62 protein-coding genes and 1 pseudogene (2 of these 63 running past the window's edge) are annotated in these 57,671 nt (G+C 37.4%); 17 read left to right on the forward strand and 46 right to left on the reverse strand.

Annotated elements, in window-relative coordinates; translation table 11 throughout:
• From nuoI to CVFO_RS07495, 13 genes are all read right to left on the reverse strand, one after another.
• A protein-coding gene (gene nuoI, locus CVFO_RS07435; RefSeq protein ID WP_201339397.1) for an NADH-quinone oxidoreductase subunit NuoI crosses the window boundary here: on the reverse strand, positions 1 to 138 show its 5' end (the start). 354 nt of this gene lie to the left of the window's left edge; 138 of the gene's 492 nt are visible here — the first part of the coding sequence; its start codon is at positions 136 to 138; its stop codon lies off the left edge, out of view.
• Positions 139 to 151: 13 nt separating this feature from the next.
• Complete coding sequence (nuoH, locus tag CVFO_RS07440) at positions 152 to 1,225, reverse strand: NADH-quinone oxidoreductase subunit NuoH (protein ID WP_201339398.1); 1,074 nt, start codon at positions 1,223 to 1,225, stop codon at positions 152 to 154.
• Positions 1,225 to 3,480 carry an NADH-quinone oxidoreductase subunit NuoG gene (gene nuoG / locus CVFO_RS07445; RefSeq protein ID WP_201339399.1) on the reverse strand — a complete coding sequence of 752 codons (2,256 nt, stop codon included), beginning with the start codon at positions 3,478 to 3,480 and terminating at the stop codon, positions 1,225 to 1,227. The genes nuoH and nuoG overlap by 1 nt, the downstream gene beginning before the upstream one ends.
• A gap of 57 nt (positions 3,481 to 3,537) precedes the next feature.
• Entirely contained in the window at positions 3,538 to 3,717 is a 180-nt protein-coding gene (locus tag CVFO_RS09250) for a nucleotidyltransferase domain-containing protein (protein WP_201340443.1), read from the reverse strand.
• On the reverse strand, positions 3,657 to 4,136 hold the full coding sequence (locus CVFO_RS07455) for a hypothetical protein (RefSeq protein ID WP_201339400.1): 480 nt from the start codon (positions 4,134 to 4,136) through the stop codon (positions 3,657 to 3,659). The genes CVFO_RS09250 and CVFO_RS07455 overlap by 61 nt, the downstream gene beginning before the upstream one ends.
• Before the next feature lie 6 nt (positions 4,137 to 4,142).
• A complete protein-coding gene (nuoF, locus tag CVFO_RS07460; RefSeq protein WP_201339401.1) occupies positions 4,143 to 5,411 on the reverse strand; it encodes an NADH-quinone oxidoreductase subunit NuoF in 1,269 nt (422 codons plus the stop codon).
• The gene (locus CVFO_RS07465; RefSeq protein ID WP_201339402.1) at positions 5,408 to 5,881 is read right to left on the reverse strand and encodes an NADH-quinone oxidoreductase subunit NuoE family protein; all 474 of its coding nucleotides are present in this window, start codon (positions 5,879 to 5,881) and stop codon (positions 5,408 to 5,410) included. The genes nuoF and CVFO_RS07465 overlap by 4 nt, the downstream gene beginning before the upstream one ends.
• On the reverse strand, positions 5,878 to 7,131 hold the full coding sequence (locus CVFO_RS07470) for an NADH-quinone oxidoreductase subunit D (RefSeq protein ID WP_201339403.1): 1,254 nt from the start codon (positions 7,129 to 7,131) through the stop codon (positions 5,878 to 5,880). Before CVFO_RS07470 ends, CVFO_RS07465 begins: the two co-directional genes overlap by 4 nt.
• Before the next feature lies 1 nt (position 7,132).
• Positions 7,133 to 7,747: an NADH-quinone oxidoreductase subunit C gene (locus CVFO_RS07475; RefSeq protein WP_201339404.1), complete on the reverse strand. Its 615-nt coding sequence runs from the start codon at positions 7,745 to 7,747 to the stop codon at positions 7,133 to 7,135.
• A complete protein-coding gene (locus CVFO_RS07480) occupies positions 7,747 to 8,226 on the reverse strand; it encodes a NuoB/complex I 20 kDa subunit family protein (protein ID WP_201339405.1) in 480 nt (159 codons plus the stop codon). Before CVFO_RS07480 ends, CVFO_RS07475 begins: the two co-directional genes overlap by 1 nt.
• 3 nt (positions 8,227 to 8,229) lie before the next feature.
• Positions 8,230 to 8,586: an NADH-quinone oxidoreductase subunit A gene (locus CVFO_RS07485; RefSeq protein ID WP_201339406.1), complete on the reverse strand. Its 357-nt coding sequence runs from the start codon at positions 8,584 to 8,586 to the stop codon at positions 8,230 to 8,232.
• Between the two features lie 98 nt (positions 8,587 to 8,684).
• Positions 8,685 to 10,109, reverse strand: coding sequence for a metalloprotease TldD (tldD, locus tag CVFO_RS07490; RefSeq protein WP_201339407.1), 1,425 nt, complete (start codon positions 10,107 to 10,109; stop codon positions 8,685 to 8,687).
• Complete coding sequence (locus CVFO_RS07495; protein WP_201339408.1) at positions 10,106 to 12,574, reverse strand: YhdP family protein; 2,469 nt, start codon at positions 12,572 to 12,574, stop codon at positions 10,106 to 10,108. The genes tldD and CVFO_RS07495 overlap by 4 nt, the downstream gene beginning before the upstream one ends.
• Before the next feature lie 122 nt (positions 12,575 to 12,696).
• Here CVFO_RS07495 and CVFO_RS07500 point away from each other — a divergent pair, with 122 nt between their 5' ends.
• The gene (locus tag CVFO_RS07500) at positions 12,697 to 13,134 is read left to right on the forward strand and encodes a c-type cytochrome (RefSeq protein ID WP_201339409.1); all 438 of its coding nucleotides are present in this window, start codon (positions 12,697 to 12,699) and stop codon (positions 13,132 to 13,134) included.
• Between the two features lie 24 nt (positions 13,135 to 13,158).
• On the opposite strand, the gene CVFO_RS07505 is transcribed toward CVFO_RS07500, so the two are convergent.
• The 3 genes from CVFO_RS07505 to CVFO_RS07515 all read right to left on the reverse strand — a co-directional run bounded on the left by CVFO_RS07505 (position 13,159) and on the right by CVFO_RS07515 (position 14,486).
• The gene (locus tag CVFO_RS07505; RefSeq protein ID WP_201339410.1) at positions 13,159 to 13,644 is read right to left on the reverse strand and encodes an asparaginase domain-containing protein; all 486 of its coding nucleotides are present in this window, start codon (positions 13,642 to 13,644) and stop codon (positions 13,159 to 13,161) included.
• A gap of 212 nt (positions 13,645 to 13,856) precedes the next feature.
• On the reverse strand, positions 13,857 to 14,177 hold the full coding sequence (locus tag CVFO_RS07510) for a hypothetical protein (RefSeq protein ID WP_225879250.1): 321 nt from the start codon (positions 14,175 to 14,177) through the stop codon (positions 13,857 to 13,859).
• Positions 14,178 to 14,255: 78 nt separating this feature from the next.
• On the reverse strand, positions 14,256 to 14,486 hold the full coding sequence (locus tag CVFO_RS07515; protein WP_201339412.1) for a hypothetical protein: 231 nt from the start codon (positions 14,484 to 14,486) through the stop codon (positions 14,256 to 14,258).
• A 239-nt stretch (positions 14,487 to 14,725) separates the two neighbouring features.
• Between CVFO_RS07515 and CVFO_RS07520 the strand changes: the two genes are divergently transcribed.
• Positions 14,726 to 14,935, forward strand: coding sequence for a TA system antitoxin ParD family protein (locus CVFO_RS07520; RefSeq protein WP_201339413.1), 210 nt, complete (start codon positions 14,726 to 14,728; stop codon positions 14,933 to 14,935).
• The gene (locus CVFO_RS07525; RefSeq protein WP_201339414.1) at positions 14,935 to 15,201 is read left to right on the forward strand and encodes a type II toxin-antitoxin system RelE/ParE family toxin; all 267 of its coding nucleotides are present in this window, start codon (positions 14,935 to 14,937) and stop codon (positions 15,199 to 15,201) included. The genes CVFO_RS07520 and CVFO_RS07525 overlap by 1 nt, the downstream gene beginning before the upstream one ends.
• Before the next feature lie 67 nt (positions 15,202 to 15,268).
• On the opposite strand, the gene CVFO_RS08875 is transcribed toward CVFO_RS07525, so the two are convergent.
• The 12 genes and pseudogenes from CVFO_RS08875 to rdgB form a co-directional block, all read right to left on the reverse strand.
• Complete coding sequence (locus tag CVFO_RS08875; RefSeq protein ID WP_225879362.1) at positions 15,269 to 15,622, reverse strand: alanine racemase; 354 nt, start codon at positions 15,620 to 15,622, stop codon at positions 15,269 to 15,271.
• Entirely contained in the window at positions 15,603 to 15,866 is a 264-nt protein-coding gene (locus CVFO_RS08880; protein WP_225879251.1) for a type III PLP-dependent enzyme domain-containing protein, read from the reverse strand. Before CVFO_RS08880 ends, CVFO_RS08875 begins: the two co-directional genes overlap by 20 nt.
• Entirely contained in the window at positions 15,863 to 16,711 is an 849-nt protein-coding gene (locus CVFO_RS07535) for a dihydroorotate dehydrogenase electron transfer subunit (protein ID WP_201339415.1), read from the reverse strand. Before CVFO_RS07535 ends, CVFO_RS08880 begins: the two co-directional genes overlap by 4 nt.
• Positions 16,704 to 17,594 carry an acetylglutamate kinase gene (gene argB / locus CVFO_RS07540; protein WP_201339416.1) on the reverse strand — a complete coding sequence of 297 codons (891 nt, stop codon included), beginning with the start codon at positions 17,592 to 17,594 and terminating at the stop codon, positions 16,704 to 16,706. Before argB ends, CVFO_RS07535 begins: the two co-directional genes overlap by 8 nt.
• Positions 17,595 to 17,718: 124 nt before the next feature.
• Positions 17,719 to 19,950 carry a heavy metal translocating P-type ATPase gene (locus tag CVFO_RS07545; protein WP_201339417.1) on the reverse strand — a complete coding sequence of 744 codons (2,232 nt, stop codon included), beginning with the start codon at positions 19,948 to 19,950 and terminating at the stop codon, positions 17,719 to 17,721.
• A gap of 456 nt (positions 19,951 to 20,406) precedes the next feature.
• Positions 20,407 to 20,832: a multicopper oxidase domain-containing protein gene (locus CVFO_RS07550; protein ID WP_201339418.1), complete on the reverse strand. Its 426-nt coding sequence runs from the start codon at positions 20,830 to 20,832 to the stop codon at positions 20,407 to 20,409.
• A gap of 38 nt (positions 20,833 to 20,870) precedes the next feature.
• On the reverse strand, positions 20,871 to 21,812 hold the full coding sequence (locus CVFO_RS07555) for a multicopper oxidase family protein (protein WP_201339419.1): 942 nt from the start codon (positions 21,810 to 21,812) through the stop codon (positions 20,871 to 20,873).
• A gap of 77 nt (positions 21,813 to 21,889) precedes the next feature.
• Positions 21,890 to 22,300 carry a c-type cytochrome gene (locus CVFO_RS07560; protein ID WP_201339420.1) on the reverse strand — a complete coding sequence of 137 codons (411 nt, stop codon included), beginning with the start codon at positions 22,298 to 22,300 and terminating at the stop codon, positions 21,890 to 21,892.
• An 83-nt stretch (positions 22,301 to 22,383) separates the two neighbouring features.
• Positions 22,384 to 24,004: pseudogene (locus tag CVFO_RS07565) on the reverse strand (copper resistance system multicopper oxidase).
• A gap of 115 nt (positions 24,005 to 24,119) precedes the next feature.
• Entirely contained in the window at positions 24,120 to 24,494 is a 375-nt protein-coding gene (locus tag CVFO_RS07570; RefSeq protein WP_201339421.1) for a hypothetical protein, read from the reverse strand.
• Positions 24,495 to 24,939: 445 nt separating this feature from the next.
• Complete coding sequence (hemW, locus tag CVFO_RS07575) at positions 24,940 to 26,058, reverse strand: radical SAM family heme chaperone HemW (protein WP_201339422.1); 1,119 nt, start codon at positions 26,056 to 26,058, stop codon at positions 24,940 to 24,942.
• Positions 26,055 to 26,648, reverse strand: a complete 594-nt coding sequence (gene rdgB, locus CVFO_RS07580) for an RdgB/HAM1 family non-canonical purine NTP pyrophosphatase (protein ID WP_201339423.1) — start codon at positions 26,646 to 26,648, stop codon at positions 26,055 to 26,057. Before rdgB ends, hemW begins: the two co-directional genes overlap by 4 nt.
• 43 nt (positions 26,649 to 26,691) lie before the next feature.
• On the opposite strand from rdgB, the gene rpiA reads away from it, so the two are divergent.
• Positions 26,692 to 27,354: a ribose-5-phosphate isomerase RpiA gene (rpiA, locus tag CVFO_RS07585; RefSeq protein WP_201339424.1), complete on the forward strand. Its 663-nt coding sequence runs from the start codon at positions 26,692 to 26,694 to the stop codon at positions 27,352 to 27,354.
• Here rpiA and CVFO_RS07590 read toward each other — a convergent pair.
• The gene (locus tag CVFO_RS07590; RefSeq protein ID WP_201339425.1) at positions 27,351 to 28,673 is read right to left on the reverse strand and encodes a M48 family metalloprotease; all 1,323 of its coding nucleotides are present in this window, start codon (positions 28,671 to 28,673) and stop codon (positions 27,351 to 27,353) included. The two genes, rpiA and CVFO_RS07590, sit on opposite strands and share 4 nt — an antisense overlap.
• A 111-nt stretch (positions 28,674 to 28,784) precedes the next feature.
• On the opposite strand from CVFO_RS07590, the gene CVFO_RS07595 reads away from it, so the two are divergent.
• Together CVFO_RS07595 and CVFO_RS07600 are read left to right on the forward strand one after the other, a co-directional pair.
• Complete coding sequence (locus CVFO_RS07595; protein ID WP_201339426.1) at positions 28,785 to 29,009, forward strand: sulfurtransferase TusA family protein; 225 nt, start codon at positions 28,785 to 28,787, stop codon at positions 29,007 to 29,009.
• A gap of 28 nt (positions 29,010 to 29,037) precedes the next feature.
• Positions 29,038 to 29,553, forward strand: a complete 516-nt coding sequence (locus CVFO_RS07600) for a DsrE/DsrF/DrsH-like family protein (protein WP_201339427.1) — start codon at positions 29,038 to 29,040, stop codon at positions 29,551 to 29,553.
• Positions 29,554 to 29,591: 38 nt separating this feature from the next.
• Here CVFO_RS07600 and CVFO_RS07605 read toward each other — a convergent pair whose 3' ends face one another.
• The 7 genes from CVFO_RS07605 to pabC are packed head-to-tail and all read right to left on the reverse strand — an operon-like array spanning position 29,592 to position 35,610.
• Positions 29,592 to 30,245 carry a histidinol-phosphatase gene (locus CVFO_RS07605; RefSeq protein WP_201339428.1) on the reverse strand — a complete coding sequence of 218 codons (654 nt, stop codon included), beginning with the start codon at positions 30,243 to 30,245 and terminating at the stop codon, positions 29,592 to 29,594.
• A complete protein-coding gene (locus CVFO_RS07610; protein ID WP_201339429.1) occupies positions 30,245 to 30,838 on the reverse strand; it encodes an LOG family protein in 594 nt (197 codons plus the stop codon). The genes CVFO_RS07605 and CVFO_RS07610 overlap by 1 nt, the downstream gene beginning before the upstream one ends.
• A gap of 6 nt (positions 30,839 to 30,844) precedes the next feature.
• A complete protein-coding gene (gene hemL / locus CVFO_RS07615; RefSeq protein ID WP_201339430.1) occupies positions 30,845 to 32,131 on the reverse strand; it encodes a glutamate-1-semialdehyde 2,1-aminomutase in 1,287 nt (428 codons plus the stop codon).
• A 37-nt stretch (positions 32,132 to 32,168) separates the two neighbouring features.
• A complete protein-coding gene (locus CVFO_RS07620; RefSeq protein WP_201339431.1) occupies positions 32,169 to 33,176 on the reverse strand; it encodes a DNA polymerase III delta subunit-related protein in 1,008 nt (335 codons plus the stop codon).
• Positions 33,173 to 33,790 carry a dTMP kinase gene (tmk, locus tag CVFO_RS07625; RefSeq protein ID WP_201339432.1) on the reverse strand — a complete coding sequence of 206 codons (618 nt, stop codon included), beginning with the start codon at positions 33,788 to 33,790 and terminating at the stop codon, positions 33,173 to 33,175. The genes CVFO_RS07620 and tmk overlap by 4 nt, the downstream gene beginning before the upstream one ends.
• A gap of 22 nt (positions 33,791 to 33,812) precedes the next feature.
• The gene (mltG, locus tag CVFO_RS07630; protein ID WP_201339433.1) at positions 33,813 to 34,685 is read right to left on the reverse strand and encodes an endolytic transglycosylase MltG; all 873 of its coding nucleotides are present in this window, start codon (positions 34,683 to 34,685) and stop codon (positions 33,813 to 33,815) included.
• Entirely contained in the window at positions 34,636 to 35,610 is a 975-nt protein-coding gene (gene pabC / locus CVFO_RS07635) for an aminodeoxychorismate lyase (RefSeq protein ID WP_201339434.1), read from the reverse strand. The genes mltG and pabC overlap by 50 nt, the downstream gene beginning before the upstream one ends.
• A 120-nt stretch (positions 35,611 to 35,730) precedes the next feature.
• Here pabC and CVFO_RS07640 point away from each other — a divergent pair, with 120 nt between their 5' ends.
• The 6 genes from CVFO_RS07640 (at position 35,731) to CVFO_RS07665 (ending at position 39,763) form a co-directional block, all read left to right on the forward strand.
• Positions 35,731 to 36,462, forward strand: a complete 732-nt coding sequence (locus CVFO_RS07640; protein WP_201339435.1) for a DUF1538 domain-containing protein — start codon at positions 35,731 to 35,733, stop codon at positions 36,460 to 36,462.
• Positions 36,459 to 37,187, forward strand: a complete 729-nt coding sequence (locus CVFO_RS07645) for a DUF1538 domain-containing protein (RefSeq protein WP_201339436.1) — start codon at positions 36,459 to 36,461, stop codon at positions 37,185 to 37,187. Before CVFO_RS07640 ends, CVFO_RS07645 begins: the two co-directional genes overlap by 4 nt.
• 19 nt (positions 37,188 to 37,206) lie before the next feature.
• Positions 37,207 to 37,557 (forward strand): P-II family nitrogen regulator, encoded by a 351-nt coding sequence (locus tag CVFO_RS07650; protein WP_201339437.1) that lies wholly within the window; start codon positions 37,207 to 37,209, stop codon positions 37,555 to 37,557.
• Positions 37,557 to 37,961, forward strand: a complete 405-nt coding sequence (locus CVFO_RS07655) for a CBS domain-containing protein (RefSeq protein ID WP_201339438.1) — start codon at positions 37,557 to 37,559, stop codon at positions 37,959 to 37,961. Before CVFO_RS07650 ends, CVFO_RS07655 begins: the two co-directional genes overlap by 1 nt.
• Positions 37,962 to 38,061: 100 nt before the next feature.
• Entirely contained in the window at positions 38,062 to 38,715 is a 654-nt protein-coding gene (locus CVFO_RS07660; RefSeq protein WP_201339439.1) for a DUF302 domain-containing protein, read from the forward strand.
• A 97-nt stretch (positions 38,716 to 38,812) separates the two neighbouring features.
• The gene (locus CVFO_RS07665) at positions 38,813 to 39,763 is read left to right on the forward strand and encodes an MBL fold metallo-hydrolase (RefSeq protein ID WP_201339440.1); all 951 of its coding nucleotides are present in this window, start codon (positions 38,813 to 38,815) and stop codon (positions 39,761 to 39,763) included.
• On the opposite strand, the gene CVFO_RS07670 is transcribed toward CVFO_RS07665, so the two are convergent.
• From CVFO_RS07670 to CVFO_RS07680, 3 genes are all read right to left on the reverse strand, one after another.
• Complete coding sequence (locus CVFO_RS07670; protein WP_201339441.1) at positions 39,748 to 39,894, reverse strand: hypothetical protein; 147 nt, start codon at positions 39,892 to 39,894, stop codon at positions 39,748 to 39,750. The genes CVFO_RS07665 and CVFO_RS07670 overlap by 16 nt on opposite strands.
• Positions 39,891 to 40,103, reverse strand: coding sequence for a hypothetical protein (locus CVFO_RS07675; RefSeq protein WP_201339442.1), 213 nt, complete (start codon positions 40,101 to 40,103; stop codon positions 39,891 to 39,893). Before CVFO_RS07675 ends, CVFO_RS07670 begins: the two co-directional genes overlap by 4 nt.
• 319 nt (positions 40,104 to 40,422) lie before the next feature.
• Entirely contained in the window at positions 40,423 to 41,850 is a 1,428-nt protein-coding gene (locus tag CVFO_RS07680) for a leucyl aminopeptidase (RefSeq protein WP_201339443.1), read from the reverse strand.
• Positions 41,851 to 41,932: 82 nt separating this feature from the next.
• On the opposite strand from CVFO_RS07680, the gene CVFO_RS07685 reads away from it, so the two are divergent.
• On the forward strand, positions 41,933 to 42,652 hold the full coding sequence (locus CVFO_RS07685; RefSeq protein WP_201339444.1) for a DsbC family protein: 720 nt from the start codon (positions 41,933 to 41,935) through the stop codon (positions 42,650 to 42,652).
• Between the two features lie 170 nt (positions 42,653 to 42,822).
• Here the strand turns inward: CVFO_RS07685 and CVFO_RS07690 are convergent, their stop codons facing one another.
• A complete protein-coding gene (locus CVFO_RS07690) occupies positions 42,823 to 43,083 on the reverse strand; it encodes a hypothetical protein (RefSeq protein ID WP_201339445.1) in 261 nt (86 codons plus the stop codon).
• Between the two features lie 53 nt (positions 43,084 to 43,136).
• Here CVFO_RS07690 and CVFO_RS07695 point away from each other — a divergent pair, with 53 nt between their 5' ends.
• The gene (locus tag CVFO_RS07695; protein ID WP_201339446.1) at positions 43,137 to 43,388 is read left to right on the forward strand and encodes a helix-turn-helix domain-containing protein; all 252 of its coding nucleotides are present in this window, start codon (positions 43,137 to 43,139) and stop codon (positions 43,386 to 43,388) included.
• A gap of 31 nt (positions 43,389 to 43,419) precedes the next feature.
• Here CVFO_RS07695 and CVFO_RS07700 read toward each other — a convergent pair whose 3' ends face one another.
• Positions 43,420 to 46,482: an efflux RND transporter permease subunit gene (locus CVFO_RS07700; protein ID WP_201339447.1), complete on the reverse strand. Its 3,063-nt coding sequence runs from the start codon at positions 46,480 to 46,482 to the stop codon at positions 43,420 to 43,422.
• Between the two features lie 95 nt (positions 46,483 to 46,577).
• A complete protein-coding gene (typA, locus tag CVFO_RS07705; protein WP_201339448.1) occupies positions 46,578 to 48,395 on the reverse strand; it encodes a translational GTPase TypA in 1,818 nt (605 codons plus the stop codon).
• Positions 48,396 to 48,465: 70 nt separating this feature from the next.
• Between typA and rlmE the strand changes: the two genes are divergently transcribed.
• Genes rlmE through dinG form a run of 3 tightly spaced genes read left to right on the forward strand, consistent with a single transcriptional unit; the run spans position 48,466 to position 52,179 of the window.
• Entirely contained in the window at positions 48,466 to 49,089 is a 624-nt protein-coding gene (rlmE, locus tag CVFO_RS07710) for a 23S rRNA (uridine(2552)-2'-O)-methyltransferase RlmE (protein ID WP_201340444.1), read from the forward strand.
• A 59-nt stretch (positions 49,090 to 49,148) separates the two neighbouring features.
• On the forward strand, positions 49,149 to 50,120 hold the full coding sequence (locus tag CVFO_RS07715; RefSeq protein WP_201339449.1) for a polyprenyl synthetase family protein: 972 nt from the start codon (positions 49,149 to 49,151) through the stop codon (positions 50,118 to 50,120).
• A gap of 4 nt (positions 50,121 to 50,124) precedes the next feature.
• Positions 50,125 to 52,179 carry an ATP-dependent DNA helicase DinG gene (gene dinG, locus CVFO_RS07720; protein ID WP_201339450.1) on the forward strand — a complete coding sequence of 685 codons (2,055 nt, stop codon included), beginning with the start codon at positions 50,125 to 50,127 and terminating at the stop codon, positions 52,177 to 52,179.
• Positions 52,180 to 52,275: 96 nt separating this feature from the next.
• Here dinG and CVFO_RS07725 read toward each other — a convergent pair whose 3' ends face one another.
• The 4 genes in view from CVFO_RS07725 to CVFO_RS07740 are tightly spaced (at most 12 nt apart) and all read right to left on the reverse strand, a layout consistent with a single transcriptional unit that may run on beyond the window.
• Entirely contained in the window at positions 52,276 to 53,724 is a 1,449-nt protein-coding gene (locus CVFO_RS07725; RefSeq protein ID WP_201339451.1) for a TrkH family potassium uptake protein, read from the reverse strand.
• 12 nt (positions 53,725 to 53,736) lie between these two features.
• Positions 53,737 to 55,110: a Trk system potassium transporter TrkA gene (gene trkA / locus CVFO_RS07730; protein WP_201339452.1), complete on the reverse strand. Its 1,374-nt coding sequence runs from the start codon at positions 55,108 to 55,110 to the stop codon at positions 53,737 to 53,739.
• 6 nt (positions 55,111 to 55,116) lie between these two features.
• Positions 55,117 to 55,692, reverse strand: coding sequence for a response regulator (locus CVFO_RS07735; protein WP_201339453.1), 576 nt, complete (start codon positions 55,690 to 55,692; stop codon positions 55,117 to 55,119).
• 12 nt (positions 55,693 to 55,704) lie between these two features.
• A protein-coding gene (locus CVFO_RS07740; protein ID WP_201339454.1) for a sensor histidine kinase crosses the window boundary here: on the reverse strand, positions 55,705 to 57,671 show its 3' portion. It continues 196 nt past the right edge of the window; only the last 1,967 of its 2,163 coding nucleotides appear in the window; its start codon lies beyond the right edge, outside the window; the stop codon is at positions 55,705 to 55,707.

A 57,671-nucleotide genomic window follows, 5' to 3' on the forward strand; every position in this document is an offset into this window, starting at 1 on the left:
TGGCGATATCGGGGTTCTTTCTTCTGGGAATTGGACGGTAATTTTTTTGTTAACCAACTCTTTAGCAGTAATTTTCAGCCCAGTGCGTAACTCGCTTAGGGTGAAATCTTTAACCAATTTACTTAATTTTTTAATCATAAAATGCACTCACTTAGAACCATGGTCCTAATTTTAATTGGGTCATTAACGCCACAACAAATATCCAAATAATGGTGATTGGTAAAAACACTTTCCAAGACAAGCGCATAATTTGGTCGTATCTAAAGCGTGGAAAAGTAGCACGCACCCATAAATATAAAAACATAAAGAAGGTTGTTTTCGCCAACAACCAAACAATGCCCGGTACCCAAGCAAATGCGCTTTCAAGATAGGGAATAGCTTCAAAAGGAGAATGCCAGCCACCAAAGAACATCACCACAGCAAGCACCGCCATTAAAATCATATTGGCATATTCTGCTAAGAAAAATACTGCAAACGTCATGCCCGAATATTCAACATGTGTGCCACCAACAATTTCTGACTCACCTTCTACAACATCAAAAGGCGCACGATTGGTTTCTACAAGGGCTGAGATAAAAAAGATAATCATCATCGGAAACAAAGGAATAAAGTACCAATGAATAATGCCGCCTTGTTGTGCTTGAACAATGGTGTTTAAATTAACACTACCAGCAATCATCACAACTGTTACCAATGCAAAACCAATGACAATTTCATACGAAACCAGCAAAGATGCACTTCTAAGTGCGCCTAATAGTGGGTATTTGGAATTAGACGCCCAGCCTGCCAAAATAATGCCGTAAACCCCAATAGAGCCAATCGCCAAAACATACAACAAGCTAATATCTAGATTGGTGACATAAATACCTTCATCAAATGGAATCACTGCCCATACTGCAATGGCAGGTGCAATCGCCAATACAGGTGCCAGTAAAAATAGATAAATATTTGCCTTAGTCGGAAAAATGATTTCCTTGGTCATTAGCTTTAAAGCATCAGCAATAGGCTGCAACCAACCTTTTGGACCAACACGATTAGGTCCGATACGTAATTGCATATAGCCAATCACTTTGCGTTCAGCGTAAGTGAAATACGCCACCACTAACATCAGCGGCATCACCAAAGCAATTGCCTTAATCAAAATAATTAAAATACTAGCCACTGTGCCATCAAGCCAAGGAATCAGCGTATGCAACATTTGCACAAAGGCTTGCCAAAGCTCCATTACGCTTGCTCCTGAGTGTTGGTTGCATGATTGGTATTGATAAATACACAATCATCTGCCACTACACTAGTGATCACCACAGGCACCCCTAAATATTTATCATTGGCTGATAAGCCTAATATTTCAGCACTTGCTGGGTTCATGTAAGCGCTGTTCATTTGTCCGATTTTAGTTTTTTGCAATGCACTACTGTGTCTTAATACAGCATCAATGCTGTAAGGTGAACTTTGCCAAATTGTGCTAATACCATTATGTTTACTAGCCAGATTGATGCACTCATCATGGATATGTTTTGCATGTGGTTGATGAGATATTTCAGCCACAACCTGGGTAGAGTCTACATAATGAAAGCCTGGCAATTCTAATAAATCAGCCATGACTTTTAAGACCTTCCAAGCAGGTTTGACTTCATTTGGTGCTTTAACTGCTGCCGTATAGGATTGCATATCGTTGTTAATATTAAGCTGCGTTCCTGAAGTTTCATAAATACTGGCAATCGGCAAAATAACATCTGAATAGCCAGCAACGGTATTGTCTTTAAAACTATTTAAAGAAATGACAAAAGTATCCTCTGGTGTGAAGGCTTTAACGGCTGTGTCTAAATCATGAAAATCGTACTGCGGATAAATGTCTAACAAAATAAAGCCACGCATATCAGACGCAAGCATCGTATTAACATCCATGCCAGAGTTTTGCGGCACAAACCCAACCAAATTAGCCGCTATAGTGTTTGCTGTTACACTTAAATTAAGTGTTTTACTATTAGTATTGTGAGCAATTTGGGTGACTAGATTAGCAATGACTGAAGCATCTTCATTGTTAACAACATGCTCACCTAAAATAATAACCGAACTGTTAGAATTTAACAACTTAGAAGCTATATTATTAGCAACTTCATCAACCTCAACAGTTGTCAAATAATCAGGCAACTCTTGAACATTACTGGTCATAACTGACTTAAGCACACTTGCCAACGTAGACGCTATTTTGCTTGGCGCGGTAATATTTTCAGTATTAAGCGGATAGTTAAAATCAAATGCCATTACATTTAATACATCAATATCAGCGCTTTTTTTTGTGGCTTTGCGCAAACGATGATTAATCATGGGTTGCTCTAATCGAATGTTAGCGCCTACAATAAGGGCGTAATCTATCCTTTCCAATGCATCTAATTTGATGTTTGAACCAAGTACAATAGCATTGTCTAAGTTTTTAACATTTAAACGATGGTCAATATTGTCACAACCAACTTCTGTTAGGATTTTTTTCAATAAATAAAGTTCTTCCATGGTTGCTGTGCTTGATGCTAAAGCACCTAATTGATTGGCTTTTTGATGCTTTAAAACATGACTATTGAGTCCTTTTATAGCATAATCCAATGCCGCCTTCCAGCTCACTTGTTTCCACTGTCCTTGGACTTTAATTTGAGGCTCTAACAATCTATTTTCGTGCGTTAAGCCCTCATACGAAAAGCGATCACGATCAGAAATCCAAGTTTCATTAACTGCATCATTATCAGCAGACACAACTCGTTTAACCTTGCCTTTATAAGTTTGCACAAACAGATTTGAACCCACTAAATCATGCCTTGCGACACTAGGCATTGAATGCATCTGCCACGACCTTAACTCATATCTAAATGGCTTAGAGGTGAGTGCGCCGACTGGACAAACATCAATCATATTGCCTGACAATTCAGATTGAATACCTTCTCTCAAAAATGGCTCAATCTTTAAATGCTCACCTCGTCCAGTACCGCCCATCTCCATCATGCCAGCAATTTCTAAACCAAAACGCACGCAACGCGTGCAATGAATACAACGTGTCATATCCGTTTGGATGAGTGCGCCAATATCACTATCTGGCACAATGCGTTTGCCTTCTGAAAAACAAGAAACATCTGAGCCATATTCAACAGCCACATCTTGCAACTCACATTCGCCACCTTGGTCACAAATTGGGCAATCAAGCGGATGGTTAATGAGTAAAAATTCCATCACTGCCTTTTGACTAGCTTTGGCTTTGTCATTCTGTGTGTGGACTTTCATACCCTCATTCACAGGCGTAGAGCACGCAGGCTGTGGCTTGGGCGCGCCTTCCACATCTACCAAACACATCCGACAAGAGGCAGCTACTGAGAGTTTTTTATGATAGCAAAATCTTGGCACACTAATGCCTTCTCTATCAGTCACCTGAATGAGCATTTCACCTGCTTTGGCTTTGACTACACTGCCATTAATTTCAATTTCTATCATAATTCTTTTAATACTTCGTATTGCTTTTTAATGTTGTCTTTAAAATAATTAGGAATTCTATCTCCAATCCAATACATCTATCAAAAATGGGATATTAGACTCCTTTAAATCATCCTTAAAGTGCATAAACTCTTCAAAATCAAGTGGCTTGTCATCTTTGGTTTTCACCACCAAATCTAAATCACTGCCATTACAAGCATCGCCATTAACCCTACTTCCAAAACAACCAATCGATATATTCTTTCTTGATAAAGAAACTCATTTTCTTTATTAGAGATATTATTAAATGTCCAATTAATAACGCCATGATAGCCTGGATCTACCACTGTAGAATTAGTTACAATTCCTTCTCTTGACAAATCTGTTACTGGAAACATATAAGTAAATAAATCGCATTTTGGATATAGTTTATGAACTGCATCTCTACGAAAATCAAGTGTTTCAAATGACATAATCGCAACTGAATTACCTGTAGGTAATTTAAAGCCTTCCTTGTGTTTACTGATATCAAACTCTTTGCCTATATGCATGTATTCTCCTTTAGCGGCTAAACGCAAAATATAGGCATTAGAACGAACACGACTCTCATCGCCATTGATAATAATGTTATTATCAATCAATTTTTTTAGTTCAATATCATTTAATGTTTTTGCCATTTTTTTCTACCCTCTCACTATGCTTTTACCGTGTTCAATGTAATATTCAAACTCTTCACGGAAACACCGTAAAAAACTTTCCACTGGCATTGCTGCAGCATCACCGAGTGCGCAAATGGTGTTGCCCATAATTTTATCTTGTACGCTTAATAATAAGTCAGTATCGCCCTGTTTACCATTGCCATCAATAATGCGTTTTAATACGCGATATAGCCAACCTGTACCTTCACGACAAGGGGTGCATTGTCCACAAGACTCATCATAATAAAAATGTGCCAATCTTGTTAGCACTTCTACCATGCAAGTTGACTCATCCATAATAATAACTGAGCCTGCGCCGAGCATTGAGCCTGCTTTTTCAATACCGTCATAATCCATGGTCATGTTCATAGCAACTTCTGCGGTGAGTACTGGGGTTGATGAGCCACCTGGAATCACGGCTTTTAACTTAGCACCGTCACGCATGCCACCTGCCATCTTGAGTAAATCTTTAAAAGGTATGCCCATAGGCACTTCAAAATTTGCCGGATTTTTAACATGACCTGAGATTGAAAATAACTTACAACCACCAGAGTTTTCAACGCCGATATCTGCAAACCACTGCCCGCCACGGCTTAGAATTTCAGGCACACTTGCAAAACTCTCAGTATTGTTAATCGTAGTGGGTTTGCCAAACAATCCTACATTAGCAGGAAATGGCGGCTTAAATCTAGGCTGACCTTTCTTACCTTCAATAGATTCTAACAAAGCAGTTTCTTCACCACAAATATAAGCGCCTGCGCCTAAGTGTGTGTACAAATCAAAATTAACTGAACTTTTGTTAATATTTTGACCTAGTAATCCTGCCTCATACACCTCTTTTAACGCATATTCAAAGCGATAAAACGGTTCCATAAATTCACCGCGGATATAATTATAACCGACACTAGCGTTCATAACAAAGCCACCAATTGCCATGCCTTCAATCACGGCGTGTGGATTAAACCTTAAAATATCTCTGTCTTTACAAGTGCCTGGCTCACCCTCGTCTGAATTGCAAACCACGTATTTCTGCCCATCAGAATGACGTGGCATAAAGCTCCATTTAAGTCCAGTGGGAAACCCGGCACCACCACGACCACGCAAGCCTGAGGCTTTAAGCTCATCAATAATGTGTTCAGGTGTTAACTGACCTTTTATGATTTTGCGCCAGACTGAATAGCCACCACTGGCTTCATAAGTCTTGAGCGAGTAGCACTGGTCTTTGGTCAAATTTTTAAAGCAAACCTCGTTCATTTGAGGTTGTCCAAAATTTGATCAATTTTATCAGCCGTTAAATTTTCAAAATATTCATCATTAATTTGAAACATTGGCGCGCCCACACAAGCACCCAAACACTCAACTTTTTTAACACTAATCAAGCCATCAGGTGTTATTTCACCCGTTCTAACGCCCAATTTATTTTCCAAATGCGTAATTAAATCATCAGCACCATTCAACATACATGAAATATTATGACAAAAACGAATCACATGTTTGCCGACTTTTTTATGATTATAATTTTCATAAAAAGTTGCCACTTCTTGAGCAGCAATACCTGGCATATCTAAATAATCAGCCACTGCTTGAATCGTATCAGCACTCAATTTGTTTTCATTTTCTGCTTGAACAATTTTTAAAGCTTGCATAACAGCAGAGCTTTTCCTGTCTTTTGGATATTTTGCAATCCAAGTGTCAATTTGTTTTTTTGCGTCAATTGAAATCATCTGTCTATCTCACCAAATACAACATCTTGCGTGCCAATAATAGTCACAACGTCTGACAACATATGCCCTCTTACCATCTCATCCATAGCGGCCAAATGCGCAAAACCAGGTGCTCTAACTTTGACTCTGTAAGGCTTATTGGCACCATCAGAAATCAAATATATACCAAACTCACCCTTTGGATGTTCGATAGCGCGATACACTTCACCTTCTGGCAAGCAGTAACCTTCAGTAAACAATTTAAAGTGATGAATTAAAGACTCCATGTCATCTTTCATATCAGTGCGTTTTGGGGGTGATACCTTGTGATCATCGCTCATGACTGCGCCTGGATTTTCTTGTAGCCACTTAACGCATTGTTTAATAATATGGTTTGATTGGCGCATTTCTTCCATGCGTACTAAATAACGATCATAACTGTCGCCTGTTACGCCCACTGGAATATCAAACTCTAATTGGTCATAAACCGCATAAGGCTGGTTTTTCCTCAAATCCCACGCCACACCAGAGCCTCTAAGCATAGGACCTGTAAATCCTAGTTGCTTGGCACGATTGGCAGAAACAATGCCAATATTCACTAGGCGTTGTTTCCAAATACGATTGTCTGTTAATAAGTCATCATACTGCTTGATACTTTTAGGGAATTCTTTAACAAAATCAGCAATAAAATCTAACAATGAACCTTGGCGATTTTCATTCATGGCCTTTAATTCTTTATCCGTGCGAAAACCTGAGGCTAAATATTGTGGCATTTTATCTGGCAAATCTCGATAAACACCGCCTGGACGATAATAAGTTGCATGCATGCGTGAGCCTGATACTGCCTCATAACAATCAATCAATTTTTCACGTTCACGAAATGCGTATAAGAAAATACTCATCGCACCCACATCAAGTCCGTGCGTGCCTAACCACATTAAATGGTTAAGAATTCGGGTAATTTCGTCAAACATTACTCGGATATACTGAGCACGCTCAGGCACTTTGATACCTAACATGGTTTCAATTGCCATGACATAAGCGTGTTCGTTACACATCATTGAAACATAATCAAGCCTGTCCATATAACCAATTGATTGGTTGTATGGCTTTGATTCTACTAATTTTTCTGTACCACGATGTAATAAACCGATATGTGGATCAGCGCGTTCAATCACCTCGCCATCGATTTCTAAAATAAGGCGCAACACACCGTGCGCTGCAGGATGTTGAGGGCCAAAATTAAGCGTATAGTTACGAATTTCAGCCATTTTATTTCCTGATTACTCTTGGTACGTTAATATTGGGCTCAATACTCACTTTTTCATAAACCACTCGACCTAAGTCTTCGTCATAACGCATTTCAACTTCGCCAATCATTGGGAAGTCTTTACGTAATGGATGGCCTTTAAAACCATAATCAGTCAAAATCCGGCGTAAGTCCGTATGATTTTCAAACAAAATACCCATTAAATCAAAGGCCTCGCGTTCATACCAATCAGCAGATGCCCAGATATCAGTAACTGACTTAATCATAGGCTCGGCCTCATCAACAAATGATTTCACTCTAATGCGTTTGTTTTTACTAACAGATAGTAAATGATATACCACAGCAAAACGTTGCTCATGTCTATCTTCCGAGCCTTGATGATTGCGCCCTCTGGAAAAGCCAGAAGCGCTGGCATTGCCATTCCAGTCTGATTGTCCATAAGTTAAATAATCAACACCACATAAATCTATTAACGTGTCAAAGGAGAAAAAATCTCTTAATTTTAAACAGGTTTTAATAATATCCTGAGAATCAACTGTTAAAGTCAGCTCGCCGAAAGCTTCAAGCAAGTGGTGCTCACCGAAAACCTCAATTAATGATGCTTTTAAATCTTGCATTAGGTTCTTGCAATGGTGTTAGTACGACGGATTTTATCTTGCAGTTGCATGATGCCGTATAGCAATGCTTCTGCCGTTGGTGGGCAGCCCGGGACATAAATATCAACGGGAACAATACGATCACAGCCCCTAACAACTGCATAAGAGTAATGGTAATAACCGCCGCCATTCGCACACGAGCCCATAGAAATTACCCATCTTGGCTCAGGCATTTGGTCATAAACTTTGCGTAAAGCTGGTGCCATTTTATTGGTGAGTGTACCCGCTACAATCATCAAATCTGATTGACGTGGCGTGGGTCTAAAAACAATACCAAAGCGGTCTAAATCATAGCGAGAAGAGCCTGCTTCCATCATCTCCACCGCACAGCATGCCAAGCCAAAAGTCATAGGCCAAAGTGAGCCTGTTCTTGCCCAGTTAATGATACTGTCAAGTGATGTGGTTACAAAACCTTGTTTCATTAAGCCTTCAATTGCCATTAGCTATTCCCATTCAAGTGCGCCGTTTTTCCACTCAAAAACAAAACCAACCACCAATAAAAATAAGAAAATACTAATCGCAATAAAGCCAAACCAACCAAGTTGAGACTGAACTACCGCCCACGGAAAAACAAAAGCAACTTCTAAGTCAAACAAGATAAATAAAATAGCCACTAGATAATAACGCACATTGAAATACATACGCGAATCATCAAAGGCAGGAAAACCACACTCAAATTGAGTATTTTTTTCTGCATATGGTTTACTTGGTCCTAGTAAATAACCAATTAACATGGGTCCAACACCAAAGGCAAGCCCTAAGAAAATAAAAACAATGATAGGTAGATAGTTTTCTAACACCTAATTTCTCCTAACCCAAAAAATAGAATTCTGAACATTATATCTAATTTAATCAATCAATTCACCTATAACCAACAAATACATCTTTAGAGGCTAAATTACGCATTAACCTCGGTACCGCCTACAGTTAGTTGGTCTATTTTTAGACTGGGTTGACCAACACCTACAGGCACACTTTGGCCATCTTTACCGCACACGCCAACGCCACTATCAAGTTTTAAATCATTCGCTACCATGGATATTTTTTTTAATACTTCATCACCAGAGCCTATTAAGGTCACGCCTTTAACAGGGTGCATCACTTTTCCATTCTTAATAAGGTAGGCCTCGTTAGCACTAAAAACAAACTTACCTGAAGTAATATCAACTTGACCACCATCAAAATTAAGCGCATAAATACCATCATCAACAGAAGCAATCATATCATCTAAAGAATCTTGCCCGTTTAGCATATAAGTGTTGGTCATTCTTGGCATGGGAATATGGGCATAAGACTCGCGTCTGCCATTGCCTGTTGACACTGTATCCATTAGTTTGGCGTTCATTTTGTCAAATAGATAGCCTTTTAAGATGCCATTTTCAATCAACAAAGTGTTTTGTGTTGGCGTGCCTTCATCATCAATGGTTAAACTGCCACGCCTATTTTCCAAAGTGCCATTATCAACAATGGTGCATTTATCACTGGCCACTTGCTCACCGATTCTGTTGGTGAATACGGATGATTTTTTACGATTAAAGTCACCTTCTAAGCCATGACCAATGGCCTCATGTAATAACACCCCTGGCCAACCAGAACCTAGTATGACTGGCATATTGCCAGCAGGTGCATTTTTTGACTCCAGTGCTACTAACGCCTGTCTAATAGCTTCATTAACATAAATTTCATCTAAAGCATGGTCAACAAAATATCGATAATCATACCGACCACCACCACCACTTGAGGCTGATTCAGTTCTACCATTGTGTTCAACAATGATACTCACACTAACACGCACCATCGGGCGATAATCTTTTGCAAATACGCCATCAGTTGAGGCGATTAATACCTCGCTAAACCCGCCAGAAATCGAGGCACTGACTTGCTTAACTTTAGGCTCCTTTCTGGCAAACATATCAATTCTATTTAAAAAATCAACCTTTTCTTGCGAAGAAAAACTACTGAGTGGATTCGAGCCGTTATATCTAGCCACTTGTGGAATAGGCTGAAAAGCTCGAATTTTTCGTACGCCAGTTTGGGTCGATACTCCCTTGGCAAAACCAATGGCTTTTTCAATCGCCTTGAGGTTTAAATCATCTGAATAAGCAAAGCCAGTTTGGTCAGAACTGACGGCTCTAGCGCCCACACCATGACTAATATGATAAGTGCCAGACTTAACAATACTTTCTTCTAAAAACCAGGATTCAACCACTGAGTGTTGAAAATATAAATCTGCATAATCAGTGCCCTTAACTGCCAAAGAAGACAATAAAGTGGTTATTTTTTCTTGATTTAGATGATGATCATCCAGTAGCTGTTCAATCATAATACGGTTGATATATTTTCAATAATAGGCTCATGCCATGGACCTGTTATTTTATATTTAAATTCAACAACTTTATCAACAATATTATTAATCAACCTACCTTTAAACAGCACCTTATCCGCCAACCAAACCCCCAAGCCTGCCAAGCCACCACCAGCCAAATAAGTGGCAATCGGCACGGCATCGCTAATCGCAGGCAATACTTTTGCCTCTAAATGATAGGTTTGTTTAACGATATCACTTGAGCCTGTTAAGTTAATGGTGCTTGAGCTTGAGTCAAGTTCAAAATGGCTAATGGTTGCCATAGAATTATGAATAGAAATTTGTGCATCGATCGTATCATAAGCAAACCCTTTGCTAACCAAATCAGTGACATTTAATTCTAAACGCTTGGCAATGGATTTAATATTAAGCAATGATAAAACCCGACCAATATTAGGGTCCTTATTGGTAAACACACCTTCTTTAACTTTCATTTTAATCAAACCACTGGTGTCTTTAAAACTCATATTCCACGGGGCACAATTACAAAATAAGCGTATGTCAAATTCAAATTGACCACCACGAACCTTTTCTTTGATGTTTAATTTATCAAGAAATTCACTCAATTTACTGCCTTTTGCTTTAGCAGTGAGTATGGTTCTACCATCAACCCAAACACCATCAAAACTAAGGTTTTGACTACCCACACCTATGCCTAAAAATTCTAAATTAATGATTTTAAGCACCTTATCCTGCGACCCAAGCGTGGCCTTAAAATCAGGCAGCTTGCTTTCACCCACTCGGATACCCTGTACACTTAAACGCATACTAGGGAAATCCTTTGCCTGAATATTCCAGTTGCCTTTTATTTTGTCTAATGCTGTTACTTGGAGGTTTGTCAGTCTCACTTCAGGCAAAGCACCCTCATTTAGTATAATTTTTACATCAGTTTTTAACGCATCGGACTTAACATTTGCTTGCCATGATTGATCCGAATATTTAGCCAAATAAAACTCAAAATTATCATTACTGTTGGTAAGCCCTACTTCAAATAATGCATCTGAGCCGCTATCTTGATGATTAGAATTAATGCGAATATTAAATGATTCGCCTCGAATATTGCCCACACCCTTTAAGGTAATTTGATTATTATGCAATGCCAATTGTGCATCATAGTTCTTAACCACAATGGCACCATCCAATGTTGTCAAACGGTTGTCTTGGATGCTCAAATCAATATCCAATACTGGCTCTGCTTCATCCAATGGTATTATTAAATCTAGTTTGCCTGCCACCTTGCCAAATAAGCTGAATTGCCCAAGCACATCATTTACACTATCATTCAGGGGTGCATCTTTTAAAAATTGAGTTAATATTTCACTTTGGGTGTTAATTTTACCAACGATGCTAATCTCTAACTTGTCTTTGCTCATGTCCAGCATTTGAACTTTCACACCTTGCAAAGGCATGTCGTTTAACGTAGTATGATTAATCATAACTGTGATTTTTTTACCATCAATAGCAATATTTGCATCTAATTGCTTAAGACTTTGCCAATCAGTATTAAACCGTAATTCGGTATTGCTTAAGTGTGCATCAAATTTTATCTTTGCTAGTAGTTGCGTTGAAAGATTTTTCTTGATATTGATATTGATATTATCCAATTCACCTGATTGAAATGCATGCTTAATCCATTGATGAGTAACCTCACCTATCAATGCTATAGGTAAATAATCACTAATATTAATCACATTCATACGCTGGATAAGGCCACTAAATTGGATAAAATCATCACCTTGCTGGTTATACAGTTTAAGGCTTGATAACAACTCAAAATCATCGCCACTCAAAGTAATGGGCAGCGTTAAAAAGCCATTTTGATTAGTCTTAGTGCCAGACAGGGCGATTGTAATGTCAAGATGTTTAGTGCCAATACTCTGGTTAGGTATTGTTAACAAAAATTGCATCCCATCTCTTTTAAGCGTTAATGGCGCAATTTCAACTGTATCTTTAATAATTGTTTTATTAATATACAAAGATTCAAAAAAAGATAGTTCTTTTAACACATCAAGTGAGACCATATTTTTAATATCGTTTATATTAAAGTCATCAGGATTAGAATAAAGCACCAAAGTGTCAATATAAATTTGGCTAGGATGATAAATATCATCAAACAAACTTAACAGATTAATATACCAAGATAAGTTTTTAATCATGACCATTTGCTGAGCCTTGCCAGATGCGATGGAAATATCATGCACTTTTAAAGCAATGCCTTTATTTTCAAAATCAAATGTGATTTTAGACAGCTGAACATCAAGCCCAGTTAAACTTGATAATTGAGTTTCAATCGGTGCTTTTAGTAACATTGGAAAGGTGACAAAAAATCCCACTACTAATACAATAATGAACGCAAAAATAACACTAACCCAAGTGCTTATTTTTAATACTTTAATACCACTTAAGCGTGTTTTTTTAATCATTTTTGATACTTGTTACTGGCTTGGCAGTATAATATATCCCTTCGGGAATTATAACTTATTTTTACGAACGAGTTATCTGTCGATATCGACATAAAGCTATATTAAAAACAAGGAAAAATACTATGTACTTTAAAAATTCAGTAGCAGCTATTATCGCTATTTTTATTATTATTATTGGCGTTGATGCATTTTTTAGTCATTTAATTAAAGTTAACTCTGTTGACACTTCAACATTTGAAGACAGGATTAGACCACTAGGTCAAGTATATTTAGAAGGTGATATTGATGTTAACGCCATTAAAGCACCCGTAGCAGTTGCTACAAAATCTCGCAGTGGCGAAGAGGTTTATACCTCTGTATGTGCTAGTTGCCATAGTATTGGCGTTGCTGGCGCGCCTAAGTTTGGTGTTAAGGCTGACTGGGCGCCAAGAATTAAACGTGGTATTGCAGATTTAGTCAAAGTATCAATCTCAGGCGTAGGCGCAATGCCACCAAAAGGCACCTGTATGACTTGTTCAGATGATGAGCTAAAAGCAGCTATTGAACATATGACAAAATAAAATTTGCCAATCTCACTCAAAGGGCTAGGCGGATGTAAAAATACCCAGCCCTTTGTTTTTCTCTACTTTGTCAAAATCAAACACTTGCCCATTCATAGCAATATAAACACCGCACTCTTTGGTTTGCACTGCACTCAAAGCCACACCTAAATTAAACAAGGCATCAGAGCTACTGATAGAGCAAGGAATCATAGCACCAAACAAAACAATGGTTTTATTGTTAACTTCTTTACTCAATAGTTTTGCAGTTTTAACCATGGTGTCAGTACCATGAGTAATTAAAATACGGCTTGAATCGCCTGCCTGACACTTTGTCAAAATCAATGCTCGATCAGCATCGCTCATATCCAAACTATCCTTTAAAAACAGCACTTCGGATAAGGTATCAACCATTGACCTAGACTGATTAAGCATATCAATAAGATGAGTTTGTTTAAACACTAACTGACCAGTCAGCTCGTTATAAACCTTATCAATTGTACCGCCAGTGATTAATAATTTAATTGTCATGGTGTAAACAATACCTTATCAAAATATTTAGAATTTAATAAATCATACGGTGTAACAAAGTAACCACCATTCTTATCAATATCTAAATCATAACCTAAATCTTTAGCAGTTTTCCAATATAAGTACCAAATATACTGTGAACAACAAAATGCACTGCTATTAGTTTTCTCAACTATCTTATATTGCTTGTGTTTAGTGTTGGGTAGATTTTTTTAAAAAGCTGTTTTAAACTTCTCATTAAATTCTTTATATCTTAGCACCGTAAATTCTTTTTTCTTACTAAGCCAAAGTATCACATCTGTTTCATAATATCCATAACACAACTCTGGATACTCTCCAACTTGGTATTTACTAATCATAATTGCAGAATATCCAAACCATGACATTGGTTTTTTCCAGTCTTTGCTGGTAATAATGACACCTCCATTTTTTAACTTTTTACTAACCTTGTAAAGCTGACCCCTGGTTTCCCAGGTATTAAATTCAAACACATTGGAAGTAGAACAACCGCCAAGAAAGACGGTTACTATCAATAGAATGAGTGTTAATTTAATATCTTTAATCAGTATTTATTACCACTAAGCATGTTAAGCCACCTTTACATTTATTTTTTATAAATGTGCTGTTTCTATTGCCTCTATCATGCCTTTATATTTAGCAACATCTGCTTCGCTGTCACCTGATAATTTACTAAATGGAACACCAAGTAAAAACACGCCCCATGCGTCTTCAGTTGCTTTTGAGTTTTGCATTTCTACAAATTTAGCAAGACTGGCTCTAGCATCTGACATTTGTGTGACCAAAACTGTGCAACTACCATCAATATACCCTTCATGGGACATATAATAAGATGCGGCAATACTTTCTGGCCTGTTAACTCAACCTGTTGTGAGAATAATTGCTACCAATGCTCCTCCTAATAAGAACCTCTTGTTCAATATAAACACAGCTCTCCTTTTAAATAATCAAAAATATGAATAAATTTTATACTAAATATTTATATTGCTTAAATAATATTTTGTGGTATTTTACTACAATTGTAGTAAAATTGATTTTATTAACTAAATGCTAGGGGAGAACAATGAGTATATCAATCAGAGTCAATGAAAATTTATACAATCAAGCCAAAATTCAGGCCAAAGCAGAATTAAGAACAGTGCCCAACCAAATTGAATATTGGGCAAGAGTTGGACATGCTGCAATGGACAATCCTGACATGCCAATTGACATGGTTGAAAAATTATTAATTGCAAAACGTGAAGCCAATCAGCCTTTTGAATTTATTGGCTGATGAATATTGAACAAAAATCTTCTTTTAAAAAGGTTTACAAAAAATTACATAAAAACCAGCGAGAAAAGGTTAATGAAGCAATTCACACCATTATTAAAAACCCGCTTTTAGGTCAAGAAAAACAAGACGATTTGTCAGGCGTATTTGTTTATAAATTTGATTGTATCAATCAACAATATTTACTAGCCTATCAATGGAGCAAAGATTATCGTTTATTACTACTTATTGGCGTGCATGGAAATTTTTATAAGAAGTTAAAGCATTAAATTTTTGATTCTGATTTTTTTGAAAATTGTCCATAAAGCACTGCTTTGATAATGAAAATAATCATATTTAAATTCTCTTGCCAAAAATATCTGTGCCAACACGCACAAAAGTAGCGCCATGAGTAATGGCTGATTCTAAATCATGACTCATGCCCATTGATAAAACATCTAAGTTGGAATATTGCTTAATAATGTTTGCCATTCTTGCGAAACTTTGTGCTGAATTAGAAGAGTTTGGTATACACATAAAACCCCTTAAAGTAAGATTTTTTAGACTTTCAAATTGAGTAACTAGTTCATCAATTTGTTCAACCAATACACCTGATTTAGTAGCTTCATTATCAATATTAGTCTGCAAAAGTACCTTCAGTTTGGGTAAGTTTTTTGAACGCTGGTGCTGGTCATTGAGTCTTTGGGCAATTTTTAAGGTTTATTTGACTGAATAGGGCCATAAAATGCCAAATTAAGTTTTGACTCTTTAAGTGGTTAATTTTTATGAGTGCTTCTTGCAGATAATTTTCAGCAAAATGTTGCTGACCTACATCAACCACTTGTTGTAATTCATCTATCGATCTAGTTTTACTCACTGCAACCAAAGTAACAGACTGAGTGTGATTAACGTTGTTAATTCTTATCTGGACTTTTTCTAAGTTATCTTTAATCAAAATACTTGATAGGCATCAAACACTGGACCGTCAACACAAATGCGCTTCATGGCAATGCCTTGGTTAGTTTGTACTTCAACCACACACCCTGCACAACCACCCACAGCACAAGCCATGTTTTCCTCTAATGAGACTTGACAAGGCAGGTTGTATTCTTTAGCCAAACTAGCCACCGTTGCTAACATTGGATGTGAACCACAAGCATAGACTTCAACTTGCATTCTTTCATCAATTGTTAGGTCATCTAAATACACTTTGGCTAAATCAGTTACAAAACCCTTAAATACACCATCAAAACCTTGCAAACTGGCTAAGCGACATTCAATACCCCAATCTTCTAACTCAGGCATGGTGTGTGTTGCGCCTTGATAATCCTTGTTATTATCGGCTAACTTGTCAGCAAAGGGAAAGGGCACTTCGGAGCCTAGAATTGCAAAAGATTCATAGTCAAGGTCTTTTACTTGTTGTGCAATGGCAATCATCGGTGGCATACCCACACCGCCGCCAATCAGTAGTGGTCGTTTTTTATCAGTGAGTTTAAAGCCATTGCCGATAGGACCAATCACTGACAACACATCGCCTACTTTACGCTGCGATAATTGACGAGTACCTTCACCCACCACCTTATAAAGTAAATCAAAGGTGCCATTTTCAAAATCAACTGACATAATTGAAATGGGTCGCCTCATGGCTAAAGCACTGGAGACAGTAAGGTGTACAAACTGTCCTGGCTTGGTTTGTTTGGCAATGATGTCTGATGCCAGAGTTAAAACATATTGCTCGCCTTCAAACTGATAGTGTGCCAAAATTTGACAATCGCACACCCTAATACTAGCTTTATTCATTGCAAGTAATCAAGGTGCCTACACCACTATCTGTAAAAACTTCTAACAATACCGCGTGTACAACCCGTCCATCAATAATATGCGTAGATTTAACGCCATTTTTAACCGCCGATAGAGCGCAATTAATTTTTGGCAACATGCCACTATGAATCGTACCATCCTCAATCAATCCATCAATAATATTGGCATCAAGCCCAGTTAATAATTCACCATTGGCATCTAATAAACCAACCGTATTGGTTAATAATATTAACTTTTCAGCATTCAGTGCTTGTGCAATTGCACTTGCAACCAAATCCGCGTTTATATTATAAGAAAAACCATCTTTGCCCACACCAATCGGTGCGATAACTGGAATAAAATCCCCTTTTAATAATAAATTAATCACTGAAATATCAATCTTATCCACCTCGCCCACATGACCAAGATCAATAATTTCAGAGGTTGGCTTAATATCGTGCTTTAATTTTTTAGCAGAAATTAGACTGCCATCTTTACCAGTTAAACCAATTGAATGCCCACCATGTTGGTGAATGAGGGTTACAATTTCTTTATTAACTAGACCACCTAGCACCATTTCAACCACGTCCATGGTTTCTGCATCGGTGACGCGCATACCATTAATGAATTGACTTTGCTTGCCAATTTTCTCCAGTGTCTTACCAATTTGTGGACCACCACCATGCACCACAACTGGATTCATGCCCACTGATTTCATCAGCACAATATCACGTGCAAAACTGGATTTTAAGGCCTCATCAACCATGGCATTACCGCCATATTTAATAACGATGGTTTTGCCTTGGAACTTTTGAATATAAGGTAAGCTTTCTGTTAAGACGCTTGCAATATTGTGTGTGTTATTAGACATGTTGTTTAACATAAAAATTTATTAAAGCACTATTTTACTTAATGCTTATACAATTAATTTGATTATTTGTTTGACAACCAAAACCACCAAATAATGCCAAAAATTAATACCAGTCCTGTTATATTCACAAATATTATCATGAATCAGCACCAATTTTGATGTGCCTTAACCTGTTGGCATTACTCACCACAGTGAGTGACGACATTGCCATTGCCGCACCTGCAATCATTGGATTGAGTAATATGCCAAATAGCGGATACAAAATACCGGCAGCCACCGGAATGCCTAAAGTATTATAAATAAAGGCACCAAATAAATTTTGTTTAATATTCCTTGTGGTCATTTTAGAAATATAAATGGCATCTACCACAGCAGACAAAGATCCGAGCATTAAGACCACATCAGCACTTTCAATAGCAACATCCGTGCCTGTTTCAATTGCAAAACCAACATCAGCTATAGCCAATGCCGGTGCATCATTAATACCATCTCCAACCATACCCACAACACCACCATTTATTTGCAATTGCTCTATTGTTTTGGCTTTTTCATTGGGCATTACCTCGGCAATAACATCAATGATATTAACCGAATTAGCCACGGCTTGTGCTGTGACTTTATTATCACCCGTTAGTAATATCACTTTTAGTCCAGCCTTTTGCATTTGTTTAACCGCCATTGCAGAATCTGCTTTGATTGGGTCTGCAATAGTAATAACTGCTGCAGCCTCGCCATTAATGGCTAAATAAATAGGCGTTTTAGCCTCTTGGGAGCGTAGGGCTGATTCCTCTTGTAATTCATCAATATTAATACTATATTCATGCATTAAGCGATTATTGCCAAACAAAACTATTTGATTGTCTATTTCTGCCTTAACCCCTTGCCCTGTTATTGAATTAAAGTTCTTGCAAGGCTTGATAGGCAGATTTTGAGATTTTGTATATTCAACAATAGCCTGTGCCAACGGATGCTCAGATGATGACTCTATCGATGCTGCAACACTCAAGCACTCTTGATCAGAAATATGCGCTAATGTCATAATATTTGTAACACTTGGCTTACCTTGAGTGATGGTACCTGTTTTATCCAAAACAATAACATCAAGCTTACCCGCTTGTTGTAAAGCATTGCCATTACGAATTAGCACCCCATGCTCTGCTGCCTTACCAACACCAACCATAATAGAAATAGGCGTTGCCAATCCCAATGCACATGGGCAAGCAATAATGAGTACGGTTACTGATGCTATTAACGCAAACGTTATATCGTCACCAATATTAAACCATAGCAAAAAGGTGATAACGGTAATAATAAGCACCACAGGTACAAACACGGCTGAAACCTTATCAACCAATCTGCCAATCGCAGGTTTGCTGGCCTGTGCTTTGCGTACCATTTCAATAATATGAGCCAATGCTGTGTCTTTGCCAATGCGAGTAGAAACAAACAAAAAAGAACCGGTTGTATTAATGGTTCCTGTTGTAACCTCATCGCCAATATTTTTCTTAACTGGCATTGGCTCGCCAGTCAGCATTGATTCATCAACACTGGAGGCGCCATCAATTAACCTACCATCAACCGGTATTCTTTCTCCAGGATGCATCTTTATGGTTTCTGATAACCCTACTTGCTCAATGGGTAGAATTATTTCTTTACCATTGCGTATTACCAATGCTGTTTTTGGCTGCAGACCAATCAATCGCTTAATTGCTTGAGAGGTTTTACCACGTGCTTTGCTTTCTAACGCGGAACCAAGATTAATCAGTGAAATGATAATTGCAGTAGCTTCAAAATATACATGTTGGGCATTATCAGGAAAGTAATCAGACAATAGCACTACTAGCATTGAAAATAGCCATGCTACACTTGTACCTAATGCTATCAAGGTATCCATATTGGCATTGTGATTTGAGAATAATTTTAAGGCACTAGTATAAAAATGGGCACCTGAATAATACATAACTGCCAAGGTTATCAAGCCTATCACTAGCCAAAATACTTGACCAGTGGTACTGGCCATTACTGGCAATATGTCTAATAAACTTGCTATAAATAAAGGCACACCAATTGAGGCAGCAAGCAGCGATTTCCTTATTAATTGTTGATAGTAAACAAGATCTTGCTGTTCTTTTTCAAGCGTTTGATCAGCAGCACCTGATACCATCTCAGCTGCATTATATCCAGCATCCACCACAGCCTTAATTAAAACATCTACTGATACTGTAGCAACAACATTAACAGTATGGTCAGCAAAATTAACACTGGCCTTGTCAACGCCGTCAACCTTATTCAATGCATTTTCAACACTGGCAACACATCCAGCACAAGACATGCCTAGAATTGATAAATGAATACTGTTATCGTTCATATAAGCCCCACACCAAAATCCTACTATAAATTAAATATAACTCTTTAATCAATGTTTCACACATTAATAAAGTTTATTTGCTTTTTGTAACTAACGAATATAACTAATAATTTTAGCAACCTCCTTGCGTTTAATATTTTCAACAGGTGGCATATTTCCAAATCGTCAATGGTGTGCTTTAACACCATTCATAGCTGCACGGTAAAATGCCTCATCTGCATGGTGTGAGCGGGTTTGTATATATCATCAAGTAACGAAGACCCTTGTTCACTTCCTAATAGGTTATCTCCATGACATGCTATACAAGCAGATTGATAGCTACGCTCACCTTGAGAAATACTAGGCTTGTAATTCATACTAGGGAAAAGACTGCTCCCCGTGTTTTTTAAACCAAACCACCCGTTCTCAATGAGTATAAAAAATCCAAGCATAAAAACTATTGTCAATAACAAAATCTTATTCATCGGCTTTATTTTGCATGGTTCTCACCACTACAAATTGCCCCATCATACCCCTGTCTTCGTGTTCTAAAATATGACAATGGTACATATAGGGTATATTTTCATCACTAAACTCAGAGAATTTAATCAACACCTTGACTTTTTCATCAGGGTGAACCAACACAACATCCTTATGGCCCAATTCGTGACCTTGGGCACCACCACGCCTAGAGATAATTTTAAACTGCACATTATGGGTATGAAATGGGTGCGGCACCATAGAGTGATTTTCAATCGTCCAAATCTCTACACTGCCTGCTTTCACCACTTCATCAATGCGATTCATATCCATAGTTTTGCCATTAATGCTAAAGACATCACCACCAAACATCATCATTGGACCTATACGCATTTGCAATGTCATTAAACGCTCATTACTCAACAGCAAACATTGAAATCAGTTGATGAATCGTTAATTGATTAGGAATGCTTCGGCTGCTTTTTTTGTACGCTTGAAGCATCAATCTGGAAAATGCTCAAATCTTTATTTTGATTCATCATTCTACTCATCATACCCATACCTGATGACGCTTGGCTAGCATTGTGCTTCAAAATAGGCATTTTTCCATTTGCCACATCAAGCAAAATTTCTACTCTTTCCGCTGGTGCTAATCTAAGTGAATTGGCTTTAACAGAGCGCTCCAACAAACCACCATCACTACCAATAATATAAAAATCTCGATGGTCGTCAAAACTCAAACGATAGGTTCTGGCATTAGAACCATTCAATAGGCGCAAGCACAATAATGATTTTTTAGCTTTTAAAACAGGATTAATAACACCATTAACCAAAACAGTTTGCCCTTTCTTGCCCATCATTCTATCTGACATGGAACGAATATAGGTAGATGCACCATTTTTATTAAAGTCCTTATCCTGAATAATGACTGGAAAATCATCCACACCATACTCCATAGGTAAGTTTAAGTTCTTAGCAGATTCATCATCAATAATAAACATCCCTGCCAATCCTTGGTAAACCTGCTTACCTGTTTGATGAATTTGATGAGAACGATACCACAATGTTGCTGCATTCTGAACAATATCAAACCCACTTAGCCGAGTGCCACTCGGCTGAATTGGTTGGTGAGGCCCCCATCTGCCTTGGCAGGCAGTTTCATCCCATGCCAATGTAGTGGTGGTGGTTTTATCAAGGCTATTTTTAACCTTAATGTGTACTCGGTCACCTTTATTAGCCCTCAAAGTCACGCCTAAAAAAGACTGATTAATACCTAATGTTGGGGTTAATTGGTTGGGCAAAATAGCACTGTGTCCAGATTGGATATTTAAATCAAAATACACGTCTTTTCCAATCCTTTTGCCTATTTCTAGCATCGGCACTTGAAAACGATTTTTAAACAATCGCCCACTTGCCAAAACCATTTGCTTAGGCAAGGCCATCAAAGCCAAACCAGCTTAAAGGAATCGTCTTCTACTAATCATTTTGAAAACCTTGCATCATATTTTTGCTGTATATCTTTAGGCCATAAACTATGGATGTAATCAAGCAAAGCTTGTTTTTCAGCCTCGTTGAGTTGGTTTTTAAACCCTGGCATTTGCCCGCCAAATTGTGCACCACCGTTATTAATAGTGCGTAATAATTGTGCGGGCGAGTGATGCCAAGTGTGTGCCGTACCATTCACAGGTGGTGCTGGAAAATTGCCATCAGCTTGCCTCTTTTTCCAATCTTTAACAAGACCGCCACCTGCCTTCCCGTGACACACTAGACAATTTTTATCAAAAGTTGTTTTGCCTAATTGCACCTTATCTGCTTCTTTTGCTTGTGCGTCGCCACTATCAAAACAAGCGCTTAAAAACAACACACTTGATAATATTATTAATATTTTCATTACTTCTCTCTTGTATCTTAAAAACCAACCAAATATACAACTAATTACCATTATTTTTAAATGTTTCATTTTTTCTCCTTTAATTAAACAACATCTACTCGACGAAACATGCCTAACATGCGATAAAGCAAGTGGCAGTGATACGCCCACAAGCCCCTAGCATCAACTTTAATTCGATAACTTATTTATTAGCCCCAGGTTGAACAATAACCGTGTGCTTACGAGAAATGTACATATTATCTCCAGTTTCTAAATCGCTCCACATGCCGTGTAAATGCATTGGGTGATTCATCATTGTGTCATTGACAAAAGTAATGCGCACCACTTCGCCAAATTTAAATTTAAGTGGCTCAGTATCAGCATGGGTTATCATTGAATCCATGGTAGACATATTTTGACCATCGTTTATGTTTATTTCACCGTGGGACATGCTTGTCATTACTGGTTTTTACCCGTATCCATTTTGCTATGATTCATTTCCGAATGGTTCATGCCCGACATCGACTTAGTCATATTCATTCCACTGTGATTCATCTTAGAATGATCCATGCCAACCATTGCTGATTTGTCATTCATCTTCATTGAATCGTGATCCATGCCTGTCATATTAGACATATCCGTATCCATGTCACTGTGTGTTAAATTAGGCACTCTGTCCAACTCTGGCACTTCACCTAACATAGGTTAATGCTCCCCTAGCATAGCCAGATCTAGCAATATCTTGTGCAAAATAGTATATGCCCTATCATCTTTAGGCTCAACAACTACATCATAAGTCTCTGCCACGCCGATTCTAAATTCATCAATAGATATAGACTCAATATTCTGTCCATCGGCAGATACCACAGTCATTTTCAAGCCAGGAATACGCACATCAAAAAACGTCATCGCTGAACCGTTGATGAATCTTAGTCTTATCTTTTCACCTTTATTAAATATCCCTATCCAGCCCTTATCTGGCGTGACTCCATTAACCAAGTAAGTATAGGTGTATCCCGTTACATCGGATAAATCACGCTGACTCATACGCATTTGATTCCACATTTTTCTATCATTCCAGGTGTTTTCTAAACCTTTGTTTTCAATATGTGTACGCTCATTAAAATTATAATAATGCGACAATTTTTTAAGTTTTGCATAAATATCAGCTGGATTTTCATCGCTCCAATCAGGCAACATTACTACATAATCCTTGTCATAACTCACAGGGTCTTTTTCAATTGGATCAATCACAATAGGCCCATACAACCCAGTTTGCTCTTGGAAACCAGAATGAGAGTGGTACCAATAAGTGCCGCTTTGTTTGGCCTCAAAACGATAAGTAAAAGTCTCACCTGACTTAATACCATAGAAATCATTACTAATATCAGGAACACCATCCATCTCTGACGGCAAAATCAGGCCATGCCAATGAATGGAGGTGATCTCTTTAAGGTTATTTTTAACATGCAAGATAATCATCTCACCTTCTTTAAATCTTAATAATGGTGCAGGTAAAGTATTATTAACTGTAGTGGCTGTCCTCATGACACTAGTAAAGTTTACACTTTGCTCTGAAATATTTAGATTAAAGGTATTACCTGTTAAGGTTGTGATGTTATTACGCATACCAGCAAATAAAATACTTGGATTGATTGCTAAAGCAGTTGCACCTATAGTAACATCCTTAACAAACTGTCTACGTGATAGTGTTTTATTGTTCATTTTCTTTATTCCTATAATTAATGTTTATGTTTGGTTTGCATATCTGTATGATTCATGCCTTGCATATTAGAGTGGCCCATATTTGACATGCCAGCATTCAAAGATTGAATATAATTCACAAGGTGCCATATATCCATCTCTTTAAGAATACCCTTCCAAGCTGGCATAGTGCCACAACCATTAGATCAAAATCCCCATCTAAATGCATACCAGGCATAGCTCTTAAATCACTTGATTTTGGGTTGAGTGTTTTAGCCAACAAGCCATTACCATCCGCTTCATCACCATGACAACTTGCACAATTATTGATAAATAGTATCTCACCTTTATTCACTGAGCGTCTATTTGATGCCATGGGGTTTTGCACTTGTTGTGCAAAATCGGGCGATACCCAATGCTGGTTTTCGCCATGTCCATCATAAATACTGTTAGCAAAAGACAGTTGGGTTAAAGTTAGAACTACTAAAACAGTTGTATATTTTTTATTCATTTTATTTTCCTTAATCAATATTATTTGAATTGATACACAATTCTTAAATACTACTAAAAACTTAGATTAATTTGCAATTGACGATAGGGAGGGTTGTTTTGTCAAAACAACTTCAAAACGTCAATACGCTAGAAAATTTAAACGATTGGAGGGAGGGTGTTTACCTTTGAGGTAAAAGATGCATAGAGCGTTTTAAAAATAAAAACTACTGAAAGTGACTGAGGAATGTAGTGCTCAAGAAACACAACTTTTTTATCAATGGTCAAACATTGGACACAAGTTGTATCACTACATCCTGATAAATGCCCTACAGTAGACATGTTCATTGATTTATCATCCATTTAGCAATGTTCAATATTGCTAAACATAGAAACATCGCTAGCACTGACCGATGACATAAATACGAACAAAATCAATGACAAAAAAACTTCATGATTTAATTATATCACAAAAAAATAGCTTGCAAGTCATTCAGAAAATCAAAGCCTTTTTCACTAGGTTGGATATGCTTATCATTCAACTCAAGTAAACCCAATGCTTGAGCCTGATTTAATTGGTGTTCAATTGCTTGTGTTGATTGCCCTGTTCTTGATATAAATAGAGTCAAATCAAATCCATGTTTTAGCCTCAGCGCATTGAGCATAAAATCAAAGTTTAAATTTTCAATAGGCTTGACTTGCTTTTGCCTATTTTTTAGATAGTCCCTTGGTGAGCGTGCCTTTATCGTTCTAAATGAATAAGGCTTATTTGAGCAGGTGATTTTACCATGAGCGCCGGCGCCTATACCAATATAATCACCAAATTGCCAATAATTTAGATTATGCTTTGATGGTGTCTTTCCAAAAGCAGATACTTCGTAGCGAATATAACCATTTTTCTCTAATAAATTCACACCCTTATTGCCCATCTGCCAAATATCATCATCATTTGGTAAAGCTGGTGGAAATTTGGCAAAATAAGTATTAGGCTCAATGGTTAATTGATAAAAAGAAATATGCTCAGGGTTTAAATTCACAGCTTGATTGATATCAGACAGGCAGTCGTCTAATGTTTGGTTTTCCAATCCATACATAATATCAATATTAAAACGCTTAAAGCCTACTTGTTTGGCTTGCTCACAAGCATAAATTGCTTCATCGGCATTATGAATACGACCCAATGATTTGAGATGTTGATCATTAAAAGACTGCACGCCAATTGAGAGTCGATTAATGCCAATACGTTTAAATACTTTGAACTTTTCAATCTCAAAAGTACTTGGATTAGTTTCTAAGGTAATTTCAATATCATTTGTAAATTTAAGCCTCGTCTTTAAACCAGAAAACAACTCAGAAAGCACCTGCTCACTCATCAAACTGGGCGTGCCGCCACCTAAAAAAACAGACTGGATAGAACGACTTTGAACATAATCCAAATCTCCATCAAGATCTTTTAACAACGCCGTAATATAGCCACTTTGTTGCTCGCTCTCATGCGAGTTGAAATCACAATAAGGGCACTTTTTAACACACCACGGATAATGAATATACAACGCCAATGGTGGTAATTCTAGCGCGCAATTCACTGATTTTTTTTGAGTATTTTAAGTAATGCTGATAAGGCCCTGCCTCGGTGAGAAATTTTGTTTTTTTCTGTGGATAAAAGCTCAGCAGAGGTGCAATTATGGGCCGGCAGATAAAAAATTGAGTCATAACCAAAGCCATTATCACCCATTTTTTCACGCAATATTTCACCCTCCCAACCACGTTGAATGATAATGGGTGTTGGGTCATGTTCATGCTCAACAAAAACAATTGCGCACCAAAAACGAGCACTACGCACACCCTCAGCCACCGTCGCCATTTCATCCAGCAGTTTTTGTGTATTCGCCTTATCATCACCATGGTGATTTGCATAACGAGCAGAATAAATACCAGGCCTACCACCTAACGCATCAACCACAATACCTGAATCATCTGCTAAAGCAGGCAAGCCTGATACCATAGATGCGTTTCTGGCTTTAATCAGTGCATTTTCAACAAAGGTTAACCCTATTTCTGGTACTTCTTTAACTTGCATATCTTGCATAGATACAACTTGGTAAATACCGCTTAACATGGCGTTAAACTCTTTGATTTTGCCTTGATTATTGCTAGCAAGAATGATTTTTTTCATCGTGTATAATTTAGCCTAATATTTAGATTGTATGGAACTCATTATGACTCAAGACGAGATGAAATTTGCTGTTGCACAAGCCGCACTCAAGTACGTAGTAAAAAATACCATTATAGGTGTAGGTACAGGTTCTACTGCTAATTTTTTCATTGACGCATTGGCAAAAATTAAAAACGACATCAAGGGCGCTGTTGCAAGCTCTAAAGTAACTTCACAACGACTAGAGAGTCATGGTATTAAAGTATTTGACCTTAATGAGGTAAAAGCTATTTCGGTTTATATTGATGGTGCAGATGAATCAGACGACAGTCTAAATCTTATCAAAGGTGGTGGTGGTGCGCTCACGCGCGAAAAAATTGTGGCAGCAGTGGCTGATCAATTTATTTGTATTGCTGATGAATCAAAGTTAGTGACAATAATGGGTGACTTTCCACTGCCTGTTGAGGTTATCCCCATGGCATCTAACTATGTCAAACAGCAAATCAGCCAAAGAATTGGTGGAACACCTACAGTTAGAGAAAACTTTGTCACTGACAATGGCAACTTAATCCTTGATATTAAAGATTTGAAAATCACCAACCCTAAATCAATGGAGACAGAGTTAAACAGCATTACTGGCGTAGTAACCAATGGGCTTTTTGCCAATCGTGGCGCAGATGTTTTATTATTAGGCACACCTAATGATGTGAAAGTCGTGACTGTCTAATTGGATAAATTCTGATACAAATCTATCAACTGCTCTAAGCGCTCAATTTTAACTGTTAAGACATCAAACAAATCTCGCGACTGGGTAACAGATTTTGCTCGCTGGTAACGAGTAACACTTTCACTTAACTTGCCTTGCAATACCAATGCCTTTGCGTTGTGCATATGCACGCGATCTAACTTGCCAGCACTTACATATAAAGATGAAAGTAACTTATGAGAATGATAAGTGCCCACATTAAGTTTTAAATAACGCCTCAATATACCAACACCCTTAGTGATTTTATTATTAGCTGCATAAGCTTTAGCTGCATAATATATGCTAGTTTCGCTGTCATTCACTTTGGAAAAATATGCTTGTGCCTTATCTATTTGCGCAAGTTTTGAATAAATTCTACCTGCAAGAATATAAGTTGGATTGTCATGATTTAGTTTTAAAAGTTGACTAATGTGATTTTTAGCTTGTCGATACTTTTGTTTCTCTAAAGCATCGTAAGCGTACATATACAAGTTGAGTACTTTGTTTGTTTCCAATTTAATACGCTTATGTTGATGGTAATACAACTTAGCCTTAATGGTTAAATACTCAAATGAATCTGCTCGATAATCACCACGCTCTCTAGCAGAGCGTTGTATAGAATCAGAAATCCTATTGATGCTGAGCGGATGGGTGCGTAAGAATTCATTTACACCTGGATTGTCTTTAAGTTTTTTAAAAAAGTTCGCCATGCCTTTAGGGTCAAAGCCAGATTTTAATAGCATTTTAGTCCCTATCCGATCCGCCTCCCACTCATGTGCACGGGTAAAATTAATACTTTGCTGTGCAATTGCTGCAACGCCAGAAACTGCAATGGTGGAATTATTCGCCAATACTGCAGCCAGCATACTAGCCAACATTATATAAGTTTGCTTGCCTGTCTTCTCACTAAAACGAGTCAAATGGCTTTGAGTAACATGTGATATTTCATGAGAAAGAACGCCTGCAAGTTCTGATTCAGAATCAGAACTGAGCAACATGCCAGTATGTACACCAATATAACCATATGGACCTGAAAAAGCATTAATACTATCATCGTTCAGCATAAAAAAATCAAGGTGCTTAGATGGATTCTCACTATAAATAGACAATTCTTGACCTAATTTTTTTAAATAAACTTGAGTTTCAATATCCGCCACCACAGAACTGGTATCCCAAATAATTTGTAAAAATTCATTACCTTGTTTTTGCTCCTGTAGCGACTCGGACAAGACCAGCTCAGGCACCTCTAATGCAAACGTAGGTAAAACAATCAATATCCACATTACTAAAAGTTTAATCATGTACTTATTATATTTGACTCTTTACCGTTGGACGACTAAAATAGCTGAAATTATTAGTTATTTCTAATATGTTTATTATTTAAACTTTAAAAAAATATAAGGAGTCCACAAATGGCTGACGAAACTTTAGACGCATCAGGCTTAAACTGCCCATTACCAATTTTAAAAACTAAGAAAGCATTATCCAAAATGGATGCTGGTAAAATCTTAGACGTAATTTCAACTGATGCTGGTTCAGTAAAAGACATTGAAGCTTTTTGTAATCAAACAGGTAATAAACTTATATCCACTGTTGAAGAAAGTGGTAAATACATCTTCACCATTGAAAAGGCTTAAGTACTAATTATTTCATAGGAGAATCATTATGTCAGACAATAAAAAAATGACTATTATTGCCACCAAAGGAACTTTTGATTGGGCTTTTCCGCCTTTCATTATTGCCTCTACTGGTGTTGCAATGGATAAAGAAGTCACCATCTTTTTTACCTTTTACGGACTTAATCTTTTATTAAAAGACACCTCTAAATTGCGTGTTTCTCCCCTTGGAAATCCTGGCATGCCAATGAAACTGCCTTTTGGTCCTGAATGGCTACAAAAAATTGATTTCGGCCCAAAAATTCCAAATATCTTTTGGTCTTTGCCATTCACAGAATACTTGGCTACTTCTTTAATGAAGAAAACCATGAAGAAAAATGGCGTTGCAACGCTTGATGAGTTGCGCTCTATATGTCAGGAATTTGATGTTAAATTTATCGCTTGTGAAATGACCGTTGATTTATTCGGCTATAGTAAAGACGACTTCATTGATGGTGTTGAATTTGCAGGTGCAGCGACTTACTTTGAAGAATGTGATGGCTCAAATCATAACCTTTATATGTAATAAATTTTTATTATTTATCAATAAAAAAAGAAACAGCGTTATGTCCAATCTAGGCACTTCCAACCTCGCTCAATTGCAAGGGTATTTAGCTTATCATCGCCATGAACAACAATTGGATAATCTACCAATTCTAACATGGGTAAATCATTATATGAATCTGAATAAAAACTTGCACCTTTGATATTTTTGCCAGTCTCTTTCAACCATTTATTAAGATGATTAATTTTGCCGGATTGAAAACACGGTTCACCCTCAACTTTACCTGTATATTGACTTTCTTTAATCTCGGGATTGGTGGCTAATAAATGCTCAATCCCATATCTAGCCACAATTGGCGCAGTAACAAAGCGATTGGTGGCAGTAATCACTATTACAATATCACCTTTTGCTTTATGCGCGTCAACCACTGTTTGAGCTTTAGGCAATAAAATTTTCTCAATCTTCTGGCTCATAAACTGCTGATGCCATTGGTTTAATGTCTGTATAGAATGTTGAGATAAAGGCATTAGGCAAAATTCTAAATACTCATTAATGTCTAATTTTCCAAGTGCGTATTGGTCAAAAAAATACTGGTTTTTGCTTTGATAAGTGCCCACATCAACAGCACCAATTTCACTTAAAAATTCTCCCCAAAGAAAATCACTGTCTCCTTTAATAAGTGTTTTGTCTAAATCAAAAATTGCAAGTGCCATTACGTCTCCTTAATACTGGCTAGTATTTGCTCTATCTCATCAACAAGGCAAAATAAATTTAAATCTTGTTGACTAATATAGCCTTGCTGTACAAGTGTTTCAAACCAAGTAATGATAGGTGACCAAAATGACACGTCCAGCAAGAAGATTTTAATACGCTTGCCTTTTCTAGTTTGCACCAAAGTTAATACTTCCATCAGCTCATCAGCTGTCCCAAAACCACCAGGGAAGAAGACGCAAGCATCTGCATACTTAATCAAAGTAACCTTGCGGGTAAAAAAATGCTCAAACAGTAAGCACTCGTCCAAATATGGGTTGGGGCTTTGCTCCTTGGGTAATTTAATATTAAGCCCGATACTGCTTGATTTTCCATCAAATGCGCCTTGATTTGCAGCTTGCATAATGCCAGGACCAGCACCCGTTAGTATATTAAACCCACTATCAGATAATAATTTACCCAATTGATACGCTTTTTTTGCTAAATCATGCTCTTGGTTAATTCTTGCAGAGCCAAAAATAGTGATATTATTGCTAAAATTATCCAACAACTTAGTAGCATTAATCAACTCTGATTTAACCACATCAATCTTCATAAAAATTTATGTCAGTTTTATAAATGCGCGCCCAGCTGCATCAATGGTATTTTGAATATCTGCATCGCTATGAGCACTGGAAACAAAACCCGCCTCATAAGCAGAAGGTGCCATATACACACCCTCTGCCAACATTAGGTGGTAGAATTTTTTAAACAATTCAACATTACATTGTGAGGTCTCTTTAAAGTTAGTTACTGATTGAGAGTCGGTAAAAAATAGACCAAACATACCGCCCACAACATTAGCAGTCATGCCGATATTGTTTTCCTTGGCTTTAGCCAAAATACCCTTTGTTAACTTCTGAACTTTGGCATTTAAGGCGGTATAAAAATTCTCATCTTTTGATAATGCGTTTAACATTGCCAAACCTGCTGACATTGATATTGGATTACCCGAAAGCGTTCCTGCTTGATAAACAGGGCCTAATGGCGCGATTGATTGCATAATGTCACGCTTGCCACCAAATGCACCCACTGGCAAACCACCGCCAATCACCTTACCCAATGTTGTTAAATCAGGTTTTACGTTATAAAGCGCTTGTGCACCGCCAAGTGCGACGCGAAAGCCTGTCATTACTTCATCAAAGATTAAAATAACCCCATACTCATCACACAATTCGCGTAATCCTTGCAAAAAACCGTCGGTAGGTAGGATGCAGTTCATATTACCTGCCACAGGTTCAACAATAATACAAGCCACTTCAGCGCCCGTTTCACTTAATACTTCACGCACTTGGTCAATATTGTTGTATTCTAAAGTCAGCGTGTACTTTGCAAAATCTTTAGGTACGCCAGGTGAGGTTGGTACACCCAATGTCAAAGCGCCAGAACCTGCTTTAACCAGTAATGAGTCAGAATGGCCATGATAACAACCTTCAAATTTAATAATCTTATCTCTGCCCGTATGACCACGCGCCAAACGAATGGCACTCATGGTTGCCTCTGTACCTGAACTGACCATACGAACCAACTCAATTGAAGGCATTAGCTCGCATACTTTTTCTGCCAGTATTGTTTCAATTTGAGTAGGTGTGCCAAAACCAAGACCGTTTTCCAAAGTAGCTTTAACAGCGCTAATAACCGCTTGATTAGCGTGACCTAAAATCATCGGCCCCCAAGAGGCAACATAATCGATATATTTTTTACCATCCGCATCAAAAAGATAAGCACCCTCGCCGCGAGTAAAGAAAATAGGACTGCCACCCACACCATTAAATGCCCTAACTGGTGAGTTTACCCCACCAGGAATGACAGTTTTTGCTTGTGCAAATAAAGTTTCTGATTGATTCATGTCTTCTCCTGTTTGTTAATAAACGAGCCTTGTACATTTATTGGGTAATTTGTGGATATTGTTTTAAATGAGCGATATGCGACCATACAATTAAAATATTATCCAATAATAACTTAATATTAACGGTAGTTTTTGATAGTTTAATGGCATGATAAATATCATCCAGTAGTTTGAATAAAAACTCAAATTTTACTGCTTTGATAACTTGATTTAGCTCAATCAACCCGCCTTCTTGATGAGTGGTCTTTAACCTGATTCCTTCAATAACAATATTTTGCAAGCAATTTAAAACTACCAACTCATTGCCCTCAAACTCTTTAATTTGTGTCACCATTAATGGATTGATGGCAATATTAAGCAACTGGTTTTGGTAATGTTGATAATGGATAAAACTACCATCAAACAACTCAGACAACACCTTAAATGGAACGCCATGTGTATTTTCTAATAACTGCGGAATATCAAAATCTGCATTTTGAGTTTTGCCAATATGTCCAATTAACCACTGACAAGTTTGTTGGTCATACGCCGGTGCAATATGTATATTTTGACATCTTGATACAACAGTAGCTGGCAAATTTTCAACATGGTGCGCCAAGATAATAATAAGCGTATTTTTTCTAGGCTCTTCAAGAGTTTTTAACAAACCATTAGCAGCACTCGTGTTCATTTGGTCGCCATAAAAAATAACCCCAATTTGTAACTGATCAGCGGTTTTGTTCAAAGCATCACAAAAAACACGCACTTGGTCAATACGGATATCCTTAGACCTATTTTTGCTTTTTTCAACCATCTCTCCTGCACGACAATAAACCATATTGGGGTAATTTGAGCGTCTAATTAATACAGGATAATCCAAATCCTCTCTAGTATTGTCTTTCCTAATAATAACGTCATCTTTTAACAACACACCTACTAATTGTTGCATGAGTTCAAATTTGCCAATTTTTTCAGCACCCGTAATCAATAATGCGTGAGGTAGATGATCTTGATCAATCATCTTTTGTAGTTTAGACCATGCATTTTCGTGCCAAGGAAGATTCATAATGTTTGTAAAATGGTTTTGACTTGTTGGGTGGTCTGCTTAAGTGTTTTTGAGGCGTCAATGAGCTTAATTCGCTTGGGAAATTGCTTAGACCTTTCAATATAGCCGTCTCTCACACGGTTAAAAAAGTCATGTGTTTCAAGTTCAATTCTATCTTTGTGGTCTCTAGATTCAATTCGTGACATGCCTAGTGCAACTGGCACATCTAATAGTAAAGTCACATCAGGGGCAAAACCTTGCAACACCCATTTTTCCAAAAGTGTAATGCGTTCAACACTTAAACCTCTACCGCCACCTTGATAAGCATACGAAGCATCCGTAAAGCGATCACTTAACACCCAATCGCCTTTTTCAAGTGCCGGCATAATTTTAGTCTTAATATGCTCATTTCTAGCAGCAAACATTAATAATAACTCAGTATCACCATGCATTGATTGGGTGTCAGTGCTTAATAATAATGTCCTGATTTTTTCACCTAACTCCGTGCCACCCGGTTCACGCGTTAAAATAACATTGATGTTTTTTTTGGCTAAATAGTCGCAAATAAAATCAATTTGTGTACTTTTCCCAGCACCCTCAACGCCATCAATGGTGATAAATTTTCCTCTTTGCATGTCAGATATTTTATATAGATATTTATTGATTTTTTAGGTACTTGTTGATATTATCTTTATGCTGTTGATAGGTATTTGCAAAAGCGTGAGTACCACCCTTTTTAGCAACAAAATAAAGCGCATCGCTCATGTGTGGGTGCGTGGCTGCATGTAACGAATCTGCACCTACCGAGGAGATTGGCCCTGGTGGCAAGCCTTTATCTCTATAGGTATTGCAAGGGCTTTTAAATTTTAAATCTTGTTTTTTAAGTGGCGCTTGGTAGTGTTCACCCAGTGCATAAACCACACTTGGGTCGGTTTGCAAACGCATGCTTTTTTGCAAGCGATGAATGGACACACCTGAAATTTTGGGTTTTTCTTGTGCATTGGCTGTTTCTTTTTCAATTAAAGAGGCAAGTACTAACGCTTGTTCAGCATTTTCCAAGGGTAGAGTGTCAGCCCTATTACGCCAAGCAAGTGCAAGTTTTTGACGCATCATCTGATGAGCTCTTTTAAACACACTAAGCACACTATCGCCATAATTAATTTGATAAGTATCTGGCCAAAAATAGCCATCATACGGATGGCTTTGCTTAATTTCAGTCATGATTTCTGCTAAAGTTTTGCTAGATTTTAGTGCTTTCATATTAACCAATTTTTGATAATAGTCATCAATAGTATTGTCCTCAATTAAGGCAATACTTCTGGTCGCCACTTTTGCAGATATAAAATGATTCAACAAATTAATCACGCTCATATTCGCATTAATATCATAATAACCCGATTTAATTTTTGACTCAAGATTGAGCGATTTGGCAAGTAACCGCATAAAAATACCAGAGTTGATATAGCCCAGATACTCTAGATTATTTGCAGTTAAACAAAGGCTGGTCCCTTGAGGATATTTGATACACAACTGAATTATTTGCTTTGATAGTATTTGCCCAATACATCCAAAATAGCAAAGAAATCGCTAAAAATACAATAATAAACTTCAAATAAGGCTGTTTTGATTTAAGCAAAATTGATGATGAGTGGTTATTTTTAGAGCGAGCAAAAGCACTGATTAATTGATTTGTGATTTGATGATGGCTAAATAATTGCTGATTAATTTTAGCCACAGGCTTAATACCTATCACACTATTAGTGATAAACACTTCATCTGCTTCAAGTAGTTTGATTAATGACAAAGAACAAATCTCAAGTTGCAATCCTAGTACTTGTGCCAAATCAAAAACCACGGATCTTCGAGTGCCTTCAATACCACAATTAGTCAAACTGGATGTAAAAATCACCTGATTGCGAATGGCAAAAATATTACCTTGAGTCACTGAAATGACCTGAGCATTTTCATCCAACATAATACACTCTTGCGTTTGCAATTCTGACCTTGCAAGAATTTGCTCTAAGCGATTACAATGCTTAATTTCAGACAATAATTGATTACTTACGTAGCCACTAGAACACACACCCAACTCATATTGCCACGGCAAATCAGGCACAGGGGAAATAATGATAATACGAGTTGGCTTGATGTTTTTCTCATAGCCATAACCTCTTGTACTCTCGCCACGAGAAAGTATAATTTTAACCACGGCTCGGTCTAACTTGGAAATAGCGAACGCTTTAGCAATTTCCTTGAGCCAAATAGCCTCACTCACTGGATGAATTTTTAACTTATCGCAACCTTTTTTTAACCTTGAAAAGTGCTTGGACCAAAACAACACTCTAGCATCTTCAATTAAACAAGTTTCAAACAAGCCATCACCAAATTGCACAAGACGATTAAGCGCACTGAGCTTGGTTTGTTTTTTCCCATTAATTAATAAGGTGCTATCCATAAGATAACATTATAATTCAATGTATGAAATTACTATCTTGAGATATGAAAATCACTTAAAAATAAATTTTCATCATTTAGCTTAATACTCTCATCAAAAAAACGCAAGCCCAAGGTCTTCATGAAAAAAACTGTTCAACAGTTTATTAAAAATCTAACTGATAGCGCTAAAGATTTAGCCCCCATTATAGGCGTGATTGCTTTTTTCCAAATCGTTGTGCTTCAGCAAAGCATTCCTAACTTAATGGATATTATAATTGGAACAGGGTTTGTTTTATTGGGCTTGACTTTATTCATCTACGGACTCAAATTAGGGCTGTTTCCCATTGGTGAAACACTGGCTTATGGCTTTGTCAAAAAGGGTTCAATTTTTTGGTTGCTTTTATTCGCCTTTGCCTTGGGGTTTGGCACCACAATGGCAGAACCTGCCCTTATAGCAGTGGCCAATGAAGCGGCTAAAGTTGCTCAACTGGGTGGCATTGTCAATACACAAATAGAACTTAATAATTATGCACAAACATTGCGCTTTACTGTGGCTATTTCTGCAGGTTTGGCTGTGGTGATCGGCGTGCTTAGAATTTTAAAAGGCTGGCCAATACAATACTTAATTATTGGTGGTTATCTTCTAGTAATTGCCACCACTTTTTTTGCACCAGACTTTATCATCGGCATCGCTTATGATTCAGGTGGCGTAACTACTAGTACTATCACTGTACCACTACTCACCGCACTCGGTGTTGGCTTGGCAAGTTCAATTAGTGGTAGAAATCCTTTAACCGATGGCTTTGGCATGATTGCCATCACCGCACTGCTACCCATTATTGCAGTGATGTTATTTGGTATATTGCTATGAGCCTAGTGTATAGCTTTATCAGCATGTTTTGGGATGTTGCTCCTATTGCAGTAGTGTTGTTTGGTTTTCAAACCATCATCCTTAAAGAAAAAATACCACACTTAAAGAAAATTATCACAGGATTTATTTTAGTGTGGATTGGACTGACTTTATTTATTGTTGGCTTAGAAAAAGCACTATTTCCTTTAGGAAAATTAATGGCAAACCAACTTACATCAAGTAGTTTTATCGGTAGTGGCACACTTGGCTGGGGTGATTATTATTGGATTTATATCTTTGCAGCCAGCATTGGCTTTGCCACAACCATTGCCGAACCATCCTTACTAGCAGTTGCCATTAAAGCCAATCAAGTCTCTGGTGGTTTCATCAAAGTATGGCCCTTACGAATTGCAGTTGCCATTGGTGTGGCTGTGGGTATTGCCATCGGCAGTTTTCGCATTGTAGCTGGGCTGCCACTACACTATTTTATTATTACCGGCTACGTTGTTGTACTGATACAAACCTATTTTGCACCTAAAAATATTATTGCACTTGCCTATGATTCTGGCGGTGTCACCACATCTACCGTAACTGTACCACTGGTTGCAGCCCTTGGACTTGGACTTGCGAGTACAATTGATGGGCGTTCTACACTCATTGATGGTTTTGGTTTAATCGCCTTCGCCTCACTGTTTCCGATTATGAGCGTGATGGCTTACGTACAAATTATGAAATTTTTAAAATAAGATAAAAATAGGAGAGATTATGCACTTTAAACTGATTATCGCTTTTGTTGATTCTGACAAAACTGACAAAATACTTGAGGCTGCTAGAACAAAAGGCGCCACAGGTTCAACCATTATTTCTCAAGCACGAGGAGAGGGTCTCAAGCACAACAAAACATTTTTAGGACTCAACATTGAAACACCTAGAGATGTCTTATTACTACTTGTAGAGCAACACCTTTCTAGAGACATACTAGAAACAATTGCTGATACAGGCCATTTTGAATCCAATCCACAAGAAGGGATTGCTTTTCAAATTGATGTCGAGGATGCTGTTGGCGTCATGCATCAAATTCATGCACTAGAACACACTATAGAGGAGAAAATATAATGACGTATAATACAATACCAACCCTAGTAAAAGATGTTATGTGGACACAAGTCGATATTGTTGATTCAAAATGCACCGTGCAAAATGCACTTAATGACATGCAACATAAGAAGACTAAAATGCTTTTGGTTGATAAATCTCATGAATATGACGAATACGGCGTAGTACTGATTACTGACATTGCCTCTAAAGTCATTGCCAAAGACCGAGCCCTTGACCGAGTAAATGTGTATGAAATTATGAACAAACCTGCCATCTCAGTTCGACCTGATATGGACATTCGCTATTGCGCAAAACTATTGACAAATTTTAGCTTGTCTCGTTGCCCGGTTTTAGATAATGGAAAAATTGTTGGCGTGATTAGTTTAACCAGTATTGTCTTTAATGGTTTACGGGTTGTATAGTAAAAAAAATTAGCAAATTAGCAAATAGTGATATATTCACTATTTTATTTTAACCTGCTAGAATGCAGAATTATTTTAATTTTAACAATAGGAAAGAGAAATGAGCGGAATTGTCAATCTAGTCAAATGGCTATTAATTATCATCGGTGCTATTGCAACTTATTATGCCGTGTCATTACAAATTAAATATGATGGCGTGACTGGAAAGATTATTAGTGAAATGATTTCACCAAAACTACACCCCGATTCGATGGCCAAAGTCTATATGCCAATGGCAAATACTTTATTAGATACAGGCGATATTGCCATGGCATCTGTTGTGCGTGTTAAAGTAGCTGATGATGTTTCAAATGAGGATGTAGAAGAGGCGATGGAAAGTATCGCAACTGCTGAAAGTGTCCGCTCTGTTGGTATGCTGCCACTTTCAGAAATGGTTGAAATTCAAACCAATTCAGAGGGCGTCACCAAAGGTCATCCAGATTTTAAAAGACAACGTTTCTTAAAAATTTACCAATATTGTTCACCACGCACGGCCATGACTATGGTTGATCACTCAGATGCATTTTCAGCCTACTTGCCTTGCCGTATCGCACTTATTGAAGACAAGTCTGGACAAAGATGGCTCTATACGCTAGACATGAATGCCATGATTTATGGGGGTGCGCCACTACCAAAGTACTTACTTGAAAAAGCACTAGCAGTTCAAGAAACCATGAATGCTATTCAAAATGGTGGTGCAGAGGGGGATTTTTAGAAAAACCTATCGCTATATTCAAAAAAAACCGTCTTTTAGACGTAGACGGTTTTTTTATGTCAGAATAAAAACTTAAACTTATTTAAACGTACAAAAAATGGAACCCATTTATCACGAATTAGATTTTAATGTTACTTGCGTTGACACGCAACACATACGCAAAGACTTTGTCGCTAGCTATTTAATCGAAGACAATGGACGAGCTGCTTTTATTGATACAGGCTGCCATCTTTCAGTGCCTGGCCTTTTGGCCACACTAGATGCAAAAAATATTAGCCGTGAAAGTGTCGACTATATTCTATTAACCCACATTCACCTAGACCATGCAGGTGGTGCAGGTGAACTTATCAAGCACCTACCTAATGCCATGGTTTATGTGCACGAATATGGCTACAAGCATTTAATTGACTCTTCAAAATTACGCGCAGGTGTTGTGCAAGTTTATGGCGAATTATTTTTTAAGCAATTTTTAGGCGATTTAATCCCCATATCAAAACAACGCATCATCATTGCCAAAGATAATGATGAAATAACGTTGGGCAAGCGAATATTAAGATTTATCGACACACCAGGACATGCGCGCCACCACGTCTGTATTTGGGATGAAAAATCACGTGGCGTTTTTTCTGGTGATACACTCGGTGTGAGTTATCGAGAATTTGACACCAGTCAAGGTAGACTCATTTTCCCGCCCACTACTCCCATACAATTTGACCCAGAAGTGTGGAAAAAAACCATCAATCAACTCATGAGTCTTAAGCCAAAATACGCTTATTTAACACACTTTAACCGCATTGATTTTAACCAAGATTCCGCCAGTATGCTCATTGAACATATTAATGGATTTGTTAATATTGCCAACACCTTAAAAACACAGCCTAATCGCGTTAAAGCTATTAAAGAAGCCCTTCTTAATTATCTATTAGCACTTACTAGTAAACAAGGTGTAATGCTTGACAAGCAACAACAAATCAAACTCTTTAAGGGCGATTTAGAAATTTGCGCCCAAGGTCTTAATGTTTGGCTTGATCATCAATCTAACAATTGATTAGCAGGTATGCCCATTGCTGAAGCAATATTTTCAAGTGGTTTGGTTATTTTTTTATACATAGTTTTTTCAATTTTAGCAATACACGCTTGACTAACACCTAAAGAATCTACCAATTGTTGCTGTGTCATTTTAAGATAAAGTCTCCACGCCACGCCTTAATGGTTGTACAATCTTTAAGAAAAATGCTGGCAATAACTTCATGTGGCGTATAATTTTCATCATCGTTTGGCTTGTCGCCTGTACGCATCAACAAATCTTGATAATTACGCCAATCAATCACAGCAAACGCAGGCTTACCATCTTGTTCAAAAACTTGAGGTTTAATATGTGTTTCCATCGCGTTTTTTACCCTTTCTATTCGAATAATTTTAACTTTGTTATCATAATCAAATAACACTCTATATCAACCAATTGTTAAACGATAATCATACTAATGATTCCTTAATTTTCTAACATTACCAACTATCTTGTGGCTCTTGTAACTGTTCAACAGTCCTAATTATTCTCTTTCTTTGACTTATATCGATTTTACGTAAATCTTTTTTAATTGTATTCTGTCACTCAATGGTGTTCATATTATTCACTCCTTATACTGCTATAGCAATTACAAAAAAAAATACGACCCCGTATCATACAAAATATTATAACAACGCAATTTATTTTTTGATTTTATCCAAAATAAATTGCGTTAATAGCGATACTGGACGACCTGTTGCGCCTTTTTTATCACCACTTAGCCACGCCGTACCTGCAATGTCTAAATGTGCCCAGCGATAATCTTGGGTAAACCTGGATAAAAAACACCCAGCAGTAATAGAACCTGCTTCACGCCCGCCAATATTTGCCATATCGGCAAAATTTGATTTCAGCAATTCATCGTACTCATCTTCAATGGGTAATTGCCACACGCCATCAAGTGCAGTTTTAGAAGCGTTGATAATATCATCAGCCAAATCTTGGTCATTGCTCATAAGCCCAGAATTATGCTTACCTAGTGCAATAATCACCGCACCTGTAAGCGTGGCAACGTCAATCACCACTCTTGGGTTAAACTTCTTAACATAAGTCAGTGCATCGCACAAAATCAAGCGTCCTTCTGCATCTGTATTCAAAATTTCAATCGTTTGCCCTGACATAGACTTAACAACATCACCAGGCTTAGAGGCATTGTGTGCTGGCATATTCTCAACTGCTGGCACTACAACAACTAAATTAATGTTTGGCTTAATTTGCGCAATAGCACGCATTGTGCCTAATACGCAAGCTGCACCACACATGTCATATTTCATCTCATCCATACCTGTACCAGGTTTAAGCGAGATACCGCCACTATCAAAAGTAACGCCTTTGCCCACGAGTACAATCGGCTTTTCATTGCCACTACCTTGGTAACTCAAACTAATGAGCTTTGGCAACTCAATCGAACCCTTAGAAACTGATAATAACGACCCCATGCCAAGTTTATCCATGTCCGCCTCTTCTAAAACTTCGCATTCAAGGTTAAACTCTTTAGCCAAGGACATGGCCGTACCTGCCAAATAGCTAGGTGTACAGACATTGGGTGGTAAATCCCCTAAATGGCGTGTTAAAGACATACCATCAGCAATTGCTTGGCCTTGCATTAAGGCGTGTGTATTATCCATAGTAGATTGGATGGCAATGTGCTCAATACTACTACTCTTTTTATCACCACCTATTTTTTGAACTTCATAAGTTGCATTATGCATTACTTTAGCGGTTGTTTTATGCGCCCATGATTCATCAAAACCTTTAATTTCAACACTTTGAATCATTAAATTTTTAGCCTTAATTTCAGCAAGTACAACACTCACAGCATTCAACGCTTTAACATAATCCTTGGCATCTACAGGTGCGTCACCAAGCCCAGCAACAATCACTTGCCTAGATTTAAAACCAGAAACCAAACTTAATAATAACACCTTTCCAGATTTAGACTCAAAGTGATTAAGTTCAATTAATGTTTGAATATTTTCATCATCAAAAACCATATTAGAATTACAAAACACAATCACACTACCACCCTCAAAGTGTTGAATGGTTTCATTAATCAGTGAAAATTCCATCTTAAAACCTCATAAAAAATATAATGCCCGTATTTTACCCAAAAAGGTAAAATTAATAAGTTTATTCAGCCAATTATTCATCATGCTTAAACTACTATTCATCACAACCGCCTTACTTTCTAGTAGTGCTTTTGCAGACAAGGACGCAATTATTGACAGTCTGTATCCATTTTTTGGTACGATTGACAAACAAGATATTACCAAAACACCGTTAAATGGTATTTTTGAAATCATTGTCCATGACCCTATTGATTCTCTTTTAGTATCTGAAGATGGCCGTTATTTAATCCAAGGCGATGTTGTTGATTTAACCACTAGGCAGCTTATGCCAATGAGTGGCAAGGTTAAATTGATTAAACAGACCTTAATTAACACAATTAATGATATTGATAAAATCATTTACCCAGCAAAAAATGAAAAAAACATCATTCATGTATTTACTGATGTTGGCTGTCCATTTTGTAAAAAACTTCATAGCGGCATGAAGCAGATGAATGATTTGGGTATTACCGTTAAATACCTCGCTTCGCCACTCGCATCCTTACATCCAACAGCACAAGGAAAAATGGAAAAAATTTGGTGCGCTGATGATCCAGCTAAAGCGATGGATGATTATAAGAAAAATAACATTATGTCCAACTCAAAAGCTTGCAATAACCCAGTGGCTGACCAATTGGCAATGTCTAAACAACTCGGTGTGAATGGTACACCTGCTATCTTCTTGAGTGATGGTACGCACTTACCTGGTTATGTGCCACCTGCCATCTTATTACAAAAAATTAAGGCAACGATTGGCAAATAACACCACTAGAGTTGTTGCACTAGAGGCGATTTATTCTGTCATTATCAACAAAAAATCGCTCAGCGCTTTTAATTACCCAGAAGATAGTGACACAGTCTTACAAACAAATACTTTGATGTGATAAATTTTCTATTCATTCGTGCTATTTTTTTATATCATTGTTATTATGTTTATTCTTGCTGATTAATAATAAACTGTTCCTTTGCTATTCTCAGTAACCCTTTGTTGCTGAAATCGTGTTGCAAACATTTTAAATACTCATCTGCAGGTATTTTGTTCAGTGCGGCAAAGTTTAACGACTCATAGACATACGCATTAGCGGTTGGCGCTAAATTGTATTTTTTATTGTAATCACAAAAGTCTTTACTGTTTTTCAAAGTGGTTGATGAAACTGCATCCATCACCACCAAGCCTACTGCCATTATTTTCATTCTCATAAAGATTTAATTATACTAAAAATATCCTACATTAAGATATTTATATTATGAGCAAACGAAATCCATATGACGAACGTCGAGAGATATTAAGGAATTTACTAATCAAACATAGAAAAAATGCTGGCATCAAACAAATCCAATTAGCCCAAAAGCTAAATAAGCCACAATCTTTTGTTAGTAAATACGAAAATGTGGAGCGGATGCTAGACCCTATTGAGGTTTATGAGGTATGTAACGCCCTTTCTGTTTCTTTTTTGCTAGTCATGAAGCAATTTGAAAAGGCGGTGGTACAGCGCTGATTAAGTAAATCAAACACTACTTGAAAACAACCTATTGACTAAATTTTAACAGCCTGCACCAAAGTTTTTTTACCCAGTTGATAAACTCATGGTTAATTAAATACAAACAAGGTAATAGAATAAGTGTCATTAACGTTCCGAACAACAACCCATAACCCAGTGAAAGCGCCATCGGTTGTAAAATAAAGTCAGTGCCGCCAATGCCATAAGCAAGTGGCATGACACCTGCCAAAGTCGTTAATGTTGTTAACACAACAGCGCGCAATCGGTCTTTTGCACCTTGAACAACCCACTCATAAACACTCATGGTAGATGCAAACTTTGTTTTTAAATAATTCAAATGGGCAACCATCACTAAAGAATCGTTCACAATAACCCCCACCAATGCCAGTGTACCCAGTATTGCAAAAAAGCTAAGCGTTTCTCCATGAAGAAAAAAAGCCCAAATAACACCAGTAATAGAAAAAGGCACAGCAATTAAGACCAATATTGGCTGTGAATAAGAATTAAATAACAAGGCTAGTAATAAAAATATGGCAAAAATTGCCATGACAAATGCCTTTTTAAAGCTATCCATTGCTTTTTTTGTATCTTTATCGCCGCCCTCGCTAGTCACTCTAATTGTAGGATACTTGTTAGCTAAATCTAGGCGTTTGAGCGCTTGACTAATAACCACACCAGAAGTCGTTATCTCGTCATCAACACTACCGCTAAGTACAGCTGAACGCTGCCCATTAAAATGATTAAAATTTGGCTCACCCTTAATTTTTTGCAACGAAACAAATTGCTTAAGCGGTATGGGGCGACCTTGACGGTTGTTAATTTTTAATAATTCTAGAAAGTCCTCTGACTGTTTATCGCTACCCAGATAAATTCTAAAACCAACGTCATCATCACCATAACGTACGTTAGTGACATTAATACCTGTAAAAGCTGCCTTTAAATAATCATTAACCGTTGAAAAGTCAACATCAAATCTGGCCATTTTTTCAAAATCAATCACCACTTCAATACGTGTTTTACCTGGTTCATCATCCCGCCTAATGTTATCTATACCATCAATGCTTAACAATATTTTCTCTAAAGCATCAGCAGCATTTTGACGTTGAATATTATCACTACCTACCAAATTAATCTCTACATCTTCACCTTGTGGCGGACCTGGTCTGCCTATTGAAAACTTTAATTTTTTTGCTGCTTTTATGTCCTTAATGCACGCTTTTAACTGGGCAAGTAAAACTCTAGGTGTTTGTACTCTTGTGCTAGATGGCACCAACTCAATAGTAAATTTAGCCACATGGGTAAAATAATGGCCAACATTATTAGTTAATGAGTCTAAATCCTCACCCACAACTTCTATAATCATTTTCTCTACTTGTTTGGAAATAGACTCTGTTCGCTCTAACGAAGTGCCAACAGGCATTTGCAATCTTGCGCTAATACTATCTGCTCCCACTGCAGGGAATTGCACGTACTTCATTTGAGTTTTAGCAAAATATAAAGAGCCTATCAGAACAAGACTAAAAATAACAACAACACCGTAACGCCATTTCAATACTTTTGTTAAAAACCCCTCAAACCAATTTTCAATATGCGTAAACCACGTCTTGCCTTTGGTTTTTTCATCACTACTAGCAAGGTGCGCTGGCAGTGCCAGACTAACTTCTAAAAACGAAAGGGTTAAGGCGAAAATAACCACAAGAGGGATAACATAAATAAATTTACCCATCGTGCCACCCATTAAAAACATCGAAGAGAAAGCCAAAATCGTGGTTAAAATTGTCGTTATTACAGGCGCAATGACACGCTTAAACCCACGCACAGTAGACTGATGCCTGTCTTTTCCCAATTGTTTGTAATGATGTATACTCTCTGCCACCACAATACTATCATCCACCACAATACCAAGCACTAGGATCATCGCAGCCAGTGAAACAAGATTAATGGTTTCGCCCGTTGCGCCTAATAAAGCCACTGTACCCAAAAGAGATACTGGCAAACTAATTGATACCCAAAAAGCTGTTTTAAGTGATAAAAATAAACCCAATATAACCAACACCAAAAACAAGCCAATTAAGCCATTATTAGTCACGATATTGAGCCGATTGCGAACATGCTTAGACTCATCTGATGAATAGAAAACTTGCAGACTGGCTGGGTATTTAGCCCTTAAATCCAACACTTTTTCTTTGACCAAATCAACTGTGGTAATCACATCAGCATGCTCTTGTTTACGAATTCTCAGGATAAAACCTTTAGTACCATTCACGCGAGTAATAGAAGTCTCTTCCTTGTTTCCATCAACAATGCTTGCAATATCCTTTAGGCGAATAACAGGCCCATCAAATGTTGACTTAAGAATGACATCGCCCACGGCTTGAACCTCATCAAACTTAGCCAAAACAACAATAGTTTTCTCATTAATGTCATCATGATTACTACCAACAGAGTAGCGTTTGTTGCGCTTTTTAATCGCTTTAATTACTTGAGGTAAGGATAGCTTGTGTTGGTACAGGCTATCAGGATTGATCCTAATTTTAATTTCACGATCAAGATAACCCTCTTTAACAATTTTTGACACACCTTCAACCAGTGCTAAAGAGCCAGCCATATCATCAGTAATATCTCTCAATGCTTGATAAGACAAGTCACCGCCACTGATGTTAATTTTTAAAATACTTTTGAGTGAGTTTTTTTGGTCAATAACCCAAGGCAAGTCATCCACCTCTTCAGGTAATGACTTAATGCGATTGACTGCATTTCTAATTTCTTGTTTTAATGGCTCAATATCATCCACATCTTGAGAAAGCGTTATAACAATACTAGACTTACCCTCTTTAGAGGTTGAGCTAAATTTATCAATGCCTGAAATACTTTTCAGTTCGTCTTCAATTGGGTTGGTAACATTTTGCTCAACATCTTCAGGCGAGGCACCAGGATATACAGTCACAACAGTCATTACTTCAAAATCTACTGCTGGGAATTTATCTCTTTGAATGCCACTTAATGTCAAAAGACCAAGAGCAATAATGGAAACCGTAAAGACCAGCGCTAGCTTTTTCTGCTTAACAAAAAAATTAAGAATGTTGTCCATAAACGTTTAATCAAAAAATATATAACAGCAATATACCATTAGCACTGGTACTGACCAACAAGCAAGCAAGCAAGCAAGCAAGCAAAAGCTAGCTTTTATTTAGATTTTCCACGCGCTCTTTTGCGTTCATTCTCTGTTAATAAACGCTTGCGAATGCGGGTGTTATGAGGCGTTACTTCTACCAATTCATCATCATCAATAAACTCTAGTGCCTGTTCTAAATCAAGCTTAATGGCAGGTGTTAGTGATACGGCTTCGTCAGTACCTGATGCACGTACATTGGTCAATTGCTTGCCCCTCATAACATTAACCACCAAATCTTTATCACGTGTATGAATGCCGACCACCATACCTTCGTAAATATAGGTGTTGTGTTCTACAAAAAACTTACCACTTTTTTGTAAATTAAAAATGGCATAAGCAACCGCTTGTCCTTGGTTCATTGAAATCAAAGAGCCATTAGAACGCTGACCAATTTCCCCTTGTTTTTGGGGTTTGTAAGCATCAAAGGTTGAATTCATCAGTCCTGTACCCGTCGTTGCTGTTAAAAATTCTGTTCTAAAGCCAATCAAGCCGCGTGCAGGAATATTAAAGTCCAACTTTACTCTACCATTACCATCTGGCATCATGTTGGTTAGTTCAGCCTTACGTTCACCTAATTTTTCCATCACGGTGCCTTGATGTTGAGTCTCTACATCAACACTTAAATCTTCAAATGGCTCACAAACAACACCATCAATTTCTTTTAAAATGACTTGTGGACGACCTACTGCCAACTCAAAACCCTCTCTACGCATGGTTTCAATTAAAATTGACAGGTGCAATTCACCACGACCTGAAACAATAAATTCAGAAGGATCTGTTGTGTTTTCAACCCGAAGTGCAACATTGTAAATGAGCTCTTTATCTAAGCGGTCACGAATATTTCGTGAGGTGATAAACTTACCATCTTGCCCAGCAAATGGAGAGTCATTCACGCGAAATGCCATGGAAACGGTTGGCTCGTCTACACTCAAAGGCGGCAACGCCTCAATGGTCTCAGGGTCGCAAATTGTATCTGAAATTGAAATACCTTCGATGCCAGTAATGGCAATAATATTACCTGCTTGTGCACCGTCTGTATCAATCTTTTCTAAACCAAGAAAACCTTGAAGGTTTGCAATTTTAGCTTTGCGTTCATTGCCTTGTGTGTCAACCACCACAACTTGCATATTTTTCTTAATTGTACCACGTGTAATGCGACCAATAGCAATTGCCCCAACAAATGAGGAATAATCAAGTGCAGTGACTTGCATTTTTAAAGGCGCATCAATATCAACTTCTGGCGCTTTAACGTGTTTTATAATGGTTTCAAACATGGGTGTCATATCACCTGAACGCACATCGTCTTCTAACGAGGCGTAGCCATTAATACTTGAAGCGTAAATAACTGGGAAATCTAATTGCTCGTCAGTTGCACCCAGTTGGTCAAATAAATCAAATACTCGGTCAATTACCCAGTCAGGGCGTGCTGCATCTTTATCAATTTTATTAATAACGACAATCGGATTTAGGCCCTGGTCAAAGGCTTTTTTCGTCACAAAGCGTGTTTGTGGCATTGGGCCTTCTTGCGCATCTACAAGCAAAAGCACGCTATCAACCATAGACAGTACACGCTCTACTTCACCACCAAAATCAGCATGACCTGGCGTGTCTACAATATTAATATGATAATCATTCCATTTAATCGCAGTATTTTTACTAGAAATGGTAATGCCACGCTCTTTTTCAAGATCGTTTGAGTCCATCATTCGATCAGTTGATTCAAAGCGCTCATCAAACGTTTGCGATTGCTCAAGCAATTTATCAACTAAAGTTGTTTTACCGTGGTCAACGTGGGCAATAATAGCTATGTTTCTTAATTTAGTATTCATGCGGGGTAGGTCAATGCAAAAAAGACATTATTATCCCGTAAAATACCCTCTAATATTAGGAATTATTGACATGGCAAAAAAAGGCAGTTCAGGACGTTGGATGAGCGAACATCTAAGCGATGAGTTTGTTAAAAAAGCACAAAAAGAAGGCTATCGCTCTCGTGCCGTTTACAAACTTATAGAAGTAATTGATAAAGATAAATTTATCAAATCAGGAGACAAAGTGCTTGACCTTGGTGCTGCTCCTGGTGGCTGGAGTCAAGTGGCAATAAAAATTGTGGGCAAGTCTGGTCAAGTTATTGCTAGCGATATATTAAACATAAAGCCCATTGATGGAGTTGATTTTTTACGTGGCGATTTCACTGAAGATGAGGTTTATGAAATGCTTTTAGATATCACCATGAGTAAAAAAGTTGATGTTGTTTTAAGTGATATGGCACCTAATATGAGCGGTCAACTCTCAGTTGACATTCCTAAATCCATGTACTTGTGTGAACTGGCACTGGATATGGCAATTAAAACCTTAACATCTTCAGGCTATTTTTTTGTCAAAGTTTTTCAAGGGGATGGGTTTGACGAGTTTGTTAAGTCGTGTCGATCTTCTTTTTCTTCTGTTACTATTCGCAAGCCAAAAGCCTCAAGAGCAAGATCTAAAGAAATGTACTTACTTGCAAATAAATTAAAACTAACTTGAGTTGATACAAGTATTGGTTTTTTTAATAACCCATATCACCCACGTGTAAAATAACCGCCATGAAAAGTTTAAGCGATATTCAATCCCTCTTAAAATTAGATTTACAAAAAACAGACGATATACTCATTAATCGTTTAAGTTCAAACGTTGCTTTGATTAATCAAATGAGCCATTATATTATTCACGCTGGCAGCAAGCGCTTGCGCCCACTGCTGTTATTGCTTTGTGCGCGTGCAACTGAATATCAAGGCACGCACCACCACCTTATGGCAGTAGTGATAGAGTTAATTCACACTGCCACTTTACTTCATGATGATATTGTTGATGAGTCTATAACGCGCCGAGGAAAAGACACTGTTAATGAAGTTTGGGGCAATGCGCCTAGTGTTTTAGTGGGTGATTTTTTATATTCCCGTGCTTTCGAGATGATGGTTGAGCCTAATTTAATGTCCATTATGCATATTCTTTCTAAAACCACCAATAGTATTGCTGAAGGTGAAGTGTTACAATTATTAAATTGTCAAAATGCTGAATTGAGTGAGACTGAATATTACGCAGTAATTGAGCGAAAAACGGCATGTTTATTCCAAGCGGCTACTCAAATTGGTGGGCTGCTATCAGGTGTTGATAAAGCCCAAGAATCTGCATTAAAAGACTTTGGGCTGCACCTTGGTAACGCTTTTCAGATTATTGACGATGTGCTTGATTATGAGTCAGATGTAAAAACCATGGGCAAGGAGGTGGGTGATGATCTAAGTGAAGGGAAAACCACACTACCTATGATTTATGCACTTGCCCATACTTCTGGCGATGATAGGCAACTTCTAGAAGATGCTATTAACCAAGCAGATAATTCCAAAATAACCCAAGTGATTAAAATTCTACAATCGGTTAAAGCCTTTGACTATACTCGCAATCAAGCACACAAATCAGCCCAACTTGCCAAGCAATCACTCAGGCTAATACCTGACTCAGATTATAAAGATGCATTGATTTTATTGTGCGACCTTTCCTTGCAACGCCAGTCATAAAATCATGCTTTCAAATGAGCTAAAAGCTCAAATTCGCCAGTCATTTATGAACTTAAAAAAAGACATGGATGGCTTTAAAGTACGCCAAGCACAAAACAAAATGATTGCTGAAATCTCTAAAACTTTATCAGGAGAATACAAGGGTAATAATATTCTATGTGTTGAAGCGCCTACAGGTACAGGAAAAACGTTTGCTTACTTGCTTGGCAGTATCCCTATCGCCAAAGCCAATAAAAAGAAACTGATTATCTCTAGTGCTAATGTTGCCTTGCAAGAGCAATTGCTTTTTAAAGACATGCCACAAGCTCAAAAATATTGCTCAGTTGAGTTTGAGTATGCCTTGGTCAAGGGGCGCTCGCGTTACCTTTGTGTTCGCAATTTAATTAATGTATGTGAAGATAACACCAGTGACAATTCTTTATTTGAATCAATACCACTGTTTGACAAGCCACCAGGAAAATATCAATTAGAGCAACTCAGTGAGATGCTAAATGATTACTCAACTAAGAAATGGAATGGAGAAATTGATGATTTAATGCGCGCACCAGATCATTCTATTTGGCAAAAAATAGCTTGCAACCGTTTCACTTGCACCGCAAAAAGCTGTGAGTTTTATCAAGATTGTGCTTTTTTTAAAGCCAGACGACAAATTACCAGAGCAGATGTTATTGTCGCTAATCATGATTTGGTCTTAGCTGACCTTAGCACGGGAAATACCGTACTACCTGATGTTAGCGAATCAATCTTTATCTTTGATGAGGCGCACCACTTAAATTCAAAAGCACTGTTGCACTTTTCATTAACCACCAGTACTGAGTTCATCAAAACCAGCGTTAGACAAACCAAGGCAGTTAGTGAGCAATTATGCAAAATCAGCAAACAAGATGTGTCTGGTATTAACATCAAGCAAATTGATGATTATTTGGCTGATTTAATTCAATTGTTAAAACAACTAGAATTTAATGATGATATTTATTTATTCAGCCAAGGTGTTGTTCATGAATCTATCAAGCAAATAAGTGAAAATATTCTAACGCTTATTGGCGCTGTTCAAACTAAATTCACACTTTTAAAAGAATCTTGGGGTGACTATTTAAAAATAACAGCTATAGACAAAAGCATCAGCGGCCCTATTAGCAATGCAATTGGCGAATGTGAACAGCATTTGCTTAGTATTATTACTTTATTTTCATCTTTCTTGCAAACGGACGAGACAAATAAAGCGCCACATTCACGCTGGATTGAAAAAACCACACTTGCAAATAAAAAAACCAACTACTTGCTTAATAGTGCACAAACTGATGTTTCAAAAAATCTAGACCAACTTATTTGGTCAAAAGTTTCAGGCGCCATTCTTACTTCAGCCACGCTAACATCGCTGGGTAGTTTTGAGCGCTTAAACAAACAATTAGGCCTGCTAAGGGATGAAAACCAATACTTGCGCCTACCCTCACCCTTTGTATTTGACCAGGTAGACTTCATTGTTGCTAAACTTAAAGCCAGCCCAACTCAAGTGTATGAGCATACACAAGAAGTGGCATCACAACTACTTAAACGACTTGATAGCAATGAAGGCTCATTAGTACTATTTGCCTCTAATAAACAAATGCAAATAGTGACAGACTTGGTAGAGAAAAAGCTAGATTGCACTTTGTTTGTTCAAGGTGAATACCCTAAAAAGCACATTTTAGAAAAACATATTGACTTACGCAAACAAGGCAAAGGTAGTGTTATTTTTGGACTGGATAGTTTTGCTGAAGGGGTGGATTTAAAAGGCGACAATCTTACTCATGTTGTCATTGCCAAATTGCGTTTTAGTGTACCCACTTCGCCCATTGATAAAACATTAGCCACTTATCTCGAATCACAAAACCGAAATCCTTTTATGGAAATATCCCTACCCGATGCATCGCTTAAACTCATTCAAGCCTGTGGTCGTTTGATTCGTACAGAAACTGACACAGGAAAAATCACCATTTTTGATAACCGCTTGGTTTCTAAATTTTATGGCAAACAACTGTTAAACGCTTTGCCAAACTACAACATTATAGTGGAATAATTTTTTAGCACACCGACCTAAGAATAGAAAATACGAATATAATGCTAATAGCAAAGATTAGCGTTAGATTTATGTTTTCCTTAAGTTGGAATATATTTAAAAACGCCAAAAAGCCTTATGCAACAAAGCTATTAAGGTTAATATTTCTAAGCGTCCCAATAACATTGAAAAACTTAAAATCCATTTGGCAGTATCATTAATATTGCCATAATTAGCAGCAACATCACCCAAGCCTGGACCTAAATTATTAATAGAGGCTGTTGTTGCTGAAAATGCACTGATTTGGTCAAGACCAGTAAACATTAACATTAACATAATCATAACAAAGGCGATGACGTACAAAGAAAAGAAACCCCAGACTGATATCAAAGTATTTTCAGGGACACTTTTTTGATTAAGCTTGATGTTGATTTGTGCATTAGGATGAATAAATTTTTTAATCTCTTTCATCGCTAATTTAAACATTAATAATATTCTAACAACTTTAATACCGCCACCTGTAGAGCCAGCGCAAGCACCAATAAAACTAGCAAAAATTAAAAATACAGGCAACACAAACGGCCACAATGAAAAGTTCGTACTAGCAAAACCTGTGGTGGTTATGATAGAAATACTTTGAAATATGCCATATCTAATTGATTCTTCAATAGTTTGATAGTAGCCTTTATCAAACAAATAGCTTGATACTAATAAAATTGATGCACTTAGAATTAATAGATAGGTTTTAAATTCAGAATCTTTTAAATAAATAAATAAATTATTCTTACGCCAGACAAGAAAATGCAGCGAAAAATTAATACTTGCTAGTAGCATAAATATCATTGCCACTACCTCAATTGCATAGGAATTGAAATAACCAATAGAGGCATCGTGAGTAGAAAAACCACCAATAGCAACGGTTGCATAACTATGCCCAATGGCATCAAATGCATTCATGCCCGCAAGATAATACCCCAGTGCACAAACGACAGTAAAACTGATATAAATTTTCCACAATGCTTTGGCAGTTTGAGTGAGCTTTGGCGTCAATCTTTCTTTAGAAATGCCACTTGATTCTGCATGATAAAGCTCCATACCACCAACACCCAACATTGGTAAAATTGCAACTGCTAAAACAATAATACCCATACCGCCTAACCACTGAAGCTGCTGGCGATAATATAAAAGTGCTTTGGGTAAATCATCTAACCCAGAAAGCACCGTTGCACCTGTGGTTGTCAGCCCTGACATAGATTCAAAAAATGCATCGCTAAAGGACATATCCAAAGATGCTGATAATAAAAATGGCGTAGTAGCAAATAAGGACAAGACAAACCAAAAACTCACCACCACCAACACACCTTCACGAATTCTAAAATCCTTGGTTGAATTTCTAAAAGGCAGCCATAAAACAAAACCACTGAGTAGTGTTAAAGAAAAAGCAGCCATAAAAGATGAAGCTTCATTTTGAGCATAAATAAAGTCAACAATAATGGGTGGTAATTGAGTTAAACTGAACAACATTAGCAACAAACCAATGGTTTTAAAAACAATACTAAATTGCATTTTTAACAACCATTAATCAAAATATCCTTTAAACAACTCTTCCACTTCATGGATTTTACTAACATCAGTCAACACTAACAATACATGATCTCCTTCTTTGATTACCAAAGTACGCGACCCCATAATCACTTCATGATTCCTAACCACTGAACCCACAACCACACCATCAGGTAAATTAATTTGTTCAATAGTTTTACCCACAACATCTGAATGGTGTTTATCACCATGTACGATAACCTCAATTGCTTCTGCCTTACCTTGGCGCAATGAATACACCATCATGGTGTCGCCTTTACGAATATGTGCCAAGATGCCACTAACTGTAATTTGATCAGGTGATATGACCATATCTACACCTTCGCTTTGTTCGGCCAAATCTTCATAAACATTACGCTTCACCAAGGCGATCGTCTTATGCGCACCTAAACGTTTGGCCAAAATTGAAACAATCACATTGATTTCATCAGAATCTGTTAAAGCTAAAAATAAATCTGTATTTTCAATGCCCTCTTCTAATAGTAACTCTTCATCGGATGCATTACCTAAAAGCACTAATGTATTTTCAAGCTCGTCAGCAATTTCACTAACACGCTTTTTATTTATCTCAATCACACGAACGCGGTGATTTTTTTCTAAGAACTTTGCTAAATTAAGACCAATGCGCCCACCACCAGCAATAATAATGTTTTTATAAGCCTTGTCTTCACGCCTGAATTGTTTAATCACTTTAGAAATACTGGCTTTTTTGGTCATGAAATAAACCCGATCACCATCACGAATAACCGTCTCTCCTGATGCGGGAATTGCCCTACCATTACGATATAAGCTTACAATGCGCACCCGTGTTTTTGGCAAATGTTCATGCAGATCTTTAATAGGGTGCCCTACAATTGGTGTGCCTGCATAAGCTCTGGTTTCTACCAATTGAACCAACCCATTTTCAAACTCAAACACCTGCTCAGCGCCTGGCTCTTCAACCACACGCTTAATATAGTTAGTCACCAACTCTTCAGGTGTGATAATGAAATCAATTGGAATAGCATTAGGTGAAAACAACTCTTTCCTATGTAGATATTCAGCAGTACGTATACGCGCTACTTTCTTTTCTACTTGATACAAGGTGTGTGCCATCTGGCAAGCCAACATATTACCTTCATCAGAGCGTGTTACAGCAATCACCATATCCATATTTTTAATGTCTGCTTCTTCTAAAACGTTAGGATACGAAGCATGTCCACAGACAGTTTTAATGTCTAAATGACGCTGCAAATTTGATAAATTAGATTCATCTTTATCAATAATGGTAATGTCATTATCATTATCTAAGCCTAAATATTTGGCTAATGTTGCACCAACTTGTCCCGCACCTAGGATTAAGATTTTCATACTATTTTATTTTTTATCAATGCCTAAATCTTTTAACTTACGATATAAAGTGGTCCTTTCTAACCCTGCCAAGACTGCAACCTTGGCAATATTATGACTGTTCTCTTGCAGATGGTGATTGAAATATTGTACCTCAAAAATATTCCTTGCCTCTTTAAGTGGTGCATTAAATTCAATACCACTAATAGTGTGTTCAGATTTCTCTAGTACTTGTTCAGATAGAATTTTACGTACCAATGGCAAAATATCATGCAGTGGTTTTTTCAAAAAATCAATCGCACCCAGTTTAATTGCCTTGACCACGTCTTGATGTTCTGCATGCCCAGACATCATCACAATCGGTGTAGAAAAACCAGCTTGAGTCCATTCTTCTAATAATGACATACCGTCCTGACCAGGCATCCAAACGTCCATCATAACCAGGTCAAAAAATTGATCTTTTATAGTAGTTTTAGCTTGACTGGCGTTAGCTGCAATAACCACATGATAATTAACATCTTCCAATGTATCCATCATCGTTTCTGCATTCATATTTTCATCATCAATGATAAGAATTCTACCAATGGCTAATGTGTCATCCATAACCCCTTCTTTTTATTTATTGCAATTAAACTCAATGGTAATCATAGCACCATGCGGTTTAACATTACCAGCAAATACTTCACCTTCATGTTGCTTAATAATATTTTGCACAATTGCCATGCCTAAACCACTACCCTTAATTTTGGTCGTCACATAAGGCTCAAATACCCTATCAAGTACGTACTTATCAAAGCCATCACCATCATCTATGATACTTAAACGCACAATGGCTTGTTTTGGTAAATATTCTGTCGTGATTTTAACGTTAAAATCACGCCCGTCAACCATTGCTTCACTGGCGTTTTTCACTAAATTAATCAACACTCTAGAAATACTATGACTATCTAAAAGTAGTAGTGGAATACCAGCAGACAAATCAAAGTCAATATTCATATTACTTTGTGCATCATAAAGTGCGATAGATTGTTTAATTAATGCATTCAAATCACAAGACTTCCTTTCAATTTGAGGCGTGTTAGCATAATCAGCAAATGCACTTACCATAGTGTCCATAGATTGAACTTGGTGAATAATGGTATTTGTAGTTTTATCAATAACGTCTAAATCTTTGCCCTCTAAAGAGCCCATGAATCGGTTTCTAAGACGCTGAGCAGATAATAAAATGGGTGTTAGTGGATTTTTAATTTCGTGTGCCATGCGCTTTGCCACTTCTCCCCAAGCAGCTTTTTTCTGAGCCCTATTTAACTTCGAGATGTCCTTAATCACAATAACAAAACCCAAGGTTTCATTGTCATTTTTAAGTGCCGCACCTTGGCACGATAATAACAAATGCTGACTAGCTAGAGTAATTTCAATCTCTTCACTCCATTCACTTTCATCTCGTTTAAATTTATCTTGTGTCATTAAAAACAAAGGTTCTAAATTTGAATAGCGATCAACAATAGTGTTGCATTTTTTACCAATGAATAATTTTTCATCTTCAATACCCAGCATTGTACCAATCACTGGATTAATGAGGCGGATCTTCCTATTTTGATCAAGTGCAATCACACCATAAGAATATTTAAGAATCGTTTCTAAATACAAATTGTGCGTATCCAAGCCTTCACAAGATGCCTTGATTTGTCTAGACATAGTATTAAATTGTTCAATCAAACTACGCACATCTTCACTTTCTTTTTGTTTAGCAATACGCACATCATAATTACCTTTAGCAATTTCTTGCGTGGCGATGGATAAGTTATTCAATGGCTTCATTAACCGTTCAATCATGCGAAAAACCACCATAAGCGCACTCAATATTGCCAATAGCACGGTAGATGAAAAATCAATCATAAAACGTTTTTGAGTGATTGAAGTGTTGATTTCAAATTTAATGTTTTGTGCTGCATTAGCAAACCCTCTAACTTGTGACAAAAACCCTAAAAGCCCTGGATCAGTTGCATACACCACATCAACCACAAATAAATCTTGATTTGATATATTTGAAAGATAACGTGTTGACATTTTTACTTGAATAACGTTTGCAGTCTCGTCTTCGTTAATCATACGTGGCTGTGCACCTGGCAATGGCTGCTCTTCAATTGCCATGCAATTAGTCACATCTGCCGTTTTGGCAACCATCTCTTCTTGAGCATTCAACAATGTAATTTGACAAGCCCAGCCTTTATCAATTAAGCCATCAAGAAATATTTGCATACTTTGTGCATAATTTTCAGCATCTTTTTGAAAGCTGCCAAAAGAGATAATTAAAGTTAGTAATCTTTTTGTTTGTTCGGTATAACGCTCATCTCTAATTTTTTGCACACCGCTATACAAGCCATTGACTTGCTGAATAAAATTTTGACTGAAAACATTAAAAGCTTTTTCTGAATCTTTAACGTTGTTTTGAATCGTTTGAAATGAGAATATATAAAAAGACAATACTGGCACAATCACCAAAACCGGCACAATTTTAACAAACGACCAAGTAAATTTAGAGCCTACAATATCGCCCTTAACATCACGCTTAAGGCGTA

Source organism: Isorropodon fossajaponicum endosymbiont JTNG4 (assembly GCF_016592615.1).
Lineage (GTDB): Bacteria > Pseudomonadota > Gammaproteobacteria > PS1 > Pseudothioglobaceae > Ruthia.

Bases quoted from the DNA above. Each gene is read 5' to 3' on its own strand.
- nuoH (WP_201339398.1), bottom strand. From the start codon at position 1,225: ATGGAGCTTTGGCAAGCCTTTGTGCAAATGTTGCATACGCTGATTCCT.
- nuoG (WP_201339399.1), bottom strand. From the start codon at position 3,480: ATGATAGAAATTGAAATTAATGGCAGTGTAGTCAAAGCCAAAGCAGGT.
- CVFO_RS07455 (WP_201339400.1), bottom strand. From the start codon at position 4,136: ATGGCAAAAACATTAAATGATATTGAACTAAAAAAATTGATTGATAAT.
- nuoF (WP_201339401.1), bottom strand. From the start codon at position 5,411: ATGAACGAGGTTTGCTTTAAAAATTTGACCAAAGACCAGTGCTACTCG.
- CVFO_RS07465 (WP_201339402.1), bottom strand. From the start codon at position 5,881: ATGATTTCAATTGACGCAAAAAAACAAATTGACACTTGGATTGCAAAA.
- CVFO_RS07470 (WP_201339403.1), bottom strand. From the start codon at position 7,131: ATGGCTGAAATTCGTAACTATACGCTTAATTTTGGCCCTCAACATCCT.
- CVFO_RS07475 (WP_201339404.1), bottom strand. From the start codon at position 7,747: ATGCAAGATTTAAAAGCATCATTAATTGAGGTTTTCGGTGAGCACCAC.
- CVFO_RS07480 (WP_201339405.1), bottom strand. From the start codon at position 8,226: ATGGCAATTGAAGGCTTAATGAAACAAGGTTTTGTAACCACATCACTT.
- tldD (WP_201339407.1), bottom strand. From the start codon at position 10,109: ATGATTGAACAGCTACTGGATGATCATCATCTAAATCAAGAAAAAATA.
- CVFO_RS07495 (WP_201339408.1), bottom strand. From the start codon at position 12,574: ATGATTAAAAAAACACGCTTAAGTGGTATTAAAGTATTAAAAATAAGC.
- CVFO_RS07500 (WP_201339409.1), top strand. From the start codon at position 12,697: ATGTACTTTAAAAATTCAGTAGCAGCTATTATCGCTATTTTTATTATT.
- CVFO_RS07505 (WP_201339410.1), bottom strand. From the start codon at position 13,644: ATGACAATTAAATTATTAATCACTGGCGGTACAATTGATAAGGTTTAT.
- CVFO_RS07515 (WP_201339412.1), bottom strand. From the start codon at position 14,486: ATGTCCCATGAAGGGTATATTGATGGTAGTTGCACAGTTTTGGTCACA.
- CVFO_RS07520 (WP_201339413.1), top strand. From the start codon at position 14,726: ATGAGTATATCAATCAGAGTCAATGAAAATTTATACAATCAAGCCAAA.
- CVFO_RS07525 (WP_201339414.1), top strand. From the start codon at position 14,935: ATGAATATTGAACAAAAATCTTCTTTTAAAAAGGTTTACAAAAAATTA.
- CVFO_RS07535 (WP_201339415.1), bottom strand. From the start codon at position 16,711: ATGAATAAAGCTAGTATTAGGGTGTGCGATTGTCAAATTTTGGCACAC.
- argB (WP_201339416.1), bottom strand. From the start codon at position 17,594: ATGTTAAACAACATGTCTAATAACACACACAATATTGCAAGCGTCTTA.
- CVFO_RS07545 (WP_201339417.1), bottom strand. From the start codon at position 19,950: ATGAACGATAACAGTATTCATTTATCAATTCTAGGCATGTCTTGTGCT.
- CVFO_RS07560 (WP_201339420.1), bottom strand. From the start codon at position 22,300: ATGAAAATATTAATAATATTATCAAGTGTGTTGTTTTTAAGCGCTTGT.
- CVFO_RS07570 (WP_201339421.1), bottom strand. From the start codon at position 24,494: ATGAATAAAAAATATACAACTGTTTTAGTAGTTCTAACTTTAACCCAA.
- rdgB (WP_201339423.1), bottom strand. From the start codon at position 26,648: ATGAAAAAAATCATTCTTGCTAGCAATAATCAAGGCAAAATCAAAGAG.
- rpiA (WP_201339424.1), top strand. From the start codon at position 26,692: ATGACTCAAGACGAGATGAAATTTGCTGTTGCACAAGCCGCACTCAAG.
- CVFO_RS07590 (WP_201339425.1), bottom strand. From the start codon at position 28,673: ATGATTAAACTTTTAGTAATGTGGATATTGATTGTTTTACCTACGTTT.
- CVFO_RS07595 (WP_201339426.1), top strand. From the start codon at position 28,785: ATGGCTGACGAAACTTTAGACGCATCAGGCTTAAACTGCCCATTACCA.
- CVFO_RS07600 (WP_201339427.1), top strand. From the start codon at position 29,038: ATGTCAGACAATAAAAAAATGACTATTATTGCCACCAAAGGAACTTTT.
- CVFO_RS07605 (WP_201339428.1), bottom strand. From the start codon at position 30,245: ATGGCACTTGCAATTTTTGATTTAGACAAAACACTTATTAAAGGAGAC.
- CVFO_RS07610 (WP_201339429.1), bottom strand. From the start codon at position 30,838: ATGAAGATTGATGTGGTTAAATCAGAGTTGATTAATGCTACTAAGTTG.
- hemL (WP_201339430.1), bottom strand. From the start codon at position 32,131: ATGAATCAATCAGAAACTTTATTTGCACAAGCAAAAACTGTCATTCCT.
- CVFO_RS07620 (WP_201339431.1), bottom strand. From the start codon at position 33,176: ATGAATCTTCCTTGGCACGAAAATGCATGGTCTAAACTACAAAAGATG.
- tmk (WP_201339432.1), bottom strand. From the start codon at position 33,790: ATGCAAAGAGGAAAATTTATCACCATTGATGGCGTTGAGGGTGCTGGG.
- pabC (WP_201339434.1), bottom strand. From the start codon at position 35,610: ATGGATAGCACCTTATTAATTAATGGGAAAAAACAAACCAAGCTCAGT.
- CVFO_RS07640 (WP_201339435.1), top strand. From the start codon at position 35,731: ATGAAAAAAACTGTTCAACAGTTTATTAAAAATCTAACTGATAGCGCT.
- CVFO_RS07645 (WP_201339436.1), top strand. From the start codon at position 36,459: ATGAGCCTAGTGTATAGCTTTATCAGCATGTTTTGGGATGTTGCTCCT.
- CVFO_RS07650 (WP_201339437.1), top strand. From the start codon at position 37,207: ATGCACTTTAAACTGATTATCGCTTTTGTTGATTCTGACAAAACTGAC.
- CVFO_RS07655 (WP_201339438.1), top strand. From the start codon at position 37,557: ATGACGTATAATACAATACCAACCCTAGTAAAAGATGTTATGTGGACA.
- CVFO_RS07660 (WP_201339439.1), top strand. From the start codon at position 38,062: ATGAGCGGAATTGTCAATCTAGTCAAATGGCTATTAATTATCATCGGT.
- CVFO_RS07665 (WP_201339440.1), top strand. From the start codon at position 38,813: ATGGAACCCATTTATCACGAATTAGATTTTAATGTTACTTGCGTTGAC.
- CVFO_RS07670 (WP_201339441.1), bottom strand. From the start codon at position 39,894: ATGACACAGCAACAATTGGTAGATTCTTTAGGTGTTAGTCAAGCGTGT.
- CVFO_RS07675 (WP_201339442.1), bottom strand. From the start codon at position 40,103: ATGGAAACACATATTAAACCTCAAGTTTTTGAACAAGATGGTAAGCCT.
- CVFO_RS07680 (WP_201339443.1), bottom strand. From the start codon at position 41,850: ATGGAATTTTCACTGATTAATGAAACCATTCAACACTTTGAGGGTGGT.
- CVFO_RS07685 (WP_201339444.1), top strand. From the start codon at position 41,933: ATGCTTAAACTACTATTCATCACAACCGCCTTACTTTCTAGTAGTGCT.
- CVFO_RS07690 (WP_201339445.1), bottom strand. From the start codon at position 43,083: ATGAAAATAATGGCAGTAGGCTTGGTGGTGATGGATGCAGTTTCATCA.
- CVFO_RS07695 (WP_201339446.1), top strand. From the start codon at position 43,137: ATGAGCAAACGAAATCCATATGACGAACGTCGAGAGATATTAAGGAAT.
- CVFO_RS07700 (WP_201339447.1), bottom strand. From the start codon at position 46,482: ATGGACAACATTCTTAATTTTTTTGTTAAGCAGAAAAAGCTAGCGCTG.
- typA (WP_201339448.1), bottom strand. From the start codon at position 48,395: ATGAATACTAAATTAAGAAACATAGCTATTATTGCCCACGTTGACCAC.
- rlmE (WP_201340444.1), top strand. From the start codon at position 48,466: ATGGCAAAAAAAGGCAGTTCAGGACGTTGGATGAGCGAACATCTAAGC.
- CVFO_RS07715 (WP_201339449.1), top strand. From the start codon at position 49,149: ATGAAAAGTTTAAGCGATATTCAATCCCTCTTAAAATTAGATTTACAA.
- dinG (WP_201339450.1), top strand. From the start codon at position 50,125: ATGCTTTCAAATGAGCTAAAAGCTCAAATTCGCCAGTCATTTATGAAC.
- CVFO_RS07725 (WP_201339451.1), bottom strand. From the start codon at position 53,724: ATGCAATTTAGTATTGTTTTTAAAACCATTGGTTTGTTGCTAATGTTG.
- trkA (WP_201339452.1), bottom strand. From the start codon at position 55,110: ATGAAAATCTTAATCCTAGGTGCGGGACAAGTTGGTGCAACATTAGCC.
- CVFO_RS07735 (WP_201339453.1), bottom strand. From the start codon at position 55,692: ATGGATGACACATTAGCCATTGGTAGAATTCTTATCATTGATGATGAA.